Annotated in this window: 47 protein-coding genes (2 of these 47 cut by a window edge); 31 read left to right on the top strand and 16 right to left on the bottom strand. The window is 61.0% G+C overall.

Features of this window, described 5'->3' with window-relative positions:
* The 6 genes from ilvB to M5D76_RS00405 form a co-directional block, all read left to right on the top strand.
* A protein-coding gene (gene ilvB / locus M5D76_RS00430; RefSeq protein WP_248921441.1) for a biosynthetic-type acetolactate synthase large subunit crosses the window boundary here: on the top strand, positions 1-1,009 show its 3' portion. 686 nt of this gene lie to the left of the window's left edge; the window shows 1,009 of its 1,695 coding nt (coding positions 687-1,695); its start codon lies beyond the left edge, outside the window; it ends in the stop codon at positions 1,007-1,009.
* 2 nt (positions 1,010-1,011) lie between these two features.
* A complete protein-coding gene (gene ilvN, locus M5D76_RS00425) occupies positions 1,012-1,524 on the top strand; it encodes an acetolactate synthase small subunit (protein WP_248921440.1) in 513 nt (170 codons plus the stop codon).
* Positions 1,525-1,606: 82 nt separating this feature from the next.
* A complete protein-coding gene (ilvC, locus tag M5D76_RS00420) occupies positions 1,607-2,626 on the top strand; it encodes a ketol-acid reductoisomerase (RefSeq protein ID WP_248921439.1) in 1,020 nt (339 codons plus the stop codon).
* An 84-nt stretch (positions 2,627-2,710) separates the two neighbouring features.
* The gene (gene ilvD, locus M5D76_RS00415) at positions 2,711-4,366 is read left to right on the top strand and encodes a dihydroxy-acid dehydratase (RefSeq protein WP_248921438.1); all 1,656 of its coding nucleotides are present in this window, start codon (positions 2,711-2,713) and stop codon (positions 4,364-4,366) included.
* 4 nt (positions 4,367-4,370) lie between these two features.
* Positions 4,371-5,660 (top strand): ATP-binding protein, encoded by a 1,290-nt coding sequence (locus M5D76_RS00410; protein ID WP_248921437.1) that lies wholly within the window; start codon positions 4,371-4,373, stop codon positions 5,658-5,660.
* On the top strand, positions 5,657-7,132 hold the full coding sequence (locus M5D76_RS00405) for an MBL fold metallo-hydrolase (protein WP_248921436.1): 1,476 nt from the start codon (positions 5,657-5,659) through the stop codon (positions 7,130-7,132). The genes M5D76_RS00410 and M5D76_RS00405 overlap by 4 nt, the downstream gene beginning before the upstream one ends.
* A 385-nt stretch (positions 7,133-7,517) precedes the next feature.
* Here the strand turns inward: M5D76_RS00405 and M5D76_RS00400 are convergent, their stop codons facing one another.
* Positions 7,518-9,224, bottom strand: a complete 1,707-nt coding sequence (locus M5D76_RS00400; RefSeq protein ID WP_248921435.1) for an OPT/YSL family transporter — start codon at positions 9,222-9,224, stop codon at positions 7,518-7,520.
* Positions 9,225-9,398: 174 nt separating this feature from the next.
* Here M5D76_RS00400 and M5D76_RS00395 point away from each other — a divergent pair, with 174 nt between their 5' ends.
* Positions 9,399-10,274 (top strand): type III pantothenate kinase, encoded by an 876-nt coding sequence (locus M5D76_RS00395; protein WP_248921434.1) that lies wholly within the window; start codon positions 9,399-9,401, stop codon positions 10,272-10,274.
* Between the two features lie 95 nt (positions 10,275-10,369).
* On the opposite strand, the gene M5D76_RS00390 is transcribed toward M5D76_RS00395, so the two are convergent.
* Positions 10,370-10,900 carry a hypothetical protein gene (locus tag M5D76_RS00390; RefSeq protein WP_248921433.1) on the bottom strand — a complete coding sequence of 177 codons (531 nt, stop codon included), beginning with the start codon at positions 10,898-10,900 and terminating at the stop codon, positions 10,370-10,372.
* Between the two features lie 30 nt (positions 10,901-10,930).
* A complete protein-coding gene (locus tag M5D76_RS00385; RefSeq protein ID WP_248921432.1) occupies positions 10,931-11,812 on the bottom strand; it encodes a hypothetical protein in 882 nt (293 codons plus the stop codon).
* 169 nt (positions 11,813-11,981) lie between these two features.
* Between M5D76_RS00385 and M5D76_RS00380 the strand changes: the two genes are divergently transcribed.
* From M5D76_RS00380 to M5D76_RS09070, 3 genes are all read left to right on the top strand, one after another.
* Positions 11,982-13,286, top strand: a complete 1,305-nt coding sequence (locus M5D76_RS00380) for a DDE-type integrase/transposase/recombinase (protein ID WP_248921431.1) — start codon at positions 11,982-11,984, stop codon at positions 13,284-13,286.
* A gap of 2 nt (positions 13,287-13,288) precedes the next feature.
* A complete protein-coding gene (locus M5D76_RS00375; protein WP_248921430.1) occupies positions 13,289-14,122 on the top strand; it encodes an ATP-binding protein in 834 nt (277 codons plus the stop codon).
* 581 nt (positions 14,123-14,703) lie between these two features.
* Complete coding sequence (locus M5D76_RS09070; RefSeq protein ID WP_283101998.1) at positions 14,704-14,829, top strand: hypothetical protein; 126 nt, start codon at positions 14,704-14,706, stop codon at positions 14,827-14,829.
* Positions 14,830-14,953: 124 nt separating this feature from the next.
* Here the strand turns inward: M5D76_RS09070 and M5D76_RS00370 are convergent, their stop codons facing one another.
* Positions 14,954-15,091, bottom strand: a complete 138-nt coding sequence (locus tag M5D76_RS00370; protein ID WP_248921429.1) for a hypothetical protein — start codon at positions 15,089-15,091, stop codon at positions 14,954-14,956.
* A gap of 698 nt (positions 15,092-15,789) precedes the next feature.
* Here M5D76_RS00370 and M5D76_RS00365 point away from each other — a divergent pair.
* The 4 genes from M5D76_RS00365 to M5D76_RS00350 all read left to right on the top strand — a co-directional run bounded on the left by M5D76_RS00365 (position 15,790) and on the right by M5D76_RS00350 (position 18,117).
* Positions 15,790-16,587: a Cof-type HAD-IIB family hydrolase gene (locus M5D76_RS00365; RefSeq protein WP_248921428.1), complete on the top strand. Its 798-nt coding sequence runs from the start codon at positions 15,790-15,792 to the stop codon at positions 16,585-16,587.
* Between the two features lie 100 nt (positions 16,588-16,687).
* On the top strand, positions 16,688-17,206 hold the full coding sequence (locus M5D76_RS00360; RefSeq protein ID WP_248921427.1) for a prolyl-tRNA synthetase associated domain-containing protein: 519 nt from the start codon (positions 16,688-16,690) through the stop codon (positions 17,204-17,206).
* Between the two features lie 117 nt (positions 17,207-17,323).
* A complete protein-coding gene (locus M5D76_RS00355; RefSeq protein ID WP_248921426.1) occupies positions 17,324-17,662 on the top strand; it encodes a type II toxin-antitoxin system RelB/DinJ family antitoxin in 339 nt (112 codons plus the stop codon).
* Entirely contained in the window at positions 17,659-18,117 is a 459-nt protein-coding gene (locus M5D76_RS00350) for a type II toxin-antitoxin system VapC family toxin (RefSeq protein WP_248921425.1), read from the top strand. Before M5D76_RS00355 ends, M5D76_RS00350 begins: the two co-directional genes overlap by 4 nt.
* Here the strand turns inward: M5D76_RS00350 and M5D76_RS00345 are convergent.
* Positions 18,114-18,824, bottom strand: a complete 711-nt coding sequence (locus M5D76_RS00345; RefSeq protein ID WP_248921424.1) for a nitroreductase family protein — start codon at positions 18,822-18,824, stop codon at positions 18,114-18,116. The two genes, M5D76_RS00350 and M5D76_RS00345, sit on opposite strands and share 4 nt — an antisense overlap.
* Before the next feature lie 282 nt (positions 18,825-19,106).
* Between M5D76_RS00345 and M5D76_RS00340 the strand changes: the two genes are divergently transcribed.
* Positions 19,107-20,351 carry a pyridoxal phosphate-dependent aminotransferase gene (locus M5D76_RS00340; protein ID WP_248921423.1) on the top strand — a complete coding sequence of 415 codons (1,245 nt, stop codon included), beginning with the start codon at positions 19,107-19,109 and terminating at the stop codon, positions 20,349-20,351.
* A gap of 116 nt (positions 20,352-20,467) precedes the next feature.
* On the opposite strand, the gene nrdG is transcribed toward M5D76_RS00340, so the two are convergent.
* The 5 genes from nrdG to M5D76_RS00315 all read right to left on the bottom strand — a co-directional run bounded on the left by nrdG (position 20,468) and on the right by M5D76_RS00315 (position 26,479).
* On the bottom strand, positions 20,468-21,037 hold the full coding sequence (gene nrdG, locus M5D76_RS00335) for an anaerobic ribonucleoside-triphosphate reductase activating protein (protein ID WP_248921422.1): 570 nt from the start codon (positions 21,035-21,037) through the stop codon (positions 20,468-20,470).
* Positions 21,038-21,276: 239 nt separating this feature from the next.
* Positions 21,277-23,499, bottom strand: a complete 2,223-nt coding sequence (gene nrdD / locus M5D76_RS00330) for an anaerobic ribonucleoside-triphosphate reductase (RefSeq protein WP_248921421.1) — start codon at positions 23,497-23,499, stop codon at positions 21,277-21,279.
* Between the two features lie 649 nt (positions 23,500-24,148).
* Positions 24,149-24,883 carry an amino acid ABC transporter ATP-binding protein gene (locus M5D76_RS00325; protein ID WP_248921420.1) on the bottom strand — a complete coding sequence of 245 codons (735 nt, stop codon included), beginning with the start codon at positions 24,881-24,883 and terminating at the stop codon, positions 24,149-24,151.
* Positions 24,876-25,529 carry an amino acid ABC transporter permease gene (locus M5D76_RS00320; RefSeq protein ID WP_248921419.1) on the bottom strand — a complete coding sequence of 218 codons (654 nt, stop codon included), beginning with the start codon at positions 25,527-25,529 and terminating at the stop codon, positions 24,876-24,878. Before M5D76_RS00320 ends, M5D76_RS00325 begins: the two co-directional genes overlap by 8 nt.
* 149 nt (positions 25,530-25,678) lie before the next feature.
* On the bottom strand, positions 25,679-26,479 hold the full coding sequence (locus M5D76_RS00315; RefSeq protein WP_248921418.1) for a transporter substrate-binding domain-containing protein: 801 nt from the start codon (positions 26,477-26,479) through the stop codon (positions 25,679-25,681).
* A gap of 521 nt (positions 26,480-27,000) precedes the next feature.
* Here M5D76_RS00315 and crcB point away from each other — a divergent pair.
* On the top strand, positions 27,001-27,357 hold the full coding sequence (crcB, locus tag M5D76_RS00310; protein ID WP_248921417.1) for a fluoride efflux transporter CrcB: 357 nt from the start codon (positions 27,001-27,003) through the stop codon (positions 27,355-27,357).
* 131 nt (positions 27,358-27,488) lie between these two features.
* The gene (locus M5D76_RS00305; protein ID WP_248921416.1) at positions 27,489-28,196 is read left to right on the top strand and encodes a hypothetical protein; all 708 of its coding nucleotides are present in this window, start codon (positions 27,489-27,491) and stop codon (positions 28,194-28,196) included.
* On the opposite strand, the gene M5D76_RS00300 is transcribed toward M5D76_RS00305, so the two are convergent.
* From M5D76_RS00300 to M5D76_RS00290, 3 genes are all read right to left on the bottom strand, one after another.
* On the bottom strand, positions 28,184-28,876 hold the full coding sequence (locus tag M5D76_RS00300) for an N-acetylmannosamine-6-phosphate 2-epimerase (RefSeq protein WP_248921415.1): 693 nt from the start codon (positions 28,874-28,876) through the stop codon (positions 28,184-28,186). The genes M5D76_RS00305 and M5D76_RS00300 overlap by 13 nt on opposite strands.
* A gap of 40 nt (positions 28,877-28,916) precedes the next feature.
* Positions 28,917-29,738 carry a 4Fe-4S binding protein gene (locus M5D76_RS00295; RefSeq protein WP_248921414.1) on the bottom strand — a complete coding sequence of 274 codons (822 nt, stop codon included), beginning with the start codon at positions 29,736-29,738 and terminating at the stop codon, positions 28,917-28,919.
* 134 nt (positions 29,739-29,872) lie between these two features.
* Complete coding sequence (locus tag M5D76_RS00290) at positions 29,873-30,373, bottom strand: CDP-alcohol phosphatidyltransferase family protein (protein WP_248921413.1); 501 nt, start codon at positions 30,371-30,373, stop codon at positions 29,873-29,875.
* 152 nt (positions 30,374-30,525) lie between these two features.
* Here M5D76_RS00290 and M5D76_RS00285 point away from each other — a divergent pair, with 152 nt between their 5' ends.
* A complete protein-coding gene (locus M5D76_RS00285) occupies positions 30,526-32,523 on the top strand; it encodes a DNA/RNA helicase domain-containing protein (protein ID WP_248921412.1) in 1,998 nt (665 codons plus the stop codon).
* A gap of 19 nt (positions 32,524-32,542) precedes the next feature.
* Positions 32,543-32,878 (top strand): nucleotide pyrophosphohydrolase, encoded by a 336-nt coding sequence (locus tag M5D76_RS00280; RefSeq protein WP_248921411.1) that lies wholly within the window; start codon positions 32,543-32,545, stop codon positions 32,876-32,878.
* Positions 32,879-33,218: 340 nt separating this feature from the next.
* Here the strand turns inward: M5D76_RS00280 and M5D76_RS00275 are convergent, their stop codons facing one another.
* The gene (locus M5D76_RS00275) at positions 33,219-34,160 is read right to left on the bottom strand and encodes an HNH endonuclease (protein WP_248921410.1); all 942 of its coding nucleotides are present in this window, start codon (positions 34,158-34,160) and stop codon (positions 33,219-33,221) included.
* Between the two features lie 190 nt (positions 34,161-34,350).
* Here M5D76_RS00275 and M5D76_RS00270 point away from each other — a divergent pair, with 190 nt between their 5' ends.
* From M5D76_RS00270 to M5D76_RS00235, 9 genes are all read left to right on the top strand, one after another.
* Entirely contained in the window at positions 34,351-34,569 is a 219-nt protein-coding gene (locus M5D76_RS00270) for a hypothetical protein (RefSeq protein WP_248921409.1), read from the top strand.
* Positions 34,570-34,721: 152 nt separating this feature from the next.
* Positions 34,722-35,066, top strand: coding sequence for a DUF6361 family protein (locus M5D76_RS09315; protein ID WP_428847215.1), 345 nt, complete (start codon positions 34,722-34,724; stop codon positions 35,064-35,066).
* A 24-nt stretch (positions 35,067-35,090) separates the two neighbouring features.
* Positions 35,091-38,444, top strand: a complete 3,354-nt coding sequence (locus tag M5D76_RS00265; RefSeq protein WP_248921408.1) for an McrB family protein — start codon at positions 35,091-35,093, stop codon at positions 38,442-38,444.
* A 3-nt stretch (positions 38,445-38,447) separates the two neighbouring features.
* A complete protein-coding gene (locus M5D76_RS00260) occupies positions 38,448-39,752 on the top strand; it encodes an McrC family protein (protein WP_248921407.1) in 1,305 nt (434 codons plus the stop codon).
* A 13-nt stretch (positions 39,753-39,765) separates the two neighbouring features.
* Positions 39,766-40,230 carry a DUF6998 domain-containing protein gene (locus M5D76_RS00255; RefSeq protein WP_248921406.1) on the top strand — a complete coding sequence of 155 codons (465 nt, stop codon included), beginning with the start codon at positions 39,766-39,768 and terminating at the stop codon, positions 40,228-40,230.
* A gap of 153 nt (positions 40,231-40,383) precedes the next feature.
* On the top strand, positions 40,384-43,389 hold the full coding sequence (locus tag M5D76_RS00250; protein WP_248921405.1) for a hypothetical protein: 3,006 nt from the start codon (positions 40,384-40,386) through the stop codon (positions 43,387-43,389).
* An 8-nt stretch (positions 43,390-43,397) separates the two neighbouring features.
* Positions 43,398-48,239 carry a DEAD/DEAH box helicase gene (locus tag M5D76_RS00245; RefSeq protein ID WP_248921404.1) on the top strand — a complete coding sequence of 1,614 codons (4,842 nt, stop codon included), beginning with the start codon at positions 43,398-43,400 and terminating at the stop codon, positions 48,237-48,239.
* A 617-nt stretch (positions 48,240-48,856) separates the two neighbouring features.
* A complete protein-coding gene (locus tag M5D76_RS00240; protein WP_248921403.1) occupies positions 48,857-49,114 on the top strand; it encodes a hypothetical protein in 258 nt (85 codons plus the stop codon).
* Between the two features lie 13 nt (positions 49,115-49,127).
* On the top strand, positions 49,128-50,855 hold the full coding sequence (locus tag M5D76_RS00235) for a hypothetical protein (protein WP_248921402.1): 1,728 nt from the start codon (positions 49,128-49,130) through the stop codon (positions 50,853-50,855).
* A 356-nt stretch (positions 50,856-51,211) separates the two neighbouring features.
* Here M5D76_RS00235 and M5D76_RS00230 read toward each other — a convergent pair whose 3' ends face one another.
* Together M5D76_RS00230 and M5D76_RS00225 are read right to left on the bottom strand one after the other, a co-directional pair.
* Entirely contained in the window at positions 51,212-52,372 is a 1,161-nt protein-coding gene (locus M5D76_RS00230) for an EcsC family protein (protein WP_248921401.1), read from the bottom strand.
* Between the two features lie 949 nt (positions 52,373-53,321).
* Complete coding sequence (locus M5D76_RS00225) at positions 53,322-54,278, bottom strand: hypothetical protein (RefSeq protein WP_248921400.1); 957 nt, start codon at positions 54,276-54,278, stop codon at positions 53,322-53,324.
* Positions 54,279-54,700: 422 nt separating this feature from the next.
* On the opposite strand from M5D76_RS00225, the gene M5D76_RS00220 reads away from it, so the two are divergent.
* The 3 genes from M5D76_RS00220 to M5D76_RS00210 all read left to right on the top strand — a co-directional run.
* The gene (locus M5D76_RS00220; protein ID WP_248921399.1) at positions 54,701-55,711 is read left to right on the top strand and encodes a hypothetical protein; all 1,011 of its coding nucleotides are present in this window, start codon (positions 54,701-54,703) and stop codon (positions 55,709-55,711) included.
* 35 nt (positions 55,712-55,746) lie between these two features.
* On the top strand, positions 55,747-56,769 hold the full coding sequence (locus M5D76_RS00215) for a UvrD-helicase domain-containing protein (protein ID WP_248922334.1): 1,023 nt from the start codon (positions 55,747-55,749) through the stop codon (positions 56,767-56,769).
* A 203-nt stretch (positions 56,770-56,972) separates the two neighbouring features.
* Positions 56,973-57,671, top strand: the 5' portion of a protein-coding gene (locus M5D76_RS00210) for a hypothetical protein (protein WP_248921398.1). Its footprint extends 588 nt past the window's final position; 699 of the gene's 1,287 nt are visible here — the first part of the coding sequence; it begins with the start codon at positions 56,973-56,975; the stop codon falls past the right edge of the window.

Genomic DNA, 57,671 nt, shown 5'->3' with positions numbered 1-57,671 from the left:
CGGCGCCCCGCTCGGCTGCTCGCTCATGGGCGTCTCGGCCATCCCGACCGACACGCCGGGCTTCCTTGGCATGCAGGGCATGCACGGCCACTACGCCGCGACCAAGGCCATGAACCGCACCGACTGCCTCATCGCGCTCGGCTGCCGCTTCAACGACCGCTCGACGGGCAACCGCCTGACCTTCCCCGCGAACGGCACGGTCGTCCACGTCGACATCGACTCCTCCGAGCTCTCTAAGACCCTCGACGACCAGGTCGAGGTCCACGGCGACATCAAGGCCTCCCTCGCCCGCCTCATCGACATGGTCGAGAAGAGCGAGCGTCCTCAGTGGAGGGCCAAGGTGGAGGAGCTTGTCGCCACGGAGCGGGAGCTGGCGGACAGGCGCGAGGGCATCCTCACGCCGCGCACCGTGATGGAGACCATCAACCGGCTGCGCGAGCCGGAGATGCGCGTCGTGACCGACGTAGGCCAGCACCAGATGTGGGCGGCGCAGTACCTCTCCTTCTCGAGGCCGCGCACCTTCGTCACCTCCGGCGGCCTCGGCACGATGGGCTTCGGCATGGGTGCCTCGGTCGGCTCGGCGCTGTCGACGGGCGAGCAGACGATCCTCATCACGGGCGACGGCTCGTTCGCGATGGACATGGCCGAGCTCGTGACCGCCGCCGACCACGAGCTGCCCATCACGGTCGTGCTGCTCAACAACGGCGTGCTCGGCATGGTGCGCCAGATGCAGTCGCTGTTCATGGACAAGCGCTACTCGCAGACGACGCTCGACCGCAAGGTCGACTACGTGCGCGTGGCCCAGGCCATGGGAGCCGAGGGGCGTCGCGTGGAGACTCCGGAGGAGTTCGAGGCCGCGCTTGCCGAGGCGCTCGCGACGAAGGGCCCGGCTCTTATCGAATGCCCGATCGACGCGGACGAGCTCGTGCTGCCGGCCCTGCAGATCGGGGCGTCGATGGACGAGCTCATCGTCGACCAGGAAGACATCAAGGCGAGAATGGGGGAGTAGCCATGAGGTCCTACAGCATCGCCATCATGGTGCGCAACGAGTACGGCGTGCTCAACCGCGTGACGAGCATGTTCCGTCGCCGCCAGTTCAACATCACGGGGCTCACGGTCTCGGAGACCGAGACCGAGGAGCTGTCGCGCATCACCGTGCAGTTCATGGGCGAGGATCGCGCCGAGCACCAGCTCGTGGCCCAGCTTGCGAAGCTGCCCGACGTGATCAGCTTCAAGGAGTTCGACCCGGACGACTCGATCTCGTGCGAGCTTCTGCTCATCAAGGTCGCGAACCATGAGGAGACGCGCTCGCAGGTGCTCGACGCCGCGGCCGCGTTCCACGCGAAGGTCGTCGACTACACGCGCGACTCGATCGTGTTCCGCCTCGCGGGGCAGAGCAGGCGCGTCGACAACTTCATCGACCTCATGCGCGACTTCGAGATCCTCGAGGTCTGCCGCACGGGCATCATCTCGCTCGAGCGCGGCAAGACCGTCATGCGCCGGAACGTCGCCACGGTCCAGTAGGCACGCTCTTCTCGGCGTCTTTAGGGTACTTGCGGACACGCGGCCGCCAGCCGCGACCGTTCCAATCGAAAGGGGTTCCACCATGGCATTCAGGATGTTCCACGAGCAGGACTGCGACGTCTCGCGCCTCGACGGCAAGCGCGTCGCCATCATCGGCTACGGCTCGCAGGGCCACGCGCACGCGCTCAACCTCAAGGACTCCGGCGTCGACGTGAAGGTCGGCCTGTACGAGGGGTCGAAGTCGCGCGCGAAGGCGGAGGCGCAGGGCCTCGAGGTCGTGAGCAACGCCGAGGCAGCGGCGTGGGCCGACATCATCATGATCCTCATCAACGACGAGCTGCAGGCCAAGATGTACGCCCAGGACATCGCGCCGAACCTCACGGCCGGCAAGACGCTCGCCTTCGCCCACGGCTTCAACATCCACTACGGCTGCATCGTTCCGCCGGCGGACGTGAACGTCATCATGGTCGCGCCGAAGGCCCCGGGCCACACCGTGCGCTCGGAGTACCTGGCCGGCAAGGGCACGCCGTGCCTGGTCTGCGCGCACCAGGACGCCACCGGCGACGCCTTCGACCTGGCGCTCGCCTACGGCGCGGCGATCGGCGGCGCGAGGGCGGCGCTGCTCGAGACCGACTTCCGCACCGAGACCGAGACCGACCTCTTCGGCGAGCAGAACGTCATCTGCGGCGGCGTGACCGACCTCATGAAGGCCGGCTTCGAGACGCTCGTGGAGGCTGGCTACGACCCGCGCAACGCCTACTTCGAGTGCGTGCACGAGATGAAGCTCATCGTCGACCTCATCTACGAGTCGGGCTTCGCCGGCATGCGCTACTCGATCTCGAACACCGCCGAGTACGGCGACTACACGAGCGGCCCGCGCGTCATCACCGAGGCCGCCCGCGAGGGCATGCGCGAGAACCTGAGGCGCATCCAGGACGGGTCGTTCGCCAAGGAGTTCCTGCTCGACATGAGCGGCGAGTCGCGCCAGGTGCACTTCAAGATGATGCGCCAGCTCGAGGCCGAGCAGCAGCTCGAGAAGGTCGGCGCCGAGATCCGCGAGATGTACTCGTGGAACGATAGCGATAAGCTAGTCAACAACTAGCCGAGCCGCGGCGCGACGGCGCCCACGCGACAAGCGAGCAACGTGGCGGCCGGGGCGACCCGGCCGCTTCTGGAAGGGAGCACCATGAAGTCTGACGCGATCAAGCGCGGCCCCGAGAACGCCTCGCACCGCCTGCTCTACCACGCCCTGGGTTGGACCGACGAGGAGATCGAGCGTCCTCTGGTGGGAATCGTGAGTTCCTTCAACGAGGTCGTGCCCGGCCACATGAACATTGACAAGGTGGTCGAGGCCGTCAAGATGGGCGTCGCCATGGCGGGCGGCATGCCTGTGGTCTTTCCCGCGATCGCCGTCTGCGACGGCATCGCGATGGGCCACGTGGGCATGAAGTACTCGCTCGTGACGCGCGATTTGATCTGCGACTCGACCGAGGCCATGGCGATGGCCCACGGCTTCGACGCGCTCGTGATGGTGCCCAACTGCGACAAGAACGTGCCGGGCCTGCTTATGGCAGCGGCGCGGCTCGACCTGCCGTGCACCTTCGTGTCGGGCGGACCCATGCTCGCCGGGCGCATCGACGGGCACAAGACGTCGCTCTCCTCCATGTTCGAGGCGCAGGGCGCCTACATGGCAGGCAAGATCGACGAGGAGCGCCTGCACGAGTGGGAGTGCAAGGCGTGTCCCACGTGCGGCTCGTGCTCGGGCATGTACACGGCGAACTCGATGAACTGCCTCTGCGAGGCCATCGGCATGGCGCTTCCCGGAAACGGCACGATCCCGGCCGTGTACTCGAGGCGCCTCGAGCTCGCCAAGCACGCGGGCATGGCCGTCATGGAGATGCTCAGGCGCGGCATCACCGCGCGCCAGATCATGAGCGAGGACGCGCTCATGAACGCGATGTGCGTCGACATGGCGCTCGGGTGCTCGACGAACACCATGCTGCACCTGCCCGCGATCGCGAGGGAGTGCGGCGTTGAGCTCGACCTCTCGGTCGCGAACGAAGTCTCTTCTCGCACGCCCAACCTCTGCCACCTGGCGCCGGCGGGGCCGACGTACATGGAGGACCTGGACGAGGCCGGCGGCGTGAGGGCCGTGATGGCCGAGCTTGACAAGCTGGGTCTGCTCAGGCGCGACTGCATGACCGTGACCGGGCACACCGTGGGCGAGAACCTGGCCGGGGCGAAGAACCTGGACGAGGACGTGATCCGGCCCACGGAGAAGCCCTTCTCGAAGACCGGCGGCATCGCCGTGCTCACGGGCAACCTCGCGCCCGAGGGGTCGGTCGTGAAGCGGTCGGCCGTGGCCGAGAACATGCTGGTCCACGAGGGTCCGGCGCGCGTGTTCGAGTGCGAGGAGGACGCGCAGGCGGCCATCAACGCGGGCGAGATTCGCCCCGGTGACGTGATCGTGATCCGCTACGAGGGGCCGAAGGGCGGCCCCGGCATGCGCGAGATGCTGAACCCGACCTCGGCCATCCAGGGCATGGGGTTAGGCGAGAGCGTGGCGCTCGTGACCGACGGGCGCTTCTCGGGCGCGACGCGCGGCGCGTGCGTGGGGCACGTGAGCCCCGAGGCCGCGGCGGGCGGACCCATCGGCGTGGTCGAGGAGGGCGACACCATCAGGATCGACATCCCCAACCACAGGATCGACCTGCTGGTTGACGACGAGGAGCTCGAGCGGCGCATGGCCGCGTTCGAGCCGAAGAAGAAGGAGCTTTCGGGCTACCTCGCGCGCTACGCGAGGCTCGTGGGCTCGGGTGCCTCGGGCGCCACGCTGGGGTAGCGCCATGGACGCGAGGACGCTGAGTGACATCCACTTCCGCCTGAGCACGCTGGCGGTGTTTCGCGCGCTGCTTGCCGACGAGGTGATCGGGGCGCTGAACGAGGCGCTGGCGCGCGCGGCCGTGCTGGCCGCGGGCGAGGAGACCGGCGACGACGCGATGGCGCACGCCGACGCTTACGAGCTGTCGATGGCCTACGCCGAGTTCGTCTCGCGGCTGTACGCGGCGGGCGCGGCGACGCTTGCCGACTACGTGCGCGACGCGGTGCTCGAGGACGAGAACGCCTACCTCTTGGCCGTGGCCGAGGGGCGAGATGCGGGCGAGGCCGTGGAGGCGGCGGCGCGCGGCGAGCTCGCAGGCCTGCAGCGCGTGTGCGACCTGACGGCGGCGGACCTCACGGGCGGGCTTCCCGCGCAGATGCGCGAGGCGCTGCCCGGCTTTGGCGCGGGGTCGGTCGACCTCGCGGCGACCTATCGCGAGCGGCTTGCGCGCATCGGCGTCGAGGGCTTTGGCATCTACGCCCGCTACCACGTGTTTCGCGTGGAGGGGGGCGAGATCGTGCCGGTGCGCCACCCCGACGCGCAGCGCCTGTGCGAGCTCGTGGGCTACGAGCGCGAGAAGGGCGTCATCCTCGAGAACACCCGCGCGCTGCTCGCGGGGCTTCCGGCTGCGAACATCCTGCTCACGGGGGACGCGGGCACGGGGAAGAGCTCCACGATCAAGGCGGTTGCCAACGAGCTGGCGGGCGAGGGCCTGCGCATTCTCGAGGTCCGCAAGGAGCAGCTGCGCGAGATTCCGGCTCTTCTCGACGAGCTGACGAGAAACCCGCTGAAGTTCGTGATCTTCATCGACGACCTGTCGTTCTCGGCGCAGGACGACAACTTCGCCGCGCTCAAGGCGATCCTGGAGGGGTCGGTGTCGGCGAAGTCGGACAACGTCGTGATCTATGCGACGAGCAACCGGCGCCACCTGGTGCGCGAGCGGTTCAGTGACCGGGAGGGCGACGACGTGCACCGGAGCGACACGATCCAGGAGATCATCTCGCTGTCGGACCGCTTTGGGATCCGCGTGACGTTCCTGCGGCCGGACAAGGAGGCGTACCTCGAGATCGTGCGGCGCCTGGCCGCGGACGAGGGGCTCGACGTGGACGAGGAGGAGCTCGCGCTCGAGGCGGAGCGCTTCGCGACGAGGCGCGGCGGGCGGAGCGCCCGCGGGGCCAGGCAGTTCGTGGACCGGCTCGTGCGCGAGCGCGAGGCGGGCGTGGGCGGCGCCGCGGGTGCGGAGGTGCGCTTGTGAGGCGCGAGTTCGCCGTCGTACTGCGCGACAGCGAGGGGGCGTTCCTGGAGGCGGACCGCGTCTTCGGGGAGCTCGGCCTCGACATCATGCGTGTGAGCTACAACAAGATCGTCGACGTGCACACCTGCTTCGTGGAGGTGGAGGGCACGGCGGAGGCGCTTGTGGCGGCCGAGCGGCGCCTGATGGAGCTCGGGCTGTTCCCGACGCAGAGCCGCGTGGGGACCGTGCGACTCGTCGAGTTCGAGATGGCCAACGCGCCTGGGGCGCTTCGCCCCGCGCTCGAGCTGATCGACGAGTACGCGCTCAACATCACCTACGTCAACGCGCGGGTCGAGGGCGAGGGCACGCCCGGCGAGGTCCAGCACGTTGAGATGGGCCTCTACGTCGAGGATGAGGCTCTTCTCGGCGGCTTCATCGAGGACGCGCAGAGGATCTGCCCGACGCATCTCGTGCCCTACGACAAGACGACGCGCATCCTGGACAACAACCTGTTCTACGTGGCGTTCGCGCGCGAGATGAGCCGGCGCTTCGACCTCACCGAGGCCGACGAGCACGGGCTCATGGTCAGCGCGAACCGCATCGTGCAGAACCTCGAGCAGACCGGGGCGAGCCCGTTTCTGCCCTTCGACTACCTGCGGCGCTTTGCGATCATGATAGACGAGAACCGCGGGGAGCGCTTTGCGGAGCGCGTGCGCGTGGGCTCGTTCGTGACGGCCGGGGGTGCGCGCGGCTGGTCGGTCGAGCCGCCGTGCGGGTGCACGGTCTGGGTGTTCGAGTGCGATGAGTGCCTGCTGGTCGTGGACTCGGGCTACCGGCTCTTCCGCGAGGAGCTCGCAGGCGTGCTGCGCGGGCTCGTGCCGGGGTGGGACGAGCGCCGTCGCGTGATGGTGCTCACGCACGGCGACCTGGACCACGCGGGCTGCTGCGACCTGTTCGATGAGGTGTGGGCCACCGAGCGCACGCGCGAGACGTTTAGGATGCAGCGCGCGGGCCTGCCCGACTGGCGCGCCCGGAACCCCCTGCACGACCCCTACCTCAGGATCACGAACCGCGCGACGCTCTACGAGGCGCCGGACCCGGGCCCCATGCGGAGCCTGGGCGGTCGCCCAGCCGGGGGCGACGCCGCGCTCTCGCGCGCGCTCGACGAGGCCGGACGTCCCGTCACGCTCGAGGTGCCGCCCTTTGCCTTCGAGGTGTGGGAGGGCGCGGGCGGCCACGTCGTCGGCGAGACCGTGCTCGTGGACCGGAGGCAGCACGTGTGCGTGTCGGGCGACGTCTTCGTCAACGTGCACGGCGAGACCAAGGTGCAGAAGGCCTTCAACGACCTGGCGCCGTTCCTCATGACGTCGGTTGACTCGGTGCCGGCGCTGGCGCGAGCCGAGCGTGAGGAGCTCTTCCGGATGCTCGGCGCCGGGCACTGGCAGGTGCTGGGCGGCCACGGCGGTCTGCTCGAGTACGACGGGGTCGGCTAGCGCGGGGGAGGCGCGACTCGCGCGCAAAACCACCCGCTCGTGGCAAGATTTGGATTGCGGCTTTGCGATTCTGCCCCTCCGTGGCAATCCGTGGCGGGCGAAACGCGCCGCCGGTCGATCATGCCTGCATACGCGACGGCGTATTCCCTGATGGCCTCTGCGGTTTATGCAACCTTGCGAGCCGCCAGCGGCTCCCGGGGCGTCCGTGCTTGCCACGGGAGTGCGAAACTGCGCATCGCCTTTCGAGAAATTACCACGGAGGGGTGCTTTTGCGTACGGCCGGAGGCACGGAGAGGCCCCGAGTCGCACCGCATTCATGAAAGGGGCCCGCATGACGGTCTGAACCGCCGTGCGGGCCCCCTGCAATCGCTTGTGGGCGCGTTAGCTAGCCCATGAGTCCCGTGCAAAGCGAGACAAGGGCGATCACGACGCCGGCGATGGACTCGCCGCCGAGCACGCCGGAGGCCACCACGAGCCCGGCGTTCTCGTCGCGCTCGGTCTTCTCCGCGCGCTCCGACTCGGAGAGCCCTGCGCGCCTGCCTGCCTGGACCTTGTCGTAGACGAACTTGACGAGCGCGCCGAGGAAGCTCGAGAACGACATGTAGAACGGCAGGTAGACGCCAAGTCCCACGAGCATGGCGGGAAGCTTGGCCCAGTAGAGGGCGATGCCGGCCACGATGCCGATCACGAACGCCGGGACGCTCGGGATGCCGGAGACCATGGTCGCGACCACGGACGCCTGCGCCGACACGAACGCCTTGCCCGGCCCGAACGCGTCGGGTCCGTAGGCGCTCACGAGCGCGACCATGACGCCTGCCGCAACCAGGGCGCCCAGCACGCCGCCGAGCGCCTGGCCCAGCCACTGGGCGCGCGCGTCGGTGCCCAGCATGTGGCCCGCCTTGAAGTCGTTCATGACGTCACCGGCAAGGCCGCAGGCCACGGCCACGATGCCGGCCACGAAGAACAGCTGCACCTGCGTCGACTGGCCAAGCGCCGCCACGACCAGAAGCACGATCAGGCCGAAGATCTCCATCGGGTCGATGCCCGTCTGGCCGCACGACTGCGCGCTCATGATCGTCGTCACGAACGTCAGGAGCACGACGATCACCGCGGGCACGGGACCGAGTCCGAGCACGAACCCAACAAGCACCGCCACCACGGCGGCCGCGAGCGCGAACAGGCCCGCGTCGGTCTTGAGGCTGCCGGTCACGATGCTCGCCTGGGCGGCCCCGTCCCCGTCGGCGCCGGCGCTGTCGCGCAGGCCGCGCGCGATGCCGCCCACCTTGGGCAGGATGTCCTTGGCCACGGTCGCGAGGCCCGAGCCCATCATGAGGCCCATGCCCAGGCTGCTCACGATGCCGCGCGCCACGTCGACGCTCCAGATCCCGGCGGCGCTTCCGCCCCAGATCAGGCCGAAGTTCGCGAACACCGCGCCGCCGAACCAGAACAGCAGCGGCACCATGCCGACCAGGAAGCCCACCGACAGCATCATCGGCGAGTTGTAGATGCCGAACGCAACGCCCGGGATCGGCAGCTGCAGAAGCATCGCCGGCATCACGCCAAGGGCGTCCCTCAGCGTCGCCCACAGCGCCGCGACGCCCATGGACGAGAAGAGCTGCACGCCGGTCTTGCCGCCCGTCTCGGCCGCGCGCAGCGTCTCGGCCGCGGCGGTTCCGGTCGGGAACTCGAGCTCGTTGTCGACGATGAAGTGACGGTGGATGATGGCCGTGCACACGAGCCCCAGCACGGTGCCGGCAAGCGCGACCAGGAAGATCTCCACCCAGCCAAACTGCGCGCCCAGCCCCAGCATCCACGCGCCGGGAATGGTGAACGCCAGACCGCCGGCGACCATGGCGCCTGCCGACATGATGGTGTGGGTCACGTTCGCCTCGTTGAGCGACGCGTTGCCCAGAAGCTTGAGGAAGAAGAGGGAGATCACGGCCGCGAACACGATGGGCCAGGGAAGCGCGCCCAGCTTGAGCGCCGTGTAGGCCGACGATGCCGTGATGATGACGCAGCCAATGCTGCCGATCGCCACGCCGCGAAGCGTGAGCTGCCCGCGCCACGAGGCGCGACCACGTTGCGTGTCCATATGTTCTCCTTTGCGTATATCCGCTCCCCCTTGGCGGCCGCGCGTCGCGCATGCGCCGGGAAGTCGGGTTACCAGACGCCCCCGCGCCGGACGAGCGCGGAAGACTTGGTACAGTATAGACGCCTCACCAAGGCATCCCCAGGCGAGAAGAGCTTAGAAACGGAGTCGTGACCCATGACCAGACCACTGTGCTGCCTTGCCCTCGACGTGGGGAACACGACGACGCGCTTCGCCCTGTTCGCCTCCGACTCGACTGCGTCCGACGAGCCGCTCGGCACCTGGGAGCTCACCACACCCGAGACCATCACGCCCGACGAGGCGCGCATGCACATCGCGCAGGTGCTCGGCGTCCTCGCGCAGGACGTCGCCAAGGAGCGCGAGCTCACCGCCGAGCGCGCGGCCTCCTTCGCCCAGCCTCCCCTCGCGGCAATCCTCTCCTGCGTCGTGCCCTCGCTCTCAGACGCCTGGGCCGCGGCGCTTGCCACGGCCTGCCAGACCCGTCCCCTCACGGTGGGTCCCGGCCTCAAGACCGGCCTCAAGATGCGCTACAACGACCCGTCCGAGCTCGGCAGCGACCGCATCGCCGACGTCATCGCCCTGCGCGAGCGCTATGGTGCGCCCGCCATCGCCATCGACCTGGGCACGACGCTCAACATAGAGGTGCTCGACGCCGAGGGCGCCTTCGCTGGCGGCATCATCGCGCCGGGCCTCGCGCTCGGCGCCCGCGCCATGGCCGGTGCGGCCGCCCGTCTCCCGCAGATCGAGCTGCGCGCGCCGGCGTCGGTCGTCGGCCGCTCCACCCGCGAGGCAATCCAGTCCGGCGTCGTGCTCGGCGAGGCCGCCCGTGTCGACGGCCTGCTCGCACGCGTCGAGCGCGAGTGCGGTCATGCGGCCCCGGTCGTCGTGACAGGCACGGGTGCCGCAGAGCTTGCCGCCCTGCTCGAGCATGAGGTTCAGGTGGACGACACGCTCACCCTGCGCGGCCTGCACCAGCTCTACCTCCACAACGTCAGGCACGGCTCCCGTTATCTCTTGTCGTCACGCAAGTGACATTACGTTTTAGGCTCTGACAGGAGTTGTTAACCTCTCTTTTTGTAAGGCACGGCCACGACCTCTTTGAATAGTGAATCGCTGGGCTGTTTCTGTCATGCCGCTTTCTGAAATGTTGCGGAGGCCAAGGGGAGTGCGTCATCGGGACTCGATTGTTTGATCATAAGCTGAATAGTGGGAACTCCATTGACGATGGACAGTGTTCCGCTGCCCCACACCACTGAAGATTTGTTATCCTCGCCGACTGCCCTGAAGTGTGCGTTGATTGAGGAGCTATCAAGCACCTCGTTAATCTCACAGTAAAAGGTCCCCTCAACGGATTCTGTTGGGTTCATCTCCTTGTCGTTTTTCTGAGTGACGTAGTTTATAACGAAGGAACCCGCCTTCGGATCGAATGATGAGATGGTGAGCGAAGGCCAGGTTGTTTTTCCTGCTACGTAGCTTTCAACCTGCTCCGTATAATTTCCTTCGAATGTGACTAGGTCATTCGGTGAGATAGCTTTTTTGGTCATGCGCTCACGAATCAGTGGCAAGATGCTCAACGCCGTAAATGTGATAATGCCGATTAGGAATAACACGCCTAAGAAAAGTAAGCAGCCGGGCGTTTTCTTTTTGTTCTCTTCCATCAGTATCACTCCGATTGTTGCATGGTCTCTTTACTGCGTTTTCGACGCGGATACGCTGACCTTTTCCTGAGTTGCTACGTCGTGGAAAGTGGTATCAACAGTAAGTTTTCCGTTGATAAGAGGCGTATCTCCTTCGATGGTGACGCTACCTTCGAACTTTGCGGATGCGTTCTCGTAGGCGCTGGAAGTACCGTCGCCAGTGATCACGAGTTCTTTGCCGTGCGAGGTTGCCTTATCGCTTGGTGCGCAGTTTATGGTTCCAGAGAACGATGCGCCGTTTATGCCAGAGACTGTGGATTCGGTAGCGACGTAATCGAAGCTGATTCTTCCAGTGGATGCGTCAGCTGATGTCACATTTAAGGAAGTTAGACAGAGTCCAGTGGAATTACTAAAGGAAGATTGTTGGTACGTTCCAGGGAGGTTGGAGATGGAGTCTGCGCCAATGTCTTGCTGTCTGAAGAAGCGGATGGCGCTGCAACCAATTGTTAAGATGCCTTCTACGAACAAGAGCAGCACGACGATTGTGGCTACTGCGGCAAGGACGCGTTTGATGCATCCTGGACGCGGTTGCTCCTCTTGAGCTTGCGGAGCTTCATGTTCATAGTCGCCGGCGTCTGCCTCGTCACCTTCTGGTTCAGCGGCCTCGCCATTATCAACTGTGTTCGATTCGGCTGAATCTTTTTCGAACGTGTCCTCTTCGGCAGGATTTTCATACAAACCCTCGGGGATGAATCTCTCCTCCCCAGAATCCTGAAACAGTTTATTAAGGTAATCAAGCGCGGCGTTTACTTCTTTAGCGATATCCTCCGCTTCGGTTCCGGCACGATCGGGATGAACGGACTTCAGTTGCTCGTTGCGGGCACGTTTCGCAATTGCGAGGGTATATCCCTTGCGGTATGTCGCAGCGCTCAATCCTAGAATCTGTTAGCGTCGGCTTAAATCAACCCTTAATCGTCGGACTTAATCAACCAATCCGAGTCAAACATAATCAACCAGACCCCTCCATCGAAGGCAGGCCATCGAACCTGCCCGCGTCTCCTATGCTGGTGCTGCATCACGCCGGCGTTAGGAGGACAGATGAATGGATAGCAAGTTCGATGGCCTACAGGAGATTATAGATAAGGCCCTCGCCTCCATGGAGGCCGAGTCGACCGGAGACTTCGACCCGCAGGAGTGCAACCTAGCGGAGTTCTGCCGCAGGACCGGGCTCACGAGGCAGAGGGCCAGGACCATCAAGGCCAACGGCTTCAGGGTGAAGCCCCACGGCCGACTTGGGATGAAGGCCGGCAGCACCGTGCTCAGCGGCCACACCGGTTTTGTCGACGACCAGCTTCGCAAGGGCGTCACCAACTCGCAAGTCGTCTACGAGCGACTGCTGGAGCAGGGGTACGAGGGCGGCCTCACCACCGTCAAGGTCTACATGGCAGACCACGCCGACCTCGTTCCCGCCAAGCGGCGGGCGACCGGCCCCCAGCGAGGGAGCGGCCAGCGGTTTCGGTCCGGACCGGCCGAATCCTACCCGATGGACTGGGGGTTCGCGAACGTCGAGGACTGGGCGGGCCGCAGGTACAGGGTCGCGTGCTTCGCAATGGTGTGCCACCACTGCGGGACGCCCTACGTCGAGTTCTTCCCCAACGCGCGCCAGGAGAACCTGTTCATCGGCATGCTCCACGCGTTCGGGCGCCTCGGGGTGCCCGACGGGGTCCTGACCGACAACATGAAGAGCGTCGTGAGCCGCAGGGACGCGGAGGGCAGGCCGGTGTGGAACGGCGAGTACGAGGCGTTCATGGACAGCGTCGGCTTCACGACCAGGCTATGCAAGCCAAGGCACCCGTTCACCAAGGGCAAGGTCGAAAGGCTCGTGCGCTTCGTGAAGGAGAGCTTCCTCGCGGGCAGGACGTTTGAGGACCTCGAATCGCTCAACAGGGACGCCCTGGATTGGTGCGACGCGCAGGCCGGCAGGTACCGAAGGTCGGCCGGCCATGTCCCGGCCGAGGTTCACAGCCGCCTCTGCTCCGCCCACGCCCGCGAGGTGAGGGATCCCGCGGCCGCGGAGCGGTACCTCTGCCCGTTGAGGAGGATCTCGTTCGACGGCTTCGTCAGCTTCGAGGGCGGAAGGTACGGCGTCCCGTACTGGTACTCCGGCAGCACGTGCCGGGTGAGCCGCGAGGGCGGCACCCTCCACATCTACTCGGAGGACCTCTCCCGCGAGCTGGTCTGCCACGAGGTCGACAGGTCCCGAGCCGACTCGTGGTGCGATGGCCAGTGGCCCGACTCGCAGCCGGAGGAGTCCCCGAGCCAAGAGGTCACGACGACGGTGACGAGGGCCAAGCCGAGGGCGGACACCGCGTTCGCCAAGTTCGACTTCTCCAGGGAGGTGATGTAGCGGTGGCGGCACGGGCATCGGAAGGCTCAACCCCGTTCGAGCGCGCGTGCGCCGCCGCCGGGGAGCTGAGGATCAGGATCGGGCCGGAGGAGCTGGCCAGCCTGGCGTCGGACAACGACATGCGAGAAAGGGAGGTCGAGGCCATCGCGACGGTGTTCGGCTACCTCGCCGAGAAGCGGAGGCGCTCCACGGTCGAGACCCTCCTGCGGCTGAGCAGGCTGCCGAGCAAGGAGCCCAAAACCTTCGACAACTTCGACTTCGGGCGCATTCAGGGCCGCGACGCGTGCGCGCTCGCGGAGCTGTCGGCCCTCTCGGACCTCTACGCGGGTCGCAACATAGCGTTCATCGGACCTGGGGGAATCGGGAAGACGCACCTTGCCCAGGCCTACGGGCGCGAGTGCTGCCTCAGGGGCCTCAAGACCTACTACGTCAAGGCCAGCGAGCTCGCGGACAAGATCTCGTCGGCCATAAAGAGGAGCAACGCGTCGCGCATGGTGAACACACTGGTGAAGCCGTCGTGCCTGATCATAGACGAGGTCGGCAGGAGGAAGTTCGACCGAGAGTGCACGGACCTGCTCTTTGACGTCATCGACCGGCGCTACGAGAAGGAGGGGCCCAACACCATGATTCTCACCAGCAACGCCGTCGCCAGCGACTGGCACGAGTTCTTCGAGGGCGACGACACGCTCCTGTGCGCCCTGGACCGCGTGTTCGACAAGGCCTCGGTGTTCATGATGCGAGGCCCGAGCTACCGCGGGCGTGAGCTCGACACGTTTTCCGTCGAGGCCGTGCCGTCGGCCACGAAGCAAAGAGGCATGCGAGACGCGACTGCGTAGTCCACAGTAAACACGATGCGATCGCCGGCGTGATGCAAACTAGATACGACGACGCGAGGAGAGCTGGGATGTGGTTGGTTGATTTCGCCCGACTCAATTTGGTTGGAAACGCCCGACGCTAGTTGGTTGATTTAAGCCGACGTCAACAAATCTGTTCTGCTCTAGCTTTATCCATATGGTTTGCCATGCGAATCCCTTGCCTTCATTCCTTGAGGATGTCAATTGAATTGTCGGAGTGGATTACCGGTGCTCTGAAGAACGGTTATGGCCTAGGCCTACGTGGGGTCGGGGCTCCTCAGCTTTCTCTATCGTGACGGCCTGCGCGCGATCGTCACGTAACAAAAATTACGTGAGATACTATTCGTTTTGCCGTATTCGGTCGTTTGAGAATTCTTGGTTTGTCAAGCCTGCCATTTGCACGTTGTCTTTGATTGTCTACACAGTGTACTAGGCCTGCTTGACTCATTTCTGCTCCGTATGACAGAAAGATTGAATTTGTTATCGTCCTCGGCGAGGCCGCCCGTGTCGACGGCCTGCTCGCACGCGTCGAGCGCGAGTGCGGCCATGCGGTCCCGGTCGTCGTGACGGGCACGGGTGCCGCAGAGCTTGCCGCGCTGCTCGAGCATGAGGCTCAGGTGGACGACACGCTCACCCTGCGCGGCCTGCACCAGCTCTACCTTCTCAATGCTGGACGGAACAAGCACTAGGGCATGTGCCGATTGACTTGCGCCCCCGTAGGTGCGATTATTGAGTCGACGGCGGCCTACGACGGTGGTTAGGCGACGCCGTTACTTTCTAGAGCCTCGGATGTTCCCGCATCAGAGGCTCGTATCAAGTAAGGTGTCTGGGCCTACGTGCCTCGGAATGGCACTCCTCCCTCCTGCTTCTCGCGGTCTCGAGCTCGACGAGCGCTCTTAGGAGCCTGACGAGCCCGATGATCGTTTCTAACACGATGGTGAGAATGCTCATAGGCAACACCTCCCTTCGAAGGCGTCGCCCTGCACGTGAGGCCGACCGTCGACCTATGCGCGAGTATAGGTCGACGGCACCTTCCGGGCATGCGTCATCTAGAACTTTTTGCAGGTCAGGCTATATATTTCTGGGCCAGATAAGGGCCAGACAGGACAATCGCACCAATTCGAGCCTGATGGGGGAGGGTATGACAGGATAAGGCCAGTTAAATCACTCTCAGACACACCCTCCGCTCGCCGCCTCCCCGACGCGTCTCGTTAGCGCCTTTCGCGGCGCGGTGGGCGTCGCGAAGTTGATTGCGTCGCCGGAAGGTGCGACCATGAAGCCGGCGGCAGCCTACGTCTACGCCTAGGCGGCGCCACCTTTTTCAGAGCCTCGGGTGTCGACGCACCTCGGGGCTCCTACTTTGTCAGACGACTGTGCCTACGTGCTTCGCCACGTGCTTCGTGCTTCGCCACCCAGCCCCTCCGCCACCCCCGCGCGTGCATTCCCGCGCCGGCACTGGTACGATATCCCGTGATTGGAGCCGACCAGCACTGTGAATGTGATAATCCGGATCCTCGTGACCCGGCCTAACTCACGGCTTTCATAAGAGGCGGCTCCAATCGACTTCAGCCATCCCGCGCGAGGGGCGCCCGCCCGCGCCGCGCATGCGATCCGCGCCGCCCCCGCGTCTCGACCAGAATCGAGTCCGCATGCCGCAATGGAACGCCGGTCACAAGGTCAAGGCGGCCTTCTTCGACGCCGACGGCACCCTCCTCTCGTTCACCAGCCACCGCATCCCCGACTCCGCGCAGATCGCCCTCTCGGAGCTCAAGCGCAACGGGGTCAAGTGCTTCCTCGCCACGGGCCGCCCGCCCTACCAGGTCGACGAGATCCCCATCGACAACCTCGAGGCCTTCATCCTCTTCAACGGCCAGTTCATCCTCAGCCGCGACGACATCCTCTTCCGCGAGGCCATGGACCACGCCGACATCGCGCGCGTGGTCGAGCAGGTCAAGGCCGGCCTCTACGAGTGCCTCTTCATGGAGGCCGGGCGCTGCTACATCAGCGGCCACAACGACCGCGTCCGCCGCATCGAGCAGTCGGTCGGCCTCGAGTTTCCCGAGGGCGACATCGAGGAGGCCCTCCACAACGAGATCTTCCAGCTCAACGCCTACCTCGCGCCCGGCGAGACCGACGTTCTTGCCAACGCCTGCTCCAACATCAAGATGACCCGCTGGAGCCCCGACTTCGTCGACGTCTTCCCGCGCGCCGGCGGCAAGGCCCGCGCCGTCCGCCGCGTCCTCGACATGTACGGCATCTCGCCCGAGGAGGCCATCGCGTTCGGCGACGGCGGAAACGACATCGGCATGCTCGACGCCGTGGGCACCTCGATCGCGCTCGGCAACGCGAACCCCGAGGTGAAGGAGATGGCCAGCTTCGTCACCGACGACGTCGACCACGACGGCATCTACAACGCCTGCGTCCGCCTGGGCCTCATCGACGTCTAGCCCACACGCCGCACGCACATCTCGCGCACCACACACCACGCGCACTGCGCAGCTGAGAAGAGCCGCGGCCTTGGCCGCAGGCAGGGGAAGGGACGACCACATGACCGAGCAGGAACTCTACGACCTCCTCGACGAGCGAGGCATCCCGTACGAGACCTTCCACCACGAGGCCGTCTTCACGGTGGCCGAGGGCGACGCCGCCGGCGTGCCCGACCTCGGCGCCCACACCAAGAACCTCTTCCTGCGCGACGACAAGAAGCGCAACTTCTACGTCGTCACGGCAGACGAGAACCAGCAGATCGACCTCAAGGCTCTCGCCGGCCGCATCCCCAGCCGCCGCCTCTCCTTCGCCCGCGAGGAGCAGCTGCAGGAGAAGCTCGGCCTCACGGCGGGCGCCGTCACGCCCCTTGGCATCCTCAACGACGACTCGCGCTCGGTCACCATGGTCTTTGACGAGGGCCTGCGCGGCAAGCGCATCGACGCGCACCCGCTCGTGAACACCGCGACCATGTACATCGAGATGGACGACCTCGTGTCGCTTCTGACGGAGCACGGCAACCCCGTCGTCTTCTGTGACCTCGGTCCCGCCGACGTCTCCGAGGCAGGTCCCCGCGCCTAGCAGATTCCGACCACAAACAATGAGGTGCCGCTTGCCTGACGCATGCCGGCCTCAATCGCCGATGCAGGTCAGAAGGTGATACAGTCCTGTTGTACAACGTACAACAGAGGAGGAGCCATGCCAGATGCAATGGTTACCGCACGCATGAGCGTCGCAAAGAAGGAGGCGGGCGTACGCGCTCTGCGCTCTTTGGGCATGACCGCGTCTGAGGCGATCAACGCCATGTTTGACTACCTTCTTTCCAACGGAAGCCTTCCCTTTTCCGCTCCCGAGTCTCAGCCATCTCGCGAGGAGCGAGTGGCCCAATCGATCCGACGCGTCGATGCGATTCCAAGGGTCAAGCTGGATCCTACGATGCGTGAGATGACGCTCAAGGAGGCTCGCCTCGCTCGCTTCCGCGACCGTGGCCTCATCGACGGCGCGACCACGAGCCAGGGCCGAGGTGACGAGTCGTGATTCAGGTCATGGTGGACTCCAACATACTGGTTGACTACCTTGCGGAAAGGGAGCCGTTCTGCGATGCGGCGCGGAAGCTGCTGGTCTTCGCCGACATGGGTGACTATCGCCTCTGGGCCAGCTCGTCGCAGATCACTGGCGTCTACAACATTCTCTCGAACGGGGGAGCGGCGTCGCACGCGCCCGCGGCTCGCAGGTCCCTTGCGTCCCTAAGGGGAATCGTGCGCATCTGTCCCGTAGGCGAAGATGAGGTGGAATGGGCGCTCGACTCCAGGTGGTCCGACTTCGAGGACGCCCTCGTCTACCAGGCCGCGACGAGCGTCGGCGCACGTTGCATCGTGACGCGCAACGAGTGCGACTTCGCCCTCAGCTCGATTCCGGTCTTCGACTGCGACGGCTTCTTCAAGTGGATGGAGGAGAAGAGCCACCTCTCGTACGAGCTCGTCGACCTCTAGCCCCGGTCTCCCAGGCGCTCCACGGCAGACCCCGCGACCGCATGGCCCGAGACCGCCTCGAAGTGGTACTCCACGATGCCCAGGTCGACCTTGGAGAGCGGGCCGCCGGTCGTCTCGGCGGTCACGACCTCCTGGGCCTTGTCGAGCGTGAAGATGAAGTGCTGCTGGTTGAGGGCCGTCGGCGCGAGCGCCGCGGCCTGCATGCCGTGCTGGAACCAGTCGGGCATGACCATGCCGTGCGTGTTGGCCAGCTCGCTGATCTGCTTCGAGCGGCTCGGCCGCCCCGCGTCCACGCCGTGGCCGAGGGCCACCACACCCACGAGCTTCTCGCCGTCGGCGATCTCGCAGCGCGTCTTGCGGCGGCTGAACGTGCCGCCGACCCAGCAGGAGTTGAGGCCGAGCTGCTGCGCGAGAAGCACGACCTTCTCGCCGAAGTAGCCGCACAGCTCGTCGAGGTCGGCGCCCTTGGGCCCCACGAGCGCCAGGTAGTTCCTCACGTTGCGGAAGCGCCCGTAGTGGGCGAGAAGAGACGAGAACGCGCCCTCGTCACCGCAGACCAGCTGCAGGTGCAGGCCGGACGCAGCATTCGCCTCGGCGACCGCCTCCTCCAGCTCCTCCACCACGGCCGCCGCGATGGGCTCGTCGGTGTAGGCGCGCACCGAGTGGCGCTCCTCGATGGCGCGGATGAGGTCCTTCTGGCTGTTCATGGGCGTCTCCCTCTCGTGTGGGCCGTCGCGGCGCGGGCAGCGGCGCGGTGTCGGCGCGCGGTCGCGTCGCGGTGTCGGCGCGCGGTCGCGGCGCGGGCGGCGGTGCGTGTCATGTCGCCCATTGTACCCGCCGACACCGCCGCGAAACCCACCGTCGCCCTGGCCGTAACCGGGCCTCCCCACGGGCGTAACGCGCCGTCCGCCCGGGCGAAACCATGGCCTGCGACACTCATCCCAACACCGTGCGCGCATCGCGCGTGCGCCTTCGAGAGGGGAGCGGCCATGGCTGACGGCGTCGACTCGAGAATGTACGACTTCGGTGCGGGCAAGTCCGCGATCAGGACCGTCTTCGAGCAGACCTGCGAGCTGCGCCAGCAGGGCGTGCACGACTTCTGGGACTTCTCGATCGGCAACCCCGACGTGCCGGCCCCGCCTGAGGTGGACGACGCGATCCGCGAGGTGCTCGCCGAGCTCGACCCCATCGACGTCCACGGCTACCCGCCCAACAACGGCTGGCTCACCACGCGACAGGCCGTGGCCGCGAACCTCAACCGGCGCTTCGGCGCCCGCGCCCGAGCGAGCGAGATCGCCATGACCGGCGGCTGCGCGGGTGCCATCACCGCGACCATCGCGGCGGTCACCTCCGCGGGAGAAGACGTGATCGTGCCGGTGCCGTACTTCGCCGAGTACCGCATGTACATCCAGGCCTGGAACTGCCGCTGCGTCGAGGTGCCCACGCTGCCGCGCACCTTCCAGCTCGACCTCGACGCGATCGAGCGCGCCATCGGCCCCACCACGCGCATGGTCATCGTCAACACGCCCAACAACCCCACGGGCGCCATCTACACGGACGAGTCCCTGCGCGAGCTGGGCGCTCTTCTCCGCCGCAAGTCGCGCGAGCTCGGCCAGACCATCTACCTGCTCTCCGACGAGCCCTACCGCGAGATCGTCTACGACGGCCGCCAGAGCTCGTGGGTGGCGGACCACTACGAGAACACGATCGTCTGCTACAGCTGGTCGAAGTCCCTCTCGCTTGCCGGCGAGCGCGTGGGCTACGTGTGGGTGCCGAGCACCGTGCGCCACGCGCGGCGCGTCTACGATGCCATCCTCGGCGCGCAGCGCGTCGTCAACTCGATCTGCAACGGGCTCTTCTGCCGCGTGATCGAGCGCTGCGTCGACCTCCCCGCGCCCGTCGCCGCCTACGAGCGCAAGCGCGACGCGCTCTACGCCGGCCTCACGCGCATCGGCTACGACGTCGTCCACCCCGACGGCGCCTTCTACCTCTGGGTCCGCGCCCTCGAGCGCGACGACGACGCCTTCCAGGAGCGCGCCGCCAACGAGGAGCGCCTCTTCGTGGTTGGCTCCGAGGACTTCGCCGCCCGCGGCTACTTCCGCCTGAGCTACTGCGTCTCGGATGACGCCATCGAGAAGAGCCTGCCTGCGTTCGAGCGACTCTTCCGCTCCTACGGGGGCTACCAGTGGCAGGCCGACGAGCCGATGCTCCCGCGCCTGCGCTGCGCCTCGTGAGCGCGCGTCGTCTGGAGAGGGGAGGGGGCCTCATCCAACCTGTGCTCGAGCAGCTTGCTTCGCAAGAACTCGCACAGGCCGGATGAGGCCCCCGCTCCCGGCCGGACGGTCGCTCGCTACGCCAGGTCGTGCGACGCGAACAGCGGGTCGTCCTCCCAGAGCACGACCTCGTTTCCGGTAAGCTCGCCGGCCGCGTGTGCCTCGATGGTCGACGGCACGTCGATGATGCGCTGGTTCGACGAGCCACGGAACCTGAGTGAGATGTCGTAGTTCTCCTCCTGCCACGGCCCGTCCACGAGCACGTCCACGCAGGCCAGGATCCGGTCGGTCACATCGAGGTGCCACTCGCCCTCGGTCAGCTGCTCCCACGTGTGGCCGGAGTACATCCAGATGCTCTTGTCGGGAAGCTCCGCGCGCACGCGCTCGACCAGGCCGACAAGCCCCTCCTGGTTCTCGGGCTCGAACGGCTCGCCGCCCAGGATGGACAGACCGTCCATGTAGCTCGGGCGCAGGCTCTCGACGATTGCGTCGGCCACCTCGTCAGTGAACGGCTTGCCCGCATTGAAGTCCCAGGCCTCGTAGTTGAAGCAGCCCTTGCACCTCAGGCGGCACCCCGACACGAAGAGCGTCGTGCGCACGCCCGAGCCGTTCGCGATGTCGCAGTGCTTGATGTTTGCGTAGTTCATGCTGCCTCCGGGCAGGTGTCGTCACTCATGTGCTGTTAGAAAGCTTAGCGCGAAGCGCGCCTCACGCCAAAGGGCGGCGAGGAAAAGGCGGGGAACTGCGTCGTCAACTGTCACTGCGGCCGCGTCCTCGTGCCGCCTCGGTATAGGAAAGGGGGCCACATCCGGCCTGTGCGAGTTCTTGCGAGGCAAGCTGTTCGAGCACAGGGTGGATGTGGCCCCCAACCATTCAGAGACGCGTCCTACAGGTGAAGCACGCGGTCCTTGATCTCCTGCGTGCGGCCCTGGTTCCAGTATTGGGTGCCGATGTAGCCGCAGGTGCGACGAGCCACGTTCATCTTGGACTGGTCGCGGTTGTGGCAGCTCGGGCACTCCCACACGAGCTTGCCGTCGTCCTCCACGACCTGGATCTCGCCGTCGTAGCCGCACACCTGGCAGTAGTCGCTCTTGGTGTTGAGCTCGGCGTACATGATGTTGTCGTAGATGAACTGCATGACCTTGATGACGGCCTCGAGGTTGTCCTGCATGTTGGGCACCTCGACGTAGGAGATGGCGCCGCCGGGGGAGAGGCGCTGGAAGCGGCTCTCGAAGGCGAGCTTGGTGAAGGCGTCGATCTCCTCGGTCACGTGGACGTGGTAGCTGTTGGTGATGTAGCCCTTGTCCGTGATGCCCTTGATGATGCCGAAGCGGCGCTGCAGGCACTTGGCGAACTTGTAGGTCGTCGACTCGAGCGGCGTGCCGTAGAGCGAGTAGTCGATGTTCTCGGCGGCCTTCCACTCGGCGCACTTGTCGTTCATGTGCTGCATGACGGAGAGCGCGAAGTCGGTGGCCTCGGGGTCGGTGTGGCTGTGGCCGGTCATGGCCTTGACGCACTCGTAGAGGCCGGCGTAGCCGAGGCTGATCGTGGAGTAGCCGCCGTAGAGCAGCTTGTCGATCTTCTCGCCCTTCTTGAGGCGGGCCAGGGCGCCGTACTGCCACAGGATCGGCGCCGCGTCGGAGGTGGTGCCCACGAGGCGGTCGTGGCGGCAGCGCAGGGCGCGGTGGCAGAGCTCGAGGCGCTCGTCGAAGATCTTCCAGAACTCGTCCATGTCGCCCTGGGCGGAGAGCGCCACGTCAGGCAGGTTGATGGTCACGACGCCCTGGTTGAAGCGACCGTAGTACTTCGGCTTGCCCGGCTCCCAGTTGCCGGCGTTGGCCACGTTGTCGTAGCCGTTGCCGGAGCGGTCGGGGGTGAGGAAGGAGCGGCAGCCCATGCAGGTGTACACGTCACCGTTGCCCTCGGTCTCGCCCTTGGACAGCTTGTACTCGCGCATCTTCTTCTCGGAGATGTAGTCGGGCACCATGCGCTTGGCGGTGCACTTGGCGGCGAGCTTGGTGAGGTAGAAGTACTTCGAGTCCTCGGTGACGTTGTCGTCCTCGAGCACGTAGATCAGCTTCGGGAAGGCGGGCGTGATCCAGACGCCGGCCTCGTTCTTGACGCCCTGGTAGCGCTGCTTGAGCATCTCCTCGATCACGAGGGCGAGGTCGGCCTTCTCCTGCTCGTCCTTCGCCTCGTTGAGGTACATGAAGACGGTGATGAAGGGCGCCTGGCCGTTGGTGGTCATGAGGGTGACGACCTGGTACTGGATGGTCTGGACGCCGCGCGCGACCTCGTTGCGCAGGCGCTTCTCGACGATGGCGTTGATCTTCTCCTCGCCGGGGTGCGCGTCGATGGCCTCCATCTCGGCGTAGACGGCGCGGCGGATCTTCTTGCGGCTCACGTCGACGAAGGGCGCGAGGTGCGCGAGCGAGATGGACTGGCCGCCGTACTGGCAGGAGGCCACCTGGGCGATGATCTGCGTGGCGATGTTGCACGCGGTCGAGAAGGAGTGCGGCTTCTCGATCATGGTGCCGGAGATGACGGTGCCGTTCTGCAGCATGTCCTCGAGGTTCACGAGGTCGCAGTTGTGCATGTGCTGCGCGTAGTAGTCGGCGTCGTGGAAGTGGATGATGCCCTCGTTGTGGGCGTCGACGACCTCCTCGGGAAGGAGCTCGCGCATGGCCAGGTCCTTGGAGACCTCGCCGGCCATGTAGTCGCGCTGCACCGAGACGACGGTCGGGTTCTTGTTGGAGTTCTCCTGCTTGACCTCCTCGTTGTTGCTCTCGATGAGCGAGAGGATCTTGTCGTCGGTGGTGTTCTTCTGACGACGCTGGTTCTGCAGGTAGCGGTAGATGATGTACTTGCGGGCCACGGTGAAGCGGTCGAGCGCCATGAGCTGGTCCTCGACGAGGTCCTGGACCTCCTCGACGGTCACGGTGTGGCCGGCGACCTTGCAGGCGTCCTCGACGTTGAGCGAGGCGAACATGACCTCGCGCTCGGTCAGCTGCTCCTCGGTGGGGACCTCCGCGTTGGCCGCCTTGATCGCGTTGACGATCTTGTCGAGGTCAAAGGTGACCTCCGAGCCATTTCGCTTGATGATCTTCATGATCTTCTCGTTCTCCCTCCGTGGTCGTGCGACCCCTGTGGTGCAGTTCCCATCTGCGTGCGACTGCAGGCCCCTTCCCCATCGCAAAAAAAAGACGCGCCACACGGCACGCCAGCGTGGGACCTGTCAGCTGCGTTTAGTGTGCTGGAAGTACTATGCCACAATTCCTAGTGTGTTGCTTGCGGCGTTACCACTATATCTTGTCAACGCGACCTCGGGCTATCCAAAGAAGCCCGCACCTCGCGCGCCGCGCTTTTGCCACCTTCCGCCCTTCGCGCAGGTAGGGAATTCGCACCGACACGCTCACTTTTGTGACTAATTAATATTTGGCGGCGAATATTCGCTCAACTTTGCCGCGAGTCATGAAGCGGGCGTGAATGCCCAGCGCGCGCACTTGGGCGGCGAGCGGTAGGCAGTCCCCGCAACGCTTCGCAACATCCAGCATCGCCGCAGGTAGACCACCACAAACCGCCTACCGCCGCAACACTGCCGCTCGCCCCCTTACGCGCCCCGCGCGGCCGAGAAGAGCCTGCCTCTCGCTCGCGCCCTCGCCCCACAAGAGAGGGGGCCGCGCCTGCGACCCCCTCTGCGGGCCCGCAGGCCCGACCATATATGTAGTGGCGCCGTCCGCCGGCGCGTCAAGTGCGCCCTACGCCTCGAGCACCTTGTTCAGGAAGCTCTTGCAACGCTCGCTCTTCGGGTGGTCGAACACCTCGTCCGGCGTGCCCTCCTCGGCGATCACGCCGCCGTCCACGAAGATCACGCGGTCGGCCACCTGGCGCGCAAAGCCCATCTCGTGCGTGACGACGACCATCGTCATGCCCTCCTCGGCGAGGCTCCGCATGACGTCCAGGACCTCGCCGACCATCTCGGGGTCGAGCGCGCTCGTCGGCTCGTCGAACAGCATCAGGCTCGGGCGCATCGCAAGCGCGCGGGCAATGGCCACGCGCTGCTTCTGGCCGCCGGAGAGGCTGCGCGGCATGGCGTCGGCCTTGTCGGCCAGGCCCACGCGCTCCAGGAGCTGCATCGCGAGCTCCTTGGCCTCGGCCTCGCTCGCCTTCTTGCGCAGCGTCGGCGCGATCGTGATGTTCTCGAGCACGCTCAGGTGCGGGAACAGGTTGAAGTGCTGGAACACCATGCCCACCTGCTCGCGCAGCTCGTCGATGTCGGGCGCGTCCTCGTGCATCACGTGGCCGTCCACGCGCACGGTGCCGGCCGTCGGCTCCTCCAGCGAGTTGATGCAGCGCAGGAACGTGGACTTGCCCGAGCCCGAAGGCCCGATCAGGCACACGACTTCGCCGGTCTCGATGTCGCAGTCAATGCCGCGCAGGACCTCGTTCTCGCCGAAGCTCTTGTGGAGGTCGCGGATCTCTACCTTAGCCAAGGGACACCTTCCTCTCGACGTAGCGTGCAGCAAGCGTGAGCAGCCAGATGACGGCGAAGTACATCACGCCGACGATGATCCAGACCTGGAACGACTGGTACGTGCGCGCGATGATCTGCTGGCCCATCTTGGTCAGCTCCGCCAGGCCGATGACGCTGATGATCGACGTGTCCTTGATCGTGATGCACCACTGGTTCACGACCGAGGGGATGCAGATGCGGATCGCCTGCGGGATGATGATGCGCCACGTGGTCTGGCGCGCCGAGAGGCCCAGCGAGCGCGCGGCCTCGCGCTGCCCGGGGTCGACCGCCTGGATGCCGCCGCGGAAGATCTCCGAGAGGTAGCCGCCCGCGTTCAGCGACAGCGCGATCGTGCCCGCCGCGAACGCGCTGATGCGCACGCCCAGCACGCCGGTCAGGCCGAAGTAGATGAAGAAGCCCTGCACCAGAAGCGGCGTGCCGCGGATGATCGACACGTACACCGCGTTGATCGCGCGCAGCGGCGCATGCTTCGACATGCCCAGAAGCGACGCGCCGATGCCCAGCACCATCGCGATGGCCAGCGACAGCGCCGACAGCTGCAGCGTGAGCACGAGGCCCTGCCCAAGCAGCGGCAGCGATTCCTTCAGGAGGGAGAAAAAGTCCATGTTGTTCCTTTCTAACGAGGTCCGACCGACCACCATACGGTCGGACCAGGCCGCGCGGGCGAGAAAAGCCTGCGCCATGGCCGCACGCAGACGTCCTGTCCCCAGGGCGCCTCCGTGCGGCCTCCGGGAGGCCCCGGAGGCCGGCAAACCTACTTCACGGTCTGGACGTACTTGCTGACGATCTTGTCGTAGGTGCCGTCCGCCTTGATGGCGGCCAGGCCCTCGTTGAACTTCTGCAGCAGCTCGGCGTTGGCGCCCCTGTTCACGGCAAAGCCGTACGGCGTCGCGAACTCGCTCGAGGCGTCGCACTCGGCCACGATCTTGAGGCCCATGCCCACCTTGTCGATGGCGTAGCTCATGACCGGCGTGTCCTCGAAGCAGGCGACGGAGTTGCCCGCCAGCACGTCCTGGTACATGACGTCAGACGTGTCGAACGTCGTCGTGGTGAAGCCGTACTGGCCCTTGATCGACTCGGCCCAGTTCGCGCTCATCGTGCCGTTCTTCACGGCCACGTTCTTGCCGCGCAGCTCCTCGAGGCTGGCCACGCCGCCGTCGGCCTTGGTCGCGCAGCACACGGTCGAGTTGTAGTACGGCTCCGAGAAGTCGAACACCTGCTTGCGCGTGTCCGTGATGCTCATGCCGGCGATCACGCCGTCGGCCTGGTTGGACTGCACGTTCTGCAGGGCGGCGTCAAAGCCCACGGGGTCGATCTTGTACTCGAACCCCTCCTTCTTGGCGATGGCGTCGAGAAGCTCCATGTCGATGCCCACGTACGTGCCGTCGGACTCGGCGTACTCGAACGGCGCGAAGGCGGTGTCGGTCGCGATCTTGTAGGTCTTGCTGCCATTGGCGCCCGTGTCCGCGCCCTGGGCCCCGCCGCCGGCACATCCTGCCAGGCACACGGCGAGCGCGACGCCCGCCACGGCGCCACAGATCTGACGTAGCTTCATGTTCTCCTCCTTTGTCGCATGGAAACTCTAGGGCATGGTACCTGCAACAAGCCTCTACTTTACTAGGCGGCAGTGCGCCTTAACAGTAGTTTTACGCACGCCGAGAGGAGCCTGCCCCTCGCTCCACGCCGTTGACCAGCGCCAACGCGCCCCATGCACCACAATCTGTGTATCTGGTGTCGAAGCATCTCGCACTCGCCACCCACATCCGGGCGAGGGTCGCCTGCGGACGCGGCCGGCCGTGACGCCAGGCTCGAGCAACGCGCCTGCGGACGCGGCCGGCCGTGACGCCAGGCTCGAACAGCGCGCCTGCGGCGCGAACTCGCCTGACGCCACGGCCGACCGCGCTTGAACGTGTGCCTCGCGCACAGGCGCCCCGGCCGGCTCGGCCCCCACGTGCATCTCGCGCCCAAGCGGCCCGCGTTGGGCTAGTGTGCTGTGTCGACACCATTCGCACCGCTCGCGCCATCGGCGCCAGTCGCGCTGGCCCATTGCCTGCGCTCCATGACCAAGGGAGTCCCATGCTTTTCAACTGCCTCGCCGTCGGCTGCGGCGGCTTCATAGGTTCCGTCCTGCGCTACCTTGCCGGCTCCGTCGTGCCTCACGACGCCTTCCCCTGGCACACGCTCGCCATCAACGTCCTCGGCTCTTTCGTGCTCGCCCTCGTCTCCGGACTCGTCCTTCGCGGCGCCCCGCTCGACGAGCGGCTCTCGCTGCTCCTGCGCGTCGGGCTCTGCGGCGGCTTCACTACCATGTCCACGTTCAGCCTCGAGGCGGTCCAGCTCGCCTCATCGACCTCCGCGCTCGCGGCCGTGGGCTACGTCGTCCTCACCGGTGCGCTCTGCATCGGCGCGTCCGCCCTCGGCTACGTCCTCTGATCGGGACCATGCGATATTGTCGGACCCCGTGTCCGGCGGGCGCTGTACGATTTCCCCAAACGAGACCCTCACGCCTGAGCGCGGTCTGCCCTGTGCGCGCAGAGCCTAACCACTCGTAGGAGGAGGCACTCATGCAGAAGCCCACAAGGCAGCAGGTCATAATCGGTTGCGTCGCGGGGGTTGCGGTTGCGGCTCTCGGAACACTCGGCGTGTTCGCGGCCCTCACCGGAGGCTTCACCCACGCCGCGGGACAGGCGCCCGCCCAGCAGTCCCAGCAGCAGTCGACCCAGCAGTCGCAGCAGACCACCCAGAAGAAGGACGACTCCCAGGCGCAGTCCGACCAGAAGAAGGATGGCTCCGGCCAGGTGTCCGGCCAGTCTTCGACCCAGTCCACCGGCCAGTCCCAGTCAACCACCACGGGCGCCGGCCAGGACGCGGCTCCTACCCAGCCCCAGCCCGACGAGGACGCCGCCATTGCCCAGGCCATCGCACGTGGCAAGATGGTCGCCACGGGCACCATCGCCTGCCCCACGGTTGCCGAGCGCGCCGCCCAGGTCGACTACAGCGTCCCCGAGTTCGCGAGCGACAACTCTGCCCTCACCCTGCTCATGCTCGACAGCCCCATGACGGTCACGGCCTACTTCGGCGGCCAGGACGGCCACACGGGCCAGGTGACCTCGATCGGCTTGCCCAACGACGAGATGTACCGCCGCCTTAACGGCCAGCGCGTCACCATCGCGGTCGATAACTGGGGCGCCTTCCCGTCGGACATCGCGTCCAAGCTCTACGACATCATCCTCGGGCCCCGCACCGGCCTCGAGCTCGTCTATCCCGCGTAGCGCACCGCCTCGCAGAACCACCGCGTGATGCTCGTCGGGTGCGTAATCGCCGTACCCACCACCACGGCCCACGCCCCGGCCTCGATCGCCGCGACCGCGTCGGCGGGCGTGTGCACGTGTCCCTCGCACACCACGGGAACGCAGGTAAGCTCGCGCACCGCCTCCCGCACGAGCGCCAGGTCCGGTTCTTCGTCCATGGTCGTGTCGATGGCCGCCTTGTTGAAGCTCAGCGTGGTCGAGACGAGCTCGCATCCGCACTCCGCGGCGCGCCTCATGTCCTCAATCGTCATGCAGTCCGCCATCACGGCCACGTCGCGCGCTTCCCTCAGCTCGCGTACCGTCTCCTCGAAGCTGCGCCCGTCGGGCCGCGCCCGCCCGGTCGCGTCGAGCGCCACGATGTCTGCGCCCGCGTCTGCGCACGCCACGGCGCTCTCGAGCGTCGGCGTGATGTAGACGCCCTCGTGCCCGATCTTCCAGAGCCCTATCACCGGCACGTCCACGCGCCGGCGGATCTCGCGGATGTCGTCCGGCCCCTGGCAGCGGATGCCCGCCGCGCCGCCCAGCGCGCACGCCTCGGCCACGCGCGCCATGGTCTCGCTGTGCCGCATCGGCTCGCCCTCGTAGGCCTGCACGCTCACCACAAGGCCGCCGCGCAGCGCCTCGACCACATCACCGGCCATCACGGCCTCCTCTCCAGCACCGGCGCCAACGCCCCGCGCCCTACAGCGCGTCCTTCGGGCACGCCCTCACGCACTCCATGCACAGGATGCACTCGGTCCCGTTCTCGCGCCTGCGCGAGTCGTCCAGCATGTCCACGTCCATCGGGCACGCGCGACGGCATGCCCCGCACCCCACGCACTTGTCATGGTCGCACGTGATGCGTACGCGCGAGAAGTAGCTCGCAGGCTTCAAAAACACCGTGACCGGGCACACGTACTTGCAGAACGCCCGGTTGTCGCGCAGCACCAGCGCCAGCACGATGCCCATGGCGTAATACGCCACGTTGCCCACCACGAACGCCCAGAACATGATCTGCTCCATGCCGCCCACGCCGGCTAGCATGAGCCCGCCCACAAACGCGAGCGACGCGACGAACACCGCATAGCGGATCCAGCCGATGCCCCTCACGCGCGGCCTGGCGGGAACCTTATGCGGCAGCAGGTCGAGCACCATGGCCGTCCAGCATGCGTAGCCGCACCACCCTCGGCCGAACAGCAGCGGGCCGAAGATCTTCGCCACGGCGTAGTGGATGGTCGCCGCCTCGAACGTCCCGCTAAAGAGGTAGTACCAGAACCCCTCGATCTGCATGTTCTCCCGGCAGACCAGTCCCAGGTACACCAGCATGTAGAGGCCCACCAGAAGCTGCGTGACCCGCCGAGCGTGCGGGCTCCCGTGCATGAACAGCCCCACGCCCAGCGCCACGGACGCGCCAATGTAGCTGAAGTTCGCAAGGTAGAACACGTTCCCCTTCGCGAGCCACAGGCACACGGCCACGACCTCGAACGCGCAGAACATGCCCAGCGGCAAAAGCTTCTTCCTCACGCCTCGCTCCAATTCACGCCTCTCCAACAGTCGCGTTCCGATTCTACGCGCCCCATGCTGCCGACACGTTAACGATGCCACCCAACATGTCCGGCCGAGAAGAGCCTGCCCTCTTCTTTGGGCCCAGCGAATCCCTAGGCCGTGGGGCCAATCGTCCGTGTCCGTATGAGGTGTCCCTCCTGCATGGCGGCGAATGTCGCGACCGCACACGCGACGACGGCAGGCACGGCGACTCCGAGCATGGGGATGGCGAAGGGGACGAGGAACACCACGAGTCCTGCGGCCTTGTTCGCAATGGTGTGCGGTAGGACGAGGCGTCTCTCGATCACGAGGCCGCTTATCACGTTGACGACCTTTACGAGGACGATCAACGCTACCCATACCCATAGCCACGCGGGCACGTCGATGGCAGGAAGGATTTTCACCATGCAGGTAATCGTCAGCACGAAGTCGGCGATGCTGTCGAGCCTGGCTCCGAGTCCGCTTTCCGTGCCGGTCGTTCTCGCCACGAGCCCATCGAGCATGTCGGTCAGGCTTGCGAGTGCGTAGATCAGGAAGAATGGGAGCGAGAAGGCGTCGGGCAGTAACAGAGCGACGCTGAGCACGATCCTGCATATGGTTAGTGCGTTTGCCAAGGGCTTCTGCTTCCTGTCATCGCATTGGATCTTCAGACGACCTAGAGTGGTGGTGTTGGGGGTCCTCTGTCACGAGGGTTTCGCTCGTCTTAGCATCCGTAGGTCGCTCTTTGTTAGCATTATTAATAGTCACTCAGTCTCAGGAGAGCATCGTGTCAGAAGCGCCTGTTGTTATAGATGTGCCCTACCATGACGACCAGGCCATGGTCGCAGATTGCATTGCGTCGACAACGCATGATATCTCGAATCATGCGCTCACGCCTGCCGACAGACATCACCTCACCGACTACCCTACGGTGTACATCATTCGATCCAAGTCGAATGATGTCGAAGATTACATCGTTTATGTTGGTGAGACCAATTCCATTGTCCGCAGAACGGGCGAGCACTACGGCGACGAGAGCGTCTATCACTCGAGTGAGGGCAAGCAACTCTGGCATGAGATCAACAGCGACTCGCCTGCGTTCATGTACGTCGTGGCGCATAGCCACTTCAACAAGTCGCTCACGCTTGACCTTGAGAACACCTTCATGAGCTACGTTCTTGCATCGGGCAACAAGAACGTGCGTCTTGTCAATTCGCGCGGCAATCCTCAGAACGACTACTACACTCACAACGAGCTTCCGCGTCTGGTGTCGCAGGCATGGCGCAAACTCAGTCGCCACGAACCAGAGGTCTTTCCTGCAGAGTCGGCCATCAGGGACTCTGCCATCTTCAAGGCATCTCCCTTTCATCGGCTAGGTGACGAGCAGCGTGTTGCCGAGGAGGCCATCATCGCTAAGATCCATGTTGCTCTCGACGTAGAGGAAGGCACCCGCACCCTCATTCTCGTGGAGGGCGCTGCCGGCACGGGCAAGACCGTCCTCATCAGCCACCTTTTCTACCAGATTGCCAATGAGTTCGGCATGAGCGATGGCGCGACGGACCAGTGCCATGAAGCCAACCTCATCATCAACCATGACGAGCAGGCCACGGTATACGATGCCATCATGATGCGACTCGGTCTCCAGAAGAAGCCTGGCGTCATCGTCAAGAAGCCCACGCAGTTTATCAATCAGCACAGTGAGGGCGGGCATGGTTCGGGCCTGGACCACCAGGACTTCCCGGCCAATCCCATAGACGTCGCGCTCATCGACGAGGCACACCTTCTGCTTAACCAGGGCAACCAGGGCTATCGCGGTTCGCGCAACATGCTCGTGGACGTCCTCAAGCGCGCCCGGGTGGTCGTTGCCGTCTACGACCCCAACCAGGTTCTGCGTAGTTCGCAGGAGGCCGATCCCGCCGTCTTGCAGGAGCTGTTCCCGGAGGATCGTCTCTCAAAGGGCCAGACTGTTGGCGCATCGCGTGATATCGAACTTGGCGGAGAGCCCTGTGCTGTCACAAATATTCACCTCACCCACCAGTTCCGTATTGACGCCAGCGACGCGGTCGTGGAGTGGATTGAGGAGTTCGCTTCTGGCAAGCGTATCGGGCCTATTCCCAAGGACGAGAAGAGCGAGGGCCATATTCCATACGAGATTCGTGTCTTCGACTCGCCCTTTGACCTCAAGATGGCTATCGAGGAGCGGGCCATTACCTTCGATAAGAACGGTCGCATGGTAGACGACGATGCTCATGGTCTCTCGCGTGTTCTTGCGACATATGATTGGCGCTACTCAAGTAAATCGACTCCCAAGAACGGAGACGATGTTTGGGAGGTCAAGCTTTATAAGGATGGGGCTGAGTGGGTGCCTGTTCCGGATGACGACGCCTTTCCCGCTAGACGGTCGCTTGAGGCGAAGGGGCAGTTCTTCCACATGCCTTGGAACTATCAGGCTGAGCTAGAGGAAGGTGAGAGCGTTCGCAACCGCGCATGGGCTGAGCAGTCCCACACACTGGGTGAGTGCGGCTCCATCTACACTATCCAGGGCTTTGATCTGAACGTTGCGGGTGTGATCATTGGCCCTTCGGTCAAGTACCGCGATGGTCGCGTTGTTTTCGACGTGGGCTCTAGCTGTAACCGACAGGCTGTTGCGGGCAGTGATGACCCACAGGAGAACCTCAAGCACGAACTCAACGTGTTGCTAAAACGTGGTGTGCATGGACTCTATCTTTTTGCCGTGGACACTCAGCTTCGTGACCACTTGCGTCAGATGGCGCTTGCCAGTTAGCGCGACGAGAGGGGATCTGATGACGTTCGAGGAGGCGCAACGTCTCGCGGTAGCCTTTAGAGACGAACGAGACTGGGCACAGTTTCACAATCCAAAGGACCTTGCCATTTCCATCTCTTTGGAGGCGGCAGAGCTTCTGGAAGTGTTCCAATGGTCAGGTAACGATCTCGAGTGCGGTGGAAAGTGCGATCGTATTAAGGAGGAGCTTGCCGACGTGCTGATTTACTGCTCGCTTCTCGCAGACCGACTAGGTCTCGACCCCGCTCAGATTATGGCCGACAAGATCAAGGTCAATGCAACGAAGTACCCTGCGGAAAAGTCTCGCTCATCATCAGCTAAGTACACGGAGCTTTAGATGAATTGAGGCTTACGACTTCATTTCAGCGCCGGGTTTAAGTGCCATAGTTGAGAGCCTCCACCGGCTCTAAAGACGTTTTTCATGATTTGAATGCTCGTGGGAGGCGTGTGGAGAGAGGGCGATGTTGGCATCGGTTTAGAACATTCGCATGGGGTGACTGTTCAGAATCAGTGTAAATCGCATCAATTGCATGGAGCGCAAGAGTTCTGCCCGACTTACGAAACGAAAACCAGGCAGGAACAATGCCGGTGAGACAAATGGTGGCGGAGACCCTAGAGCAATCATTCAAGCGACACGGTATATGTGGGAGTTAGATTGGCACAGTAAAGTTTTCGAATCAGCCTAGAAAGACGTGTTCGTGGTGCCAGTCTAGGTACTCTTTGGATGGCTGAAGCTCTTTTCTATTGGGAGTGACAGTCAGACGCCTTCCGTGATACGGGTAGTAGTCTTTGCCGTTCCCGAAGTCATCATGAAGTCGGTTCGATATCACCACTCGCGAATCTGAGTTGGAGTCGTATTCGATGGTGAGATAACCGGCATCGAAGAGCGCGTGCATGTCTGACCTTAGAAGGATGCCGTTGTTGACGGTATTTGGTCCGTCCGAGGAAAAGGACTTGATGTGTGCGGCTTGAAGGACGGGTACCGTGCGCTCGCCCGTTATTGCGCATCTACGTTGGTAAGCGTCCGCGACGAGCGTCCTGAATGCACCTTGGCCAATGCGGCGCTTGACCGTTGTGAGGGTGACGCCTGAGGGCGCCTCTGTTATTTGACCTCTGATGCCGCCCTCGGTGGATGGTTGCCTTCCCCTTAGCCTGAGTTCAACTTCGCCGACGAGTGCGTTTGCGTCTTGGCCGCGGAAAGTCTTTCCCGACACGATGGAGGGGCTCCATCTGTCTGATATGTCGAACCAGTCTCGCTCGTCGAGATAGAACGCGTCGGTCAATATGATGCAAGTGAGCATCGCGTTGGGATCGCGTTTGTCGCCGCTGTTCTTGTAGTGCCAGATTTTGTTGCTTAGTTCGGCTAACCCCGTGGTTCCGTTCTCGGTGCCGAAAGCTCGCCATGCCCAGTCGATGGAGGTTATGGTAGAGCTCACGAAAAAGCCGCCTCCGGCAATGCGGCCCCCATGTGCTGCCTTGAGCTTAAATAGGAACATGTCGCCCTCTGACAGTGCCTTGAAGGGCTGCCCACTGGGCTTCCAGAAGTTTACTTCCGACATGTTGTGGCGACGCAGGTGGTTAAACCAGTCCCAGTCTGTTAGTCCGACGTATGCGTTCATACCAAGACCCCTTGACCTTGAGGTGACGGCATCAATTTTAGTTTTCTTCGTGCAGAGCAGCATGCGTATTCTGGGCTAGCGGAGTTGGCTGAATCAGTTGGTCATTTGGATCTTTGCGGCTAGGGGTGTTTTGGGAGGTAGCCGGTTAGACGGTCTCAAGAATCAGGTCGATCAAAAAAGCATAAAGCAGATGTACGACTTCCTCACAAGTGATGACGAGGGAGTAAGAGAGAAATGGGCCGTTCCAATAGAGGAAGCCTTGGATAATTTAGATCTCTCTTACATGCACTGGCGCTACGCATTTGAAGGGAGAGAAGAAGGGCTAACCGTGAGTTACAGCGTTCTTTCGCTGTTGCTCAGGGCGATACGGGGGCGAGCTGCTGAGGTCACGGGCTACGCCTGTTCGTAGCGTGTATGCCGGAGTGTTGAGATAAGGAGGCTCATTGGCGATTACTTCGAGATGGTGTGACGTTTGATTGCACCGACCACTTAGCTGAGAGCAGAGGAATGGCGTCCTTCGGCGGCCTATGATTGGAGTCACTGGTCCTGGCGAAGGCGGTGATGCTCGGCGTGCAGGTTGGATGGATAGACTTCTCACCTGAGGAACGGAGTCGAACCCTCACGGCTTTGAGGGCGCTTTCTGCGCCTGGGTCCGTCGATGAGCTGGGCATTGGAATCGTGCGCGATGCCGTTGCCGATGTTTTGTTTCCGGGTGCGTCGGCGCTTCCCGCCAATGTGCTTGCGGTGGCATTCCGCCAAAGCACTTCGATTCACGACATGCTGAAGTCACGCCTTTCGACAGCGGCGAGTGTGCACGTGTGTCTCGGGGGGCAGTCATTCGACACTGGCAAGATAACCCAATTCATTCAATGTGGTGGTTCTCGATATACAAGGGTTTGCTGGTGAGGGCGGACGGTGAGGAATATGGGAATGCCTACATTTAGCTGGATTTCGGCATATGAGGGAATTGCGACGGCGCTTCTTGATTATGAGGATCACCAAGATGAGCTCTGCGATATCGTGAACGAAGTTCTCGGCGAGCCGTACGACATTATGGATCCGCTCACGTTCTTCGCGGTGTTTAACGGTAAGAGAAGAAGCTTCGAGACGCGAAAAGAAGTCGTAAGGGTGATTCTCGATCGGCTGCGCGTCAACGCGACTGCCCCTGTCGAGTTTCATGGCATACCTGTTAGAAACCCCCTTCGCTGGCGCTACTGGGATGGCGGGGACGACACGATACGGCATAACTGGCAGGTTTTTCGTTGCGCGTTGAGCTATGCCGACGGAAACCATGAAGCTCGCGCTGAGTTCACGCGACTCTTCGACGTGGTCCGTGCGCAAGGCAACGTGGGCGATGCCAGCCTGACTATGGCCTTGTATTGGGCAAGGCCCAAGGTCTTTCTCCCCGTCGACAGCAATACCCGAACCTATTTGCTGAACCGCTATGACATCGGTGTTCCCGATTCGCTTTCTGGCGAGGAGTACCTTGCGTTGCTTGATGAGGTCCGGAAGAAGTCAACTGATGCCTATCCGACTCTGTCATATCGCGCGTGGGAGATAGGCGGATGGGTGCCGGCGCCCAGTGAGTATGACCCCAGCATTCCTGCGGACAAATGGGGCGAGTTGTTGCGTGATTCGAGTATGACGTCGACCACCATGCTCACCGCGCTGCACTGCCTTGCTAAACATCCCAAGGGGGCGACGTGTGCCGAACTTGATGACGACTATGGACGCGGCTCAAGCTTCTACAGCAGTAATGTCTCGGCTTTCGGCAGGAGAGCCTGCGAGAGATTCGGCGTGAGCCCCTGCGACGTAGGGGGTGCTGATGGTAAGTGGTGGCCTGTGGTCTGCGTGTGCAACCATGCAAGGAAATCAGGGCATGGAGCGTTTGAATGGCGGCTCCGCCCGGAGCTTGCGACGGCCATCTCCGGGCTTGGGGAGGGCGACCTGCTCCTTGAGGATCCAGCGGCGGGAAAACGGTTTTCTTTCAATGGAAAGCGCCTCGACAGGCTTGTCTCTCTCTACAAGAAGGACTTTCCAAGATTCCGTGTGGCGAGCAACGGAGGAGAAGACCGTGAATCCTACAAGTGGGATTACGCCCGAGCGTATCGCGACAACTGGGATATTGACGCCAAAGGCGAAAGGTTTGTCGAGTGCCTTCGTGCGGCGCTGAAGCTGTCTGCGACTGGCCAGGGCTCTCTTCTCGACAATCGACATTCCCATCCATTTGATCGCCTTTATAAGCTCACAGAATTTGATCCTGAGGGCATACGTGATGCGTTCAGAGTGTTGTATGAACCCGATCGTTCGCTGCGTGATGCTTATACGGGCTTCGTGGATGGTGTTGAGGCAGTGCGTCGCGAATATGACGAGGTTTCGGAGAGGCCTTTTGGGGATAGTCACCAAACGCCTTCTGCTGTGAGTCTCTATCTCGCATTTGAGAGGCCTGATCGGTATCACTTCTTCAAGCCCAGCGTGGGCATGGACTTTGCTGAATGCATTGACGTGAGGCTACCAAGTGGCTCTGTTCCGAAGATGCTTGCCTACGAAAGGCTCGCGGATGCCGTGCTGCCAAAGTTGCTGGAAGACTCCGAGCTTGTCGAGTTGAATGACGACGCGCTTACTAAGGAGCAGCGTGCTGTCGATCCTGATCACCACCTAATGCTTCAGGACATTGCCCACTATGCATCGCGTTACATGAAGGCGTGGCATTCCAATTGGAGGGGACTTCTTGCTGGAGATGGCTTGTCGGATGGGGAGGGCGAGGAGGAGCGCATGGAGGAAGCGTACTCGAAAAACATGATTCTGTATGGCCCTCCTGGCACGGGCAAGACATATCAGACGCGTGCGTACGCCGTGGCAATCTGCGATGGGCTTCAGGTCGAGAATGTGCTTGATTCGATGGCGGATCGTGATGGCTACGAAGAGGTGCTCGGTCGCTATAACGAACTCGTTGGCGAAGGACGTATTGGTTTCGTCACCTTCCACCAGTCGTATGGCTACGAGGACTTCATAGAGGGATTTCGCCCGGAATGCGACGAGGAGACGGGTGACGTTACCTATCAGCTGAAGAAGGGCGCATTTCGCGAGTTCTGCGAAACGGCCGAGGACGTGGTTGCTGTCGCGTCCGTCGAGAGCGGCATACCCAGGTTTTCTGACAATCCCCGTCCGCGCGTTTGGAAGATGGGATTAAAGACAGGCAGCGTGGCTGATCTGCTTGAGAAATGTCGCGCTGAGGGCAGCCTTCGCATGGGCTGGGATGAGGTGAGCCCTGACGACGTAGATGGGTCAACGAGCCTCAGTGAAATGAACAAGCGTGCAATCAACGCCTTTCAAGAGGAGATGCGGCAAGGTGATTTCGTCGTGATCCCTGGCGCCTCGAGCGCCCAGTATGATGTCGCGGTTGTGACAAGTGACTTTGCATGGGACGAGGGGGCGACGGCCGCCAAGCGCAAGAGGAAGGCTCAGTGGATCGGCTCTATTCCCAAGAGCGATTTCCTGCCGATCAATGGCGGCAAGGTGCTTACGCTACAGACAGTCTATGAGCTTTCACGCGTGAGCGCCTCGAGACTCTTAGGGGCCATGGGCATGGGCGAAACCAGCGCAACTACGTCAAAGCCCGCGAAGCCCTATGTCTTCATTATCGACGAGATAAACAGGGGCAACGTATCCAAGGTATTTGGAGAGCTCATCACGTTGCTAGAGCCGAGCAAGCGCAAGGGCGCAGCGGAGGAGACGAGTGTTGAGCTCCCGTATTCCGGCGATCCGTTCAGCGTGCCAAGCAATGTGTACGTGCTGGGAACGATGAACACGGCAGACCGCTCGATTGCACTGATGGACACTGCGCTGCGGAGACGCTTCGAATTCGTTGAGGTGATGCCCGAGCCCCGTCTTCTCGAGGAAATCGACATCGAGGGGGTGAATGTCGCGCGTTTGCTTGCCGTGATGAACGAGCGTATCGAGCTGCTGTACGACCGCGAGCACACGTTGGGCCACGCTTATCTGATGGACCTGAAGGGCGATCCGTCAATCGAGCGTCTGGCTAGGGTCTTCGAGACTAGGCTGATACCCCTTCTTCAGGAGTACTTCTTTGACGACTACGGAAAGATTCGTTCCGTGCTTGGTGCTGCGGCGGACGAGTTTATCAAGGAGAGCGATGGCACAAACGTGTTCTGGGGAGATGACGTGGCTGAGTATGATCGGCTCAGGGCGTATCGAGTGAAGAGGGCACCACGAGACCCGGGTGCATACACACTCATCTACCAGACAGGTCAAGAGGGCTAGGCCATGTCCAAAGCGCCTGTGGTTGTGCGAGAGTACGAGTATCTCGTCCCTGAGGATAAGGGCAGGGCAGGCTGTCATTGCGTTGGGGCGGAAAGCTTTGCCATGCTTCGCGAATTCTCTCTGGCGAATCGCGAGGGAGACAGCCCGCTTGAGCTCATGCGACTGTGTTCGCCCCGTGGCATTGGAGAGGCTATTCAACTGCAGAACTACGTAGGCGTGGTTGAGCTTCGTAACGGCATGCAGGTCGAGATGCTTCCCAAGATCGATATCGCGGGTGGATCTCACTTTACGGACCGCGAGATTTTCGCGCGTATGCTCGAAGAGCTAGGGACCGACGTTACGTTTCGCTCTTTCGACAGAACAGGTCTAACCACTGGCAATACGCCGCTGTTCGAGGTCTTCGTCTCCATGTTTATGGAAGAGGTTGCCAGTCTCGTGAGGCATGGCATCCGGTCGTCCTACGTGACAGTTGAGTCAGAGGAGAGCTTTATTCGAGGCAAGATCGACTTCTCCAGAGAGTTCAGAAAGGGCGCCGCGAGGGCTCACGTGACGAATCTCATTCATGACGAGCTGCTGCCGGACCGGCCTGAAAACAGGCTTGTTAAAGCGACGCTGATTTATCTTCGAAGGAGCTCGAGAGACAACCACAATGTGAGGCGGGCCACCCGGCTTCTTCCCGCGTTCGAGGAAGTCGGTCGGTGCGCAAACGTTGATGCTGACCTTGCAAGATGCGTCGTTGATCGTACGACGAGGGCTTACGACACCCTGATTGCCTGGTGCCGCGTCTTTCTGCGCGGAGAGAGCTTCTCGATGTTCAAGGGCGAGAGCGTGGCCACGGCGTTGCTGTTCCCCATGGAGAGGGTCTTCGAGGATTTCGTTGGCAGGTTGCTCAAGCGCAAGGCCGTGTGCGATGCGCGCGTCAATCGCGTTGAGCTGCAGGCCAGGGGACAGTGGCTCTTTGAGGGAAGGCGAGTGGCTCTTCGCCCGGACATTCTCTGCTCGTGTGCAAGCGGACGCAATGTCGTGCTCGATACCAAGTGGAAGCGTGTTGCTGGTCCTAGGGATCTGTCTGTTGTGGACATGCATCAGATGTATGCATACGGGCAGCGCTATCGTGCCGAAGGGGAGGAGTGCCAGCACGTTGTCCTCCTGTATCCATGGCATAAGGGGGTGTCGGCGGGCTTGATGCCTAGGGGTAGGCATGTGAGTGCCGACGGCGTACAAGTCGACATGTTCTTCTTTGATTTGTCTGATGCGACCAAGAGTGCGGAAGAGCTCTTGTCAACTATCGAGAGTCTTGCGGGGTAACGAGGTGGATGACATGGAAGAACCTGCATGCGGTCGAAATCTGGCAGATATTATCCGTCGGCTTTATGACATTGTGGGGGAACTGGAACGAGACTATGGCGAACATGGTCGCCACTTCACTGTTGATGGACATCTGATTGGAAGTATTGGTGAGGTGTATGCGGCAGAGAGGTACGGCATCAAGCTCTTTACCTCGTCCAAGCCCGTGCATGATGGAAAGGCTTCTGATGGGCGACTTGTTCAGGTTAAGGTTACCCAACGCGATAGCGTTGCTTTGAGTGATAACCCCGACTACCTGATCGTTCTGAAAATCGATGGCGCAGGCAGGTTCATTGAGATATATAACGGCCCTGGCAAGCCTGTATGGGACTTGTTTAGGAATAGGGTCAGGCCGAAGAACGGTCAGTATCAAGTCTCGCTCTCAAGGCTTAAAGTAATGGCCGGGGATGTCGAGATGTGCGATCGGATACGAGCCTGACGAGGAGAAACGCTGAGGACAACATGTCGTTGCGCGTTTAGGTGACGCGGTTATCAATATGCCGACATGCACGCGATCCGCTTGTTGATGCCGACGGAGAGCACTCCTGTTCAGTTGTAAACTGATTCGAGGAGTTATGAGGTGATGTGCTTCATGAACGTTCCCGAAGACGACGGGCAGTTACAGCATATTCCGATAAAGTCTCTCGCAATTGGTGCCGCACTGCGCAGGCAGCTGATCGCCGCTGGCTTCAAAGAACTTGGCGAAGTGTTTGAATCAGGCGATGCGGAATTGGACGAGCGAATCGGCGTGGACTCGGCTGATCAAGTGAGCCGTCTCAAGGATTCGTTTCGCAAGAACCCCGATGCGTTCGCCGAGCGTTATTGTCGGCAGGAAATGGGCGATCGCGCGTCTGTGGTAAATGCTCGTGGAACACGGAATGCGGATTCAGTCATTGCTAGCGTCCCCAGGTCGTCAAGAACGACGGTACGACGAGACGGACAGAGAATGGGTGAGGTCAGCTCCGGGCGACTACCTCTTTGCGATGAATCTGACGAGTTGAGGCGTTTCGAGAAGAAGGCTTTGCGGGCCATCAACATCGTCGCCGATCATGCCGAAGATGCCTTCGTTGCAGAGGCTCTCGACTTGATCGCAACCGATATCTTCGATTTGAGAAAAGACGTCAGCGGCGTCTTTGCCGCTGCGCAGAGGAGGTCGTCCGCTCGCTCGTCTATCGAGGCGACCAAAGGTCTAACAACCGAGACCCCAAACGCATTTCTTCTCTACATGCTTGATTCGGTGCAGAGAAACTTTACTGGCGACTCGGTCTGGCATGCGTCATTTGACGAGTTAGGTATTAAGGACCAAACGAGCAGGGTTGCCATTCCTCACTTTGTATACGACAGGATCAAGTACAAGGGATTCAACGTCTACAACGAGGAAGAGACACAGTACCAGTATTTCTACACTGCACTGCTGCATGCCGGCCTCGCCGAGTCTGACTGGGTATCCATCTGGTCGCGTCTCATCATTCCCCTTGTGAGAGGGATGCAGAAGGGCAGGCTACCCGATGGGGCATATCCTACCGCCGCTGACCTCATTCGGTTGGCAAACGACAAACACAGCGGTTTCTATCTCGCGAATCGGTCCGCGCAGAACCTGATTCACAAGGTGCCTGAGGTGACGGGGCCGATGCTCGTGAGCGCCCTTTCCGTTGCGGAGACGGCGCTGTCGAGCGCGACGGGTTCGGGCGATACGATCATGGCCTCGAGCGGAGCGCTTCCGACTGCGGCCATGAATGCGCTCAAGGCGGTCCTTGACTCAAAGGCCGCGGGCGGTTCGTCCAAGTCGCGCTTTTCTCGTCTGGTCTACTTCCCGAACGCGGAGCTTCGGCTTTCGCCAGAAGACGAAGAGGAGCCCATTTGCATCCACTGGGAACGCGCGCGGTTCCCACGGCGGTTCGCGGGCAGGATGGTTACCTACAGGGTCAATGGTGAGGTTGTCGCGAGCGCAGAGGTACTCAATGGCGTGGAGTCTGCGGTTCTCGAGGAGGTTAACGTCAGGCTTGCGCCGTCCCGTGCGTATGACGTCGAGGTCGAGCTGTCGGGTGGGGACGAGTCGACTCTTGGGAGGCTTTTTGCAACGCAGTCCTTCCGCGCAAACCACCCTGGCGTCTACGAGTTCGTGTCTGTGGGCGATGGTGTTCTGCGCCAAAAGAGGCGTCCTTTGCGCCGGAAGAGGACCGTATATTGCCTTGTGGCGCCGGGCTTTGAGATTCGTCCTGGCAGCGGGATGGTTCGCTTAAACCGAAACGAACTGAGTATCGGCCATTCCATTGAGACCTTCGAGATGGACGACATGGGCTGCGGCGAGGTTTGCGATTCCAAAGGCGCGCAGGTCTCTGCCTGGTGCGAGGGATTTCGCGTGACCGTGGACCGCAGCCGCGTAATTGGCGAGGGCATGGGTCGGTCCGACCTCTATCCAAGCTATCGCGTTGATGATGGGAGCGGGAAGGAAGGATTCAACGACGCGCTGCCCTCGGTAACGATTGAGGGCCGTGTTGATGGCTTCGATTACCAACAGCTTGATGTCGAGCTTCTCTGCGATGGTCAGAAGACTTCTGTCAAACGCAAGAATAAGGAACAGCTGGGGGAACATGACGTAGGAATTGTTAGCCTCAGGCTCGACCAGAGCATGATCCCCAATTTGGTTGCCGATGGAAGGCTAAGGGTTGTCCATCGCAAAACCGGTGCACTGGTTCTCAACTACAGGTTTTCCGTCGTTCCGATACGTCGCATTGCGCTCGAAAGCGCGCGGGTGGATGGGAGTGACACTGTCGTCGCGCGCTACGGGATCGATGTCAAGAAGGACTGCGCGATTCGTAGTGGAGCCTCGTCCAATCTGCCTTGGACCAAAGGGTCAGTCCATGTCGAGACTCCTTTATCGGACGAGTGGCTAGCAGTCGAGGTCGCCAAGAAGGTTGGTGCGGAAATCGCGAAGGTTAGGGCCAGCATCTTCCTTGCGGGCATCGACATCGTCGGACCAGCCGTGACAAGAGATTCCTGTGGCGTGGCTCCAGATGCGTACGATCTTCAGGAGGCGCCTGCCGATAGCAAGGACGTGACAATTCGCTGCCAAGGGAGAAGGGCTTCGCGAGGGGCATATCTTTCGCTGGGGCAGATTCCGTGCTTCTATAAGATGCTTCCCGTTGCGTCTCGGTATCGGGTGTCGCCGTTTTCTGATTTGCGTTCGGGCATGGTGGGGGATGGTCGCGCGATTAAACTGCAACTTGTTCTCAACTATGAGTGTGGGCAACATCTTGCCAAACAGCCTCCTTGCGTGCTTGATCTAGGTTCAGTTGTGTCGGGCTTCAACTTTGGCGAGTGCTCCCTTAGGACGGGCGTGCGGGGCTGTTCGCTCGAGCTCTCGCGCGGCGTCGACTATGATCTGGTTGCCCGTTTCTCAAAGGTTCGAGGCGACCGCGAGATTGTCTTGTGTGATGACGTTGCGATTCCGGCTGGGGCCCGTGAATTCGAGCTGCCTAGGCAGGCCGAGGAGGCCCTGGTCTCAAGAGGTCTGCTGAGAGTCACTTTTGCATGCGTTGATGTCTTTGGTGACGCGGACTTCTCGACGTGCCAACGCATCACTATCAAGAGATAGGAGTGCAGATGTCAGGTGCCGCATTCGATCCCGTGATGGCCTCGCGTCACATAGCGCGCTCATATGGCGATTACCTTTCCACCACGATTCGCTTCGGTGACCCGAGGCTTCAAGCCCAGCTCGAGGAGATTCTCTCGCAGCCGGGGTTCCTCTCGAAGGGCCCGTTCCTCGAGGCGACGCCTCCCTATACAAAGGGGCGCAGCACCCGAGAGCTCGTTGCAGAGGGGACCTTCTGCGAGGGAATGCTCACGCTGGGAGGTGGGGATCCGAGACTGTTCGATCCGGATCTGGTTCTCTACGAGCATCAGATAAACGCAATTCGGATGGCCCACTTGGGGAAGAATTACATCGTCACTACGGGAACGGGTTCCGGCAAGACCGAGTGCTTCGTGCTGCCCATCCTCGACGACCTCCTTCGCGAGCAGGAGGAGAAGGGGTTCACGCCAGGCGTCAAGGCAATGATCCTCTATCCCATGAACGCGCTTGCGAATGATCAGCTCAAGAGGCTTCGCGAGCTGTTGAAGGGCACGGAGATAACGTTCGGCCGCTACGTTGGTGACACCAAAGAAGGCCGGAAAGACGCACTGAACAAGTGGCGTGGCGAGCATCCGGGCGAGGAACCGCTTCCCAACGAGCTTCTCTCGCGTGAGGAGATGCGCAAGACGCCGCCGAACATCCTGCTCACGAACTATTCGATGCTCGAATACCTTCTGCTGCGACCCAAGGACGCCTCGTTCTTCTCATCTGCGTTTGGCTCGGGGTGGCGCCACATCGCCATTGACGAAGCCCACGTCTATTCGGGCACGCTTGGGACCGAAATCGCGTATCTCCTCAGGCGGCTCAAGTCTCGCGTAAAGCAGGCCACGGGCAAGGACATGAGCCTGCATTGTTACGCGACGAGCGCGACCATGGGCACCAAGGACGACGGCCCGCAGATTGCCAAGTTTGCCGAGGACCTCTTTGGCGAGCCGTTTGACCATGGCGATAACCCTGCGGTCATCGGGAGCAATAGGGACGACCCGATGGGCTATTTCCGGAGTGTCTCATGGGGCGCGCTCTCGCCGGAATGCTGGGAGGATCTGCGCGATGCAATCTCGAGTGGCGACCCCACGCGAGAGGCGCTCCTGAATGCATTGGGTGACCACATTCCAGAAGGCGAGCGTGCGAGGCTTGACGGTGCGACTCCAAGGCAGTGGCTCTCGACGCTTCTGCTTGGTGACGAGAACTCCAGGAAGATCGTGTCTCGCGTGAGTGCCTCAGAGACGGACCTGCTCGATCTGACGGACCTCTCTCGCATTGATGACCTTGGAATCGCTGGGCTCCTGGGTGACGCGCAAGGTGCGGCCCGGCTTTCTGCCATGGTCGAGGTGCTTGCGTTCGCAGAGGTCACAGAGGGGGTTCCCATTCTTGCGAGTCGTTATCACACGTTCTTCAGGGCGCCCGAGGGCCTGTTCATCTCGCTTGACGACATGAGGCTTTCTGCAAGCAAGGCCGCAGAGAGAATCTCTGAGGACGGGAGCATCGTTCCTGTCTACGAGGTGTCCGTCTGCAGGCATTGCGGCGAGGCCTATGTGCTTGGAAAGGAAACGCCGGCGGCAAAATGCGCGTGGCTTGATCCAAAGCGGCCCGATGTTGATGCGGATGACGATGCCGTCCGAACGTACTACCGGATCCTTGGGAGCGCAGATGACGTCGATGACGTCGAGACCCTTAGGTGGCTTTGCCCCAAGTGCGGATCGCTTCATTCTGACGATGAGGGCGGGGCACATCGCTACGAGCACAAGGCGTGCGAGCGGATCCCGTTGGCAAAGGGACAGGCCGACGAGGACGTGTCGCGATGCGGTCACTGCGGCTATCAGAACAGGTACGCCATTCAGCCAATGAGGGTGTCTCCCGAGGCTGCGGGCAGCGTCGTCTGCTACGACTTGGTGAGGGACGTTCCGCCCTTCGACAGACATGAGGCAGAGGGTGAGTTCGACGAGCTCTTTGGCGTTGGCAGTGCCGAGACGGTCAGGGGCGGCAGCGTTGTCTGCTTCTCCGACAGGCGGCAAGACGCCGCCTTCTTTGCGCCCGCAATGTCCAGAACGTACAACAACATCACGCGCCGCCAGATCATCCGCGAGGCCGTCGATACCCTGTGCCGCGAAGGGAAGGGCTGCAAAGCAAGCGACATCGCAGACTGGATTGCCGGACAGCTGAGGAAGACGTATCGGAACGTAGGGAATCTGGACACGGACATCAAGAGGAGAAACGCTGCCGATGCCTGGGTGTACGACGAGCTCATGGCAGAGGACAGCCGAAACAGCCTCGAGGGGCTCGGCGTCATTGGCGTCGCGCCTGAGCCGCTCCTCTCCCTGGCAAAGGAGAAACCAGCTGCGTTCGAGAAGCTTGCGCAACGCTCGGGGCAGAGTTGGATGACCGGCGAGGACTACCTCGTGATCATGCGCGTATGCCTAGAGACCTTGCGTGAACAGGGTGCGCTCATGAGGCCCGAGGGCGCTCAGAATCACATGCACATTCGCTTGAGGCAGAGCTCCGTCATCAAAGGTGGAAGCGACGACGCGCCTGCCGGAACCATCCGCTTCGTGCCATCGCCTCGGAGTAAGGGCAACAAGCGCAGCAACTTCGTGAGTGCCTATGCACGGGAGAAGCACGGCGCTGATGTCTCGCGGACGGAGGTTGATGCTCTTCTCGCAAACTTCTATGAGGACCTGAGAAAGATTCTTGCGACGCTGGGGAGGAGTGAGGGGACCACGTTTGTCTTCGACGATCGAACGACGGGCGGGTTCCTCATGTCGGGTGACTTCTGGACTGTCCGGCCCGGTGACAACCTCGCGCTCTTCCTTTGTGATACGTGCGGATGCATGCTCCAGTACGACACGGGCGGGATCTGCCTGACGCGAGGGTGCCACGGTCGACCGAGGCGCGTCGACCAAAACGACTATGGCAAGGACCGCTTCTACAAGGAGACGTATCGAGAGGATCCCCTGCCCATACGTGTAGAGGAGCACACGGCCCAGCTCTCGAGTGACAAGGCGGCAAAGGTCCAGCAGGATTTCGTTGCCGGTGACGTGAACGTGCTCTCGTGCACGACCACGTTCGAGCTTGGTGTCGACGTGGGTGACCTACGCGCCACGTTCATGAGAAACGTTCCGCCGTCGCCTGCCAACTATGCGCAGCGCGCGGGACGTGTGGGAAGGCGCGCCGGAAAGCCTGGCTTTGCCGTCACGTTCGCGCGGTTGCGGCCGCACGACATCGAGTACTATCGCGCACCCGAGCGAATCATCGCGGGGGCGACGAGGGCACCCTTCTGCTACCTGTCGAATCCGGCCATTGCGATCAGACACATCTACGCGGTGATCCTTTCGGAGTACTTCAGGAGCAGTGAGGAGCGCGAGGCTTGCTCGGGTCGCTATGACGACTTCATGGGCATTGCGGAGGAGCGGCCGGCCGGGTTGGACGAGCTTGCCGACTTCATTTCGAGCAACAGGGAGAGACTCACCGAACTTCTAGCGGGAATCCTTCCGGCCGAGGTGAGGGATGCACCTGGAATTGCGCTGAGCGAAGGAGAATGGATCGAGGGGCTCATTGGAGATGGCGGGCGCCTCATGCAGGCGCACTCGCTCGTGCACGATGACTGGGACAGGCTCGAGCGCTCGGCTAACGAGGCGCGCGCGGTGCGGAAGCTTGATCGCGCGAGCGTAAACACGAAGTTGCAGGGAGCCCTTCTGAAAAAGACGACCATCGGCGTGCTTGCTGAGTCTGGCGTCCTTCCCAAGTATGGTTTTCCGACCGACCTCGTTTCTCTCTCGCTGGCGGAGCAGGAGGGGGCGCCGGCAGAGGAGCGGCTCGATCTCTCGAGGGGCCTCAGACAGGCAATCAGGGAGTTTGCGCCGGGGTCGCAGCTGGTTGCCGGCGGACGCGTTTGGGAGTCAAGCGGCATCACGAAGCCGCGTCAGCGTCCCTATGAGCTCAGGCGATTTGGCATCTGTCCCAACAAGGACTGCCGAGCCTTTGTCGTGCCCATCGATACGGGCGAAAGCGAAATGGAGTGCCCGCTCTGCAAGGAGACGATAAAGGTAAGGAGCAGGATTCTGATTCCGTCGAGCGGGTTCAGGGGCCATGAGATCTCTCGAACCGCGTCGACATACCGGAGGCCCAGGAACTATGGGACCGTTGACGTGAAGTTCGTGCAGTCCTGGAGCAAGGGTGGCGTGCTTGACTGGCATGTAATGCCCGGAGGAAGGCTGGGCGTGAGGCATGCCAGCAACGGACATCTGTATGCGATTAACAGGGGCCCGGGAGCCGCTGGCTATCAGGTTTGCTCGTACTGTGGTGCCGCCGCCCCGAGAAACGGGAAGGTAGAGCACGAGCGCTGGTGCGTCGCAAAGGAAACCCGAAACTATGCGGGCCTTGGGACCGACTTTACAACAGATGTTCTTGAGCTGACCTTTGATTTGCGTGATCGCGTTACGCGCGAACACGCTGACTGGCGCTCGCTCATGTGGGCGATCGTACAGGCGACCGTCTCTCTCATGAACATCCCCGAGGGCGAGGTCGGGGCGACGACCTATAGGAACTTCGACACGGGCGACGAGTCCATTCTCCTGTATGACAATGTCCCCGGTGGCGCAGGCAGGGCATTCCAGTTGAGCACAGACGTCGAGTCGCTGCTCAATAGGGCGTACGAGATCGTCTCGACATGCGATTGCGGCGAGGACAGCTGCTGCTATGGATGTCTGTGCAACTACTTCAACCAGAACGAGCAAGACCGTCTCTCAAGAGGTGCGGCGAAGGACATTCTTGAATCGCTTCTTCAGGGGGGTGTGGCGGATTCGACGCGCGTGTGATCTGACCATGCCCTTGCCGGCAAAGCAGGAAGAACGGGAGAGTGGCGCTTTCTGCCTAGAGTTTGGCGCGTTCAAGGTGCGGGGCGCTCGCCTGATGGGCATGCGTGGATATGATTGCCATTGATGCAGCGTTGAGAAGGGCGTGGTCGATCGGATGAGTTTCTGATTTGTCTCATGCCTTGCAAGATTGTGAAGGCTGATGTGGGTGCGAGCGTGAATGACGATTGCCAGGGGTCGGGATGAAGCGATTCTCGTCGTCATATGTCTTTCGGAAGAGTGCGTACGCTCTTCTCGGCTGCGAACAGTTCGGTGAGGTGAAGACGCTGAAATTAGTGCGCCTGGCTCTAAAGGCTAGGTTCAATCAACTCCTGCTAATGCCATGTGGGAAGCCATTAACCGATTATCTTGGCTTCAGCAATACCTGCACTATAGACTCTCAATATGGCGACTGGGTTTTGCACATGTTTCAAGGACCGGGCACGATTTCAGCCTGAATCAATCCGACCTCGATCTCATATTGGGCTAGGGCTTTTTCGAGTCAGAAATCTAGCGCTCTGCAAATGGTGCTGCATATTTCATTGCTGCTCACGTTGACGCCTCGTGAAAGGAGCGAGCATATGGGAGCTATGGAAAGTCTCATCATTCTGATCCCTACTATTTGCTATTTAGCCGCCTGGGTTTTCACGATGCAAATTGTTGACAGTGCAGCAAAAGAAAAGGGATACGGGGATCTGAGCGGCAAGCTTTGGTTCATAGGCTTCTTCGGGTTCATATTCACGCCTGCAATCATCGTCGCCTCGCTTCCAGACAAAAAGCCACGGCGGGCCCAGGTGGAAAACATAACGAACGTCGATGACGAGCTCCCTAGCCTCTAGGGAGCGGCGCATAATGGCAGACTACAAAGTAATATTCCGTGCTGACGAAACGACTCGTGACGAGCATAGGACGCTTTGGGAACCAGGGTGCCCGGCGTTTGCAACTGTTGTGCAAGTGTCACGCAACACTGAAACTGCCTCCGCTTATCTGCAGATAAAAATACGAAACATTTCAGACGGTGTCATCAAGTCGGTGGCAGGCGTTGCGGAGATAACATACCTCGATGATACTTCGGAAGAATTCGTGTTCGAGGATCTCGATGTTGACCTTGGCCCTGCCAACCAGAAACCGTTAAAAGCCCAACCGCTTCCCAAAGGCGACGTTGCGAGCGTGGAGGTTGCGTTTACAAGCGTTCTGACCGAAAGCGGAAGGTGGAAGAGCAGCGGAGAGCCTAGCGACATTCCGAACAACCATCCGCTAGAACTCAGCGAGAGGGCCATGGCCGAGAGAAGGCGAAGGCTCCAATCCGCTGGCATTGACGCACGGGCTTTGGACAATAGCGTCGAGGACCATGACGGTTGGTGGGCATGTGCATGCGGCCAGGTCAATGTGAACCGTGATACTTGCTGCGAATGTGGTGCGAGTAAACATACATTGCTTGCAAACGAGGAGGAGGAGAGCCTCGTATCCTCTGCCGACGAATGGTCGGAAGGAATGTACCAAAAAGCGGTGAAGCTCGCTTCCGATAGCGAAAACATTGACTCCGTGACCACTGCTGCGGCCCTATTTCAACAGATTCGGGGATGGAAAGATTCCGATGAGCGGTTCGCCGCGTGCAATGCTGCCATTGAAGACCGGAAGGCGAAATCAGCGCACAAAACAAAACGGATTGCAATAGTGATCGGTGCTATCGTGGCCGTGTCAGCAGCTGCCATTCTTTTTGTTGTCAACGTGGTAATCCCTGATGGTAAATATAACGACGCCGTAGGGCTCGCGAATGCTGGTCAGTATGATGAAGCGGTCGCAGCTTTTCAGAAACTCGGAAACTTTAAAGACAGTAACGTTCAGATTGTTGCAACGTACGCCAAACAATGCACCGCGCAATTAGATGCTGGTGACAATGATGCGGCTATGTCTACAAATAAAAAAATGAAATCAGCTGCGGCAGAACTACAGATTAGTCCTGATATTTCCAGAGATGCCGCAAGCAAGGCGATGGATGAGAAGAACTACGTTATAGCTGCATTCTGGTATGACCTCTTGGGTGATAAGGAAAGGGTTAAAGAAGCTGAGTATGCTTACGCTAGCTTGCACCAAGATAGGAATGATGAGCTAACGTATGAATATCTAGCCGATTTGAAAGAGTCTGGATATAAAGACTCGGCAGACCTATATTCTGCTCTATTCGATTGGCGATTTGAATTTGCGATTGCTACATATGACGCATTTCATGACAAAAACTGGGTCGATATGACCACATATGACAAGAAGGACCGCGGCTTCACAATGATTGAATTGCTCGTGCGTGCAAAAAGCGGTCCGCCAAAGCAAACGAAAACACTCCACATGGAAGAATGGCGCATTAAAGCAAAAAACATGATTGGTTATACGGGCGATTGGATTCGTACAACAAGCTCAGACTGGGGAAATTGGACCGACAAAGTTGACGTAACCTCTGATGGAGAAATCTGCACAGGCTATATGGGCGATGATTATCACACTGAAGCATTTAGAGTTAAAGTTACTGATCCTGGCACACGAGAAGTGCTTTACGAAGGTGAAATACACAGGAATGAATAGATAGATAATTTGGCGATCGCTCATCGCTTAGCCTGAGAAACACGATGTGACCTTGTGGCACCCAAGACAATGCCCGTACCGGTAATGGTGCGGGCATTGTTTGTTTATGCCCGCACCGCGAGGCGAAAGGGGATACGGCATGGATGGCGGCGCCAATGGCGGCTAGGAAGCCATTTGGGGCGCGTTGGAACCAGGCGCAACAGCAGTGAAATCCACAGCAGAGCCCTCCGACTACGAGAAACAGTCCGCTGTGTGTGACCAGAAGATCGCATCCTGGAAGCGCGCGACACCGAGTCTGCGAGAAAACAGCGATGGTTAGTGGAACGATCTACTGGATGCGTAGTGGGCGGAGCGGGCTATTCGTCCATCTCTTCAGCCGTGGGATTCTTGATGTCGCCATTCGCGCTGTCGTCAACCGAATTCTGAGGTATGGGCTCGGCGTCTGCGTCATCGGTCTCGACGTCTGCAACAACGGCACCGTCGTCTGCGATCCCTACGAGATTCATTACTCGGCTTTCTTTCTCAACAAGGAAACGCTTTTGGTAGAAGATGTTGGCGTACGTTAGGACCTTGTTCATTTGCGCAGTATCGATGAAGGCACCAATTCCGGCAGAAATGACTGGGACGGCGCGTTGGACTGTCTTGAGCGTCAGGCGTTTGCCGAGCTGCTCGAAGAGCTCCCTGAAAATGCTGTTTTCGAGGCTCTTCTTGCCCGCATTTTCAAGAGCTTTTTTCGCTGACGCATGAGCTAGGGCGCGTATCTGTGCGAGAAGTAGCCCCGCGGCACCCTCCTCGATCATCGCGGCCCACGACTTACCAGCAGCTTGCTTGATGCCCTCGGCGGCGCTTATCGCCATGAACTTTGCGACGTTGTCTGAAACACCGTTGGAGCCTTTGGATGATGGGCTCATCGCATTGGCGAATACGTCCGAGGCGATGATGAGCTCGTCGGGGTTGTTCTTTACGTCGTAACCGTATGACATGGCGATGGATTGAACCGCACGATAGAACAGGAACGTGCTAAGCACCATGTTGGCAGGAATTCCGGCAAAGCCCGCCGCCCCCGTGCCGCCGCCTTCAACGACCGCTGCGGCAATGTGCTGGCCATACTGCTTGTTAGCGGCTTTGGCGACATCGTATGAGCGAACCGTGCAAACCTCTTCGAGGGTTTCAATGTTTGCCTCTTGCGATACATCGTTAATTGCCTTAACGACACTTTGTTCGTTTACCGTGACTTTGGCGGCCTCTCTCTCGAGCACCTTGAATCCCTCGGTGATAAGTTTGAGCGCTTGTGCGTAAATCTCCTGCTCGGAGATGGTTTTTCCCAATTGTGCGGCGGCGTCCTTGACGTTCTCGGGAATGATTTCCGCGGCTTTTTTTGCCGCGCTCGCGAGCGCCTTCGGCTTCATCATGTCCTCGTAGCGCTGCGTCGTACTTTGCAGATCGGCCAACTCGCGATCGTCAAGCATCGGATCGGGTATGGCCAGTGAGCTGCTCCTGCCTGCGCGATCGTTCATTCGACTCTCCCCGTTGTGGTTGCGTCCGGTTTTTGCGGGCTAATCTGCGGTTGTTTGAACACGAGTGCCGCTCTTCTGACATGCCAAAGTTTGGCGGCGCAGTAGAGCAGAGTTGGCCCATAGCCTCATGGCTGACTGCGTCGTGACACTCAACTGTCATGTGAAAGCATACTTTGATGTGGTCGAGCAGGACAATGCGAATGCCGCGAGACGTTGTAATAATGATGCGAACGTGGCCGGGTCAAATGGATCGTTGGCATCAAATGGATTCGTGACTTGTATTGTTGGCGTTAATCAAGGCAGGCGCCTGTTGTGTTGTTGTCTCATCTTCTGCCCGCATTGCTTCGGGCACGGGCTTATGCCTGTGGAGCGTCCTTCGCTTGTCAAAGCGGCCTGGAATTTGGTGCGCCCCTTTCATCCACCTCCCGGGCCTTGAGCCCGGCGCCGGGATGGGGTGAGCATGATTGTTGCTCCAAGTGCGCCGTGCCGTGTGTCTGGGTTGGCGGGAGGTCCTCGACTTAGCGCGCGTTCCTATGTTGACGGGAGCGTGGCCGGGTCGTACGCATAGGGCTGGACGATCCCTGCGGTGCGAGGTCGGGCGCGGGGCGAGGGGCAGGCTCTTCTCGGCGGGGAGCGTGAGCGTGGGCGCGGAGAGGCGGGGCACTAAGCGATGAGGCGGTCGATGGAGACTTTTGCGCACCAGTCGAATAGCGAACGGGGCACGGGGCCGATCTCCCGGCGATAGCAATTGAATTGCGCAATCCATCGGGAGGTCAGGACGGCGTCGCAGGGCAGCTGTCGAGTACGTTGCTTTTCTGGCTTGCAAGGCAAAAAAGGAGTTCGGCGCAGTTAATGCTTCGCCAGAAAAGGGCTTCGTGGTGACTGAGACCACATTATCAGAGCTGATGCTCGCCAAGAACTGGCAAAATGATCAAAGTGCATTGCGTTGTTAGGCGAGTCGGTCGGCATAGGCCCTTTTTATTGCCCGCTCGCTCTTCCGTGGTAGGAGGGTCTTCCATTGCGGTGAGCTGGCAAGCAGCTTGTGCCGATGGTCTCTGAATACCGCCTTTTCGCCCTTCGTCCACTTTTTGTCGTCGGGCTTGTCCAGACCCAAGGCGTGAACTTGGGAATAGAGGAACTGCCTGGTCCTGCCAGGGATGATCATGTTGTCCCAACCCCTCCAAGAGGGGTTGCCTCCACGTATGCGGTAGTTATTGTCAAACGTCCTCTTCTCTTTGGCAGATAGGGGACCGGTTGTAATCGGCCTCTTTTGTTTCTTCGAGCCAGACGCCTTGGGTGAGGACTGTGTTGCTAAGCCGCCTTGGCCTTTGGCTTTGCGCTTCTTCTTGTTCTGCTTCCCCTTCCTTTTCTTTTTCTCTTTCTGCGTTGGCTTGCTGTCCTTGTACTCGTCGTCATAGGCAATGGTTTCGTAGTCGGCGCCGACTTTGTAGCTCGCCGTGGCTTTGTGGCGTGACGAGCTGGTGCCAGAGAATCTGCTTTTATCTGTCTGAGGCGGCTGCCAAATGGCATGGCGTTGATCCTCGGGCTTCTCGTCTTCTATGGGCGTGTGAGTGTACGTGCTCTTTGTCTTGATGCCGCTGGACTTCATGCCTCCGAGCATCGTGGGGGCAGGCTTATCGTCCTTGCAGAGCTCGTGGAGTTCGCGAAGGTGACGCATCCACGCACTGCGCTGCTTGGCCTTTTGGGCGCGTGCAAGCTGGGCATTTCTTTTCCGCTCCGAGTTCTTCGTCGTGCCCTGCGACGCCTTTTGCTTTGATTTCTGCTTAGTCTTCTGCTTTGCCTTTTGTTGCTTCTTGTTCCCGTGATCGGAATCATCCCCAGTGGAGGCGGTGCGCTTCTTTGGAGCGGGCATCCAGATGCCGTGTGTTCTCTTCTGCGTTTTCATGTGGCCTCAGATGAAGAATGTGATCGGCTATTCAGCGAAATCAAAGCTATCCCAATGACAAACGGGAGACACGGGCGATTCTCCCAGCGGTAACAATTGATTTGCGCAAACCATCCGAAGGTCAGGAAGGCATCGTCGTGACCGGAGCTTGTTTAAGCGGGGCAGCTCACTACGTTCCGGTTGGACGCTAGCGTGGTAGACGTTCGGGGCAATGCGGTCTGGGCTTTATGAGATGGATGCTTGATCGGAGTACAGCATAATTCTGTGGGACTTCGCCACCTCCCGTTTGCCGATGAGATTTGATATGTCGCTTGTTGTCTGAGCACAGAGGTATTTCCATAGAAGCGGTTAAGAGAATGTTGTGACCCATGAGTGGGCGTCCGTCTTTTGGCCGGGTTAAACCTGAGGAGTGGCTCGTGGTCATGGAACGACAAACCTCAGATGCGTTGTTTCCCGAGGTCACTGTCCGCGACGACTCGGTTGGCGTCCGGCTTCCGGAGTGGGTTAACGAGCTCGTGTTCGATCGATTTGGGGCGTCGCATAGACCTGCTGGCAGAAGCCTTGCGTTCAACATGAATTTGGACGCGGACGAGGAAAAGATTCTCAACTATTTGGGAACGTACTTTCCGCGCAGCGTTGCGGAAACGTTCGTGATTTTTGACAGCTTGCTGTCAGACAAAACCATGGCGGGCTCTCTTGCGAGCGAAGATTGTGTAAGGGTCTGCTCTGTTGGAACTGGAACTGGGGGCGATCTTCTCGGCCTGCTCTTGGCAATCGCGAAGAGGGTTCCGTCAGTCAAGGCGATAGACGTCGCCTCCATTGAGGGCAATGCTGATGCGCACAGCGTGATGCGTGAAATCATCTTTGAGGCGGCAAAAGTCGTGGGCGTGGAGCTTAGCGTGTCGCTTGTGAACCATGTCTTCGAAGCGCCACGCCCCTTTGCGAATCTCAACGACTTTCTTCCCCGGTCACCCGACCGTTTCGATTTTGTTATCTGCTCCAAGATGCTGAACGAACTGGATGGTACGGGTATATCTGAGCGTCCTTATTACGAGTTTTGCTCGAGCTTCTCGCAGCTGCTAAGGCCGATGGGCACACTCATGGTCTTGGACGTTACATCGCCCAATGGGGCTGGCGGTCGATGGACGCCAGAAGTCCTTAACAAGCAGGTAAATGACTTTCTTTCCGAACGCCAGCAGTTCAAGAGCATCCTTCCGCCTATCTGCAACCGTCTTGAGTTGGATTGTGGGAGCTGTTATTCGCAGAACGTGATTCATGTGAGTCATCGTGAGGCCGTGAACGAGTGCTCCAAGATCTGCTATCGCGTGATTGGCTCTAATGTCCTTTCCGATCAGTTGCTTGACTCGATCGAGCTTTGGAGCTGTCCGATAAGAGAACACAACTTGAGTAAATGCAACATGCGTAAGCATTAGTTGGTTGTGCGGGGAGGATTGCAATAGTGGATAGGATGAGCTTCTATCTAAATGAATCAGAGCTAGATGACAGCCAGAGAAAGATTTTGAATCTCAGGGCCGAGAAATCCCTCATCGTTCGCGGATGTGCCGGGAGCGGCAAATCAGTCCTCGCGTTTTGGCTCCTCCATGAGATTGTGCGCAACAATAAGGGCACAGCTAGAATCATTGTCTTTACAAATACGCTGAAGCAGTACTTTGAAGAGGGCTGTCGAGGCCAAGGGATAGACCCTGATCTGATTGCCCTTCGAGACAATTGGTGCAGATATCCTCAAGAGTCGGACTATATCATCGTGGACGAGGCGCAGGATTTTTCTTCAGATGACATTGAGTTGCTTAAGCAGAACGCGAGGAAGACGCTTCTATTATTTGGTGATTCAGCTCAGCAGATTTTTGGCTTTCGTACGGGAAGCGATGCTCCAGTGAGCATGGAGGCGATACGGGACATCACGCGTTTTCCAATGGAAAAGCTTGCTTTTAACTATCGTCTGCCTAAGCCGATTGCTTGCGTCGCGGAATACTTGAGGGTTGATAGTGATCTTGTTGGCAGATGTAGGGGCGAGGGCAACGAGAAGCCCTTCATTCTGGAATATGATTCGAGGGAAGAACAGCTAAACGGAATCATGCGAATCATATCTGAGTGGGGATTGGATGACGTTGGCATCATATTCCCCAGGAATGAACAGGTTCGGGATGCCTACTTATACTTTCGTGAGGCCGGATGGGGCGTTGAGGCAAAGTATAGCTGTGGCCGCGATTGGCTTAACACTCTGAATTTTGCGACTACAAACCCAAAGCTGATGACGTATCACTGTGCAAAGGGCCTACAGTTTGGTGCTGTTTTTCTTCCAGAGTGTGAGAGCGTCGATGGGTTTGTTGGTCCGCTTTACGTGGCAATGACTCGCGCGTATAGGTCGCTTTTCATCATGTACTCTGGATCGTTGCCAGCTCCTCTGCGCGGAGTGCCAGAGGATTTGTATGAGGCGGACATTGAGGCTAGGGAGACTGAGGTCTTGTGAGCTATTTCATTCAAACCTTGGCCACTAACTTGAGCAATATTCTCTCGACTGAGTCGATTGCTCCAAGGTCACTCTACGAGGGACGAAACTACGGTTTTAGGTTTTTTGACTCTGCGGACCCAGGGGCTAATCCGCGATTCATTCGTTTGTACCGTTCGTCTCCTGCAAAACCGAACGAAAAAGATGGCCAACAGTACATCTATATGGTCCTTCAGCTTGACGAGGAGCTCGTGCGGCACCCCTTCGGCAATGAGGATGACGGGTTCTGGACCACTGAAACGATTCGCTTTAGCCCAAGGAGCTGCAAGTTCGTTTTCTATTCCGATGAGGATCTAGACTTCGCCTTCAACAACGCTCAGAGGAGCATCGAGGCGAAGTTTGCCGACCGATATCGGGCTTCCGCAGTCGTGGTCCCCGCGTCGCCAAACATGGTTTTGTTTGACGTGCAGCAGGGAGTTGAGCCCAAGGATGCCGATTTGTGGCATGAGGATATCGCTCAGTTCGAGATGCTCGACAGGCTAAAGGGTGCGCTCTTTGGCTATTACCTTGGATTTCATTATTCGCCACCCAAGGCCGACGATGTTCGAGATGATTACGTGGTGTTCTTCAGAACCGTTGATGACATGGTCAACGCAGTGACTCAGAAGGATTCTGAGGGTCTGGAGGGGTATCGCCACACGCTTGAGTACATACTTCACAGGTTCGTGCTCAACGGCATGGCAAGAGGGACGAAGGCAGCTCAAAAAGCAGAGACCTCAAAGGTGAGCTCCTTTTGCCTGGAAGACGAGATTGAGAAGTTTCGCAGGCTTTCTTCCGTGGAGTTGCCTATGCGTTTACGTGATGACACCGTTGGCTTAAGCATGTATAGATCTGATCTCGAAGATCGCATCCGTGCGGCAATG

It is taken from the genome of Olsenella intestinalis (assembly GCF_023276655.1).
Lineage (GTDB): Bacteria > Actinomycetota > Coriobacteriia > Coriobacteriales > Atopobiaceae > Olsenella_J > Olsenella_J intestinalis.
This window is presented reverse-complemented; position numbering and strand designations above follow the sequence as displayed.

Bases quoted from the DNA above. Each gene is read 5' to 3' on its own strand.
- nrdD (WP_248921421.1), bottom strand. From the start codon at position 23,499: ATGAAGATCATCAAGCGAAATGGCTCGGAGGTCACCTTTGACCTCGAC.
- nrdG (WP_248921422.1), bottom strand. From the start codon at position 21,037: ATGAACTACGCAAACATCAAGCACTGCGACATCGCGAACGGCTCGGGC.
- M5D76_RS00355 (WP_248921426.1), top strand. From the start codon at position 17,324: ATGCCAGATGCAATGGTTACCGCACGCATGAGCGTCGCAAAGAAGGAG.
- M5D76_RS00215 (WP_248922334.1), top strand. From the start codon at position 55,747: ATGAGCTTCTATCTAAATGAATCAGAGCTAGATGACAGCCAGAGAAAG.
- M5D76_RS00410 (WP_248921437.1), top strand. From the start codon at position 4,371: ATGGACGCGAGGACGCTGAGTGACATCCACTTCCGCCTGAGCACGCTG.
- M5D76_RS00245 (WP_248921404.1), top strand. From the start codon at position 43,398: ATGTCAGGTGCCGCATTCGATCCCGTGATGGCCTCGCGTCACATAGCG.
- M5D76_RS00225 (WP_248921400.1), bottom strand. From the start codon at position 54,278: ATGAAAACGCAGAAGAGAACACACGGCATCTGGATGCCCGCTCCAAAG.
- M5D76_RS00265 (WP_248921408.1), top strand. From the start codon at position 35,091: ATGCCTACATTTAGCTGGATTTCGGCATATGAGGGAATTGCGACGGCG.
- ilvN (WP_248921440.1), top strand. From the start codon at position 1,012: ATGAGGTCCTACAGCATCGCCATCATGGTGCGCAACGAGTACGGCGTG.
- M5D76_RS00370 (WP_248921429.1), bottom strand. From the start codon at position 15,091: ATGAGCATTCTCACCATCGTGTTAGAAACGATCATCGGGCTCGTCAGG.
- M5D76_RS00220 (WP_248921399.1), top strand. From the start codon at position 54,701: ATGGAACGACAAACCTCAGATGCGTTGTTTCCCGAGGTCACTGTCCGC.
- M5D76_RS00360 (WP_248921427.1), top strand. From the start codon at position 16,688: ATGACCGAGCAGGAACTCTACGACCTCCTCGACGAGCGAGGCATCCCG.
- M5D76_RS09315 (WP_428847215.1), top strand. From the start codon at position 34,722: ATGCTCGGCGTGCAGGTTGGATGGATAGACTTCTCACCTGAGGAACGG.
- M5D76_RS00255 (WP_248921406.1), top strand. From the start codon at position 39,766: ATGGAAGAACCTGCATGCGGTCGAAATCTGGCAGATATTATCCGTCGG.
- M5D76_RS00305 (WP_248921416.1), top strand. From the start codon at position 27,489: ATGCAGAAGCCCACAAGGCAGCAGGTCATAATCGGTTGCGTCGCGGGG.
- ilvC (WP_248921439.1), top strand. From the start codon at position 1,607: ATGGCATTCAGGATGTTCCACGAGCAGGACTGCGACGTCTCGCGCCTC.
- M5D76_RS00240 (WP_248921403.1), top strand. From the start codon at position 48,857: ATGGGAGCTATGGAAAGTCTCATCATTCTGATCCCTACTATTTGCTAT.
- M5D76_RS00400 (WP_248921435.1), bottom strand. From the start codon at position 9,224: ATGGACACGCAACGTGGTCGCGCCTCGTGGCGCGGGCAGCTCACGCTT.
- M5D76_RS00235 (WP_248921402.1), top strand. From the start codon at position 49,128: ATGGCAGACTACAAAGTAATATTCCGTGCTGACGAAACGACTCGTGAC.
- M5D76_RS00280 (WP_248921411.1), top strand. From the start codon at position 32,543: ATGACGTTCGAGGAGGCGCAACGTCTCGCGGTAGCCTTTAGAGACGAA.
- M5D76_RS00260 (WP_248921407.1), top strand. From the start codon at position 38,448: ATGTCCAAAGCGCCTGTGGTTGTGCGAGAGTACGAGTATCTCGTCCCT.
- M5D76_RS00380 (WP_248921431.1), top strand. From the start codon at position 11,982: ATGGATAGCAAGTTCGATGGCCTACAGGAGATTATAGATAAGGCCCTC.
- M5D76_RS00395 (WP_248921434.1), top strand. From the start codon at position 9,399: ATGACCAGACCACTGTGCTGCCTTGCCCTCGACGTGGGGAACACGACG.
- M5D76_RS00270 (WP_248921409.1), top strand. From the start codon at position 34,351: ATGTACGACTTCCTCACAAGTGATGACGAGGGAGTAAGAGAGAAATGG.
- M5D76_RS00340 (WP_248921423.1), top strand. From the start codon at position 19,107: ATGGCTGACGGCGTCGACTCGAGAATGTACGACTTCGGTGCGGGCAAG.
- M5D76_RS00320 (WP_248921419.1), bottom strand. From the start codon at position 25,529: ATGGACTTTTTCTCCCTCCTGAAGGAATCGCTGCCGCTGCTTGGGCAG.
- M5D76_RS00390 (WP_248921433.1), bottom strand. From the start codon at position 10,900: ATGGAAGAGAACAAAAAGAAAACGCCCGGCTGCTTACTTTTCTTAGGC.
- M5D76_RS00275 (WP_248921410.1), bottom strand. From the start codon at position 34,160: ATGAACGCATACGTCGGACTAACAGACTGGGACTGGTTTAACCACCTG.
- M5D76_RS00365 (WP_248921428.1), top strand. From the start codon at position 15,790: ATGCCGCAATGGAACGCCGGTCACAAGGTCAAGGCGGCCTTCTTCGAC.
- M5D76_RS00230 (WP_248921401.1), bottom strand. From the start codon at position 52,372: ATGAACGATCGCGCAGGCAGGAGCAGCTCACTGGCCATACCCGATCCG.
- ilvD (WP_248921438.1), top strand. From the start codon at position 2,711: ATGAAGTCTGACGCGATCAAGCGCGGCCCCGAGAACGCCTCGCACCGC.
- M5D76_RS00345 (WP_248921424.1), bottom strand. From the start codon at position 18,824: ATGAACAGCCAGAAGGACCTCATCCGCGCCATCGAGGAGCGCCACTCG.
- M5D76_RS00300 (WP_248921415.1), bottom strand. From the start codon at position 28,876: ATGGCCGGTGATGTGGTCGAGGCGCTGCGCGGCGGCCTTGTGGTGAGC.
- crcB (WP_248921417.1), top strand. From the start codon at position 27,001: ATGCTTTTCAACTGCCTCGCCGTCGGCTGCGGCGGCTTCATAGGTTCC.
- M5D76_RS00315 (WP_248921418.1), bottom strand. From the start codon at position 26,479: ATGAAGCTACGTCAGATCTGTGGCGCCGTGGCGGGCGTCGCGCTCGCC.
- M5D76_RS00250 (WP_248921405.1), top strand. From the start codon at position 40,384: ATGAACGTTCCCGAAGACGACGGGCAGTTACAGCATATTCCGATAAAG.